The organism is Bradyrhizobium sp. 2TAF36 (assembly GCF_052114925.1).
Lineage (GTDB): Bacteria > Pseudomonadota > Alphaproteobacteria > Rhizobiales > Xanthobacteraceae > Bradyrhizobium > Bradyrhizobium barranii.
On sequence record NZ_JBFRFR010000052.1, the window covers coordinates 1 to 57,671 of the forward strand.

Here is a 57,671-nt window from a genome sequence, read left to right on the forward strand (position 1 = left end):
CGGCGTGTCCCGGCGTGTCCTTGCGATTCGGCGGCGTCCGTGCGCTGACCGATGTCAGCTTTGCCATCAATGACGGCGAGCTGTTCTCGATCATCGGCCCCAACGGCGCCGGCAAGACCTCGATCGTGAATTGTATTTCCGGCCGCTACAAGCCGACCGAGGGCCAGCTGTTCTACCGCGGCCGTGACATCACAGGGCTGACGCCGAACGCGCGCCCCACGCTCGGCATCGGCCGCACCTTCCAGAATCTGGCCCTGTTCCACCACATGAGCGTGCTCGACAACATCATGGTCGGGCGCCATCACCTCCTGAACAACAATTTCCTCACGGGATCGCTGTACTGGCTCACCGGCGCGCGCAAGGAAGAACTCGAGCACCGCCGCAAGGTCGAGGAGATCATCGACTTCCTCGATCTCCAGTCGGTGCGAAAGGCGCAAGCCGGCACCCTCTCCTACGGCCTGCGCAAGCGCGTCGAGCTCGCCCGTGCCATGGCGCTGGAGCCGCGCCTCATTCTCCTCGACGAGCCGATGGCCGGCATGAACTTCGAGGAGAAGGAGGACATGGCCCGCTACATCGTCGACCTCAACGAGGAGTTCGGGATGACGGTGGTGATGATCGAGCACGACATGGGCGTGGTAATGGACATCTCCCACCGCGTCATGGTGCTCGATTTCGGCCGCAAGATCGCCGAGGGCGATCCGGCCGCCGTGCTCGCCGATCCCCACGTCAGGCGCGCCTATCTCGGCGAGGAGGACGAGGTGCTGGTCGATCCGGACGATGCTCCGCCAGCGCAGGAGAGTGCGGCATGATGGATTACGCGGGCCGCGTCGCGCAGGCCGACACCTATCCGAAGATGCTGCGGCTCAATGCCAGGGAGCATGGCAACGAGATCGCGTTGCGCGAAAAGGATCTCGGGCTCTGGCGCGTCTTCACCTGGAATGACTACCACACCCGCGTACGCGAATTTGCGCTCGGCCTCATCGAATTGGGCTTGGGGCGTGAGGACGTCATCGGCATCATCGGCGACAACCGACCGGACTGGGTCGCGGCGGAAGTGGCGACCCACGCCATCGGTGGATTGAGCCTTGGGCTCTATCGCGACGTGCTGGACGAGGAAGCCTCCTACCTCCTCAACTATGGCGAGGCGCAGGTCGTTTTCGCCGAGGACGAAGAGCAGGTCGACAAGCTGCTTGCGCTTGCCGAGCGTGTCCCGCGACTGAAGCACATCATTTATTCCGATCCGCGCGGCATGCGGAAATACGACGATCCCAGACTGATGTCGGCGGAAGCGTTCGCGGAACTCGGCCGCGGCCGCGCGACGCGCGAGCCGGAGCTCTACGATCGCCTCGTCGATGCCACCAAGGGCGAGGATGTCGCGATTCTCTGCACCACATCGGGCACCACCTCGCACCCGAAACTCGCCATGCTCGCCGCCGGCCGCGTGCTCGGCCATTGCGCGACCTATCTCGCCTTCGATCCGAAAGGGCCGGACGACGAATACGTCTCCGTGCTGCCGCTTCCGTGGATCATGGAGCAGGTCTATGTGCTCGGCAAAGGCCTCTTGTGCCGGATGAAGATCAACTTCGTCGAAGAGCCTGATACGATGATGAACGATCTGCGCGAAATCGCGCCGACGTTCGTGCTGTTTGCGCCGCGCGTCTGGGAATCCATCGCCGCCGACGTCCGTGCCAAGGTGATGGACGCGACGCCTTTCAAACAGCGCCTGTTCGACATCGGCATGAAAAGCGGCCTCGCCGCGCTCGCAGACGGCAAACGTTCGAGCTTTGCCGACGCAATCCTGTTCCACGCGCTCCGCGACCGCCTCGGCTTTACCCGCCTGCGTTCGGCCGCGACCGGCGGCGCGGCACTCGGCCCTGATACCTTCAAGTTCTTTCAGGCCATGGGCGTGCCGCTGCGCACGCTCTACGGCCAGACCGAACTGTTAGGGGCCTACACGCTGCATCCCGAGGGCAAGGTCGACCCTGACACGACAGGCGTGCCGATGGCCGACAGCGTCGAGATCCGCATCGACAATGCCGACGTCCACGGCGTCGGCGAGATCGTGGTGCGGCACCCCAACATGTTTCTCGGCTACTACAAGAGCCCCGAGGCGAGCGTTGCCGACATCAGGGACGGCTGGATGCTGTCGGGCGATGCCGGCTATTTCAACGCGAACCGCCAGCTCGTCGTCATCGACCGCATCAAGGACCTCGCCGAGACCTCGCGCGGCGAGCGCTTCTCGCCGCAGTTCATCGAGAACAAGCTGAAGTTCTCGCCCTATATCGCGGAGGCCGTCGTGTTAGGCGCCGGCCGCGACGCGCTCGCGGCGATGATCTGCATCCGTTACTCCATCATCTCGAAATGGGCGGAGAAAAGCCGGCTCTCGTTCACGACCTACAGCGACCTCGCCTCGCGCCCCGAGGTCTACGCGCTGCTCAAGAAGGAAGTCGAGACCGTCAACGCCACGCTTCCGCCGGCCCAACGCATCTCGCGCTTCCTGCTGCTCTACAAGGAGCTCGACGCCGACGACGGCGAGCTCACCCGCACCCGAAAGGTGCGCCGCAGCGTCATCAACGAGAAATACGAAGGCATCATCAACGCGATCTACCGCGGCGACGCCGACATCCCCGTCGACACCGTGATCCGCTTCCAGGACGGCACCACGCAGCGCGTGCGAACGACGCTGCGCGTGGTGGATCTCGGCGGACATGGGCATATGGCGGAGGCCGCGGAGTGAACCTGCTTCGAACCGAGACCGCGCTGCCAGCCGATGCGCCCTCTCCCCTTGTGGGAGAGGGCATCTCCCCCGCTAGCCACACCCTCACCCGGGTGAGGGGTCCTCTCTCCGCACCGTCGCTGCCGAGAGAACCCCTCACCCGGCTTCGCTTCGCGAAGCCACCCTCTCCCACAAGGGGAAAGGGTGCGCCGTCATCGCTTCTGCATTTTGCGCGGGCATCGACATGAACACCGCCTTCCTCATCCAGCTCCTGGTCAACGGCCTCGTGGTCGGCACGCTCTATGGCGTGGTCGCGATGTCGTTCGTACTGATCTACAAGGCGACGCAGGTCGTCAACTTCGCGCAAGGCGAACTGCTGCTGGTCGGCGCCTGGGTGTGCTGGGCGCTGCTTGCGAAGTACCAGGTGCCGTTCTGGATCGGCATGCCGATGACGCTGGTGTTCATGTTCGTATTCGGCATCGCGATCCAGGTCCTGATCCTGAGACCGATGATCGGCGAACCCATCATCTCGGTGATCATGGTGACGATCGGCCTCTCGACCGTGCTCCAGGCCACGCTGAAATGGATGTTCGGCGTCAATCCGCAACCGTTCCCGCGCGTGTTCGAGAGTCAGTCGGTCAGCCTGCTCGGGCTTCAGATCCAGACCGTCTATGTCATGAGCCTCGTGGTCTCGGTCGCGATGATGATCGGCATGGCCTGGTTCTTCCGCGCCTCCAAATACGGCCTCGCGATGCGCGCGACCGCGTTCAACCAGCAGGTCTCGCAGTCGCTCGGCATCTCCGTCAAGAGCGTGTTCGCGATGGCGTGGGCGATCTCCGCGACAGTGTCGGCGGTCGCGGGCGTGGTGGTCGCCGTGGTCAACGGCGTGTCCTCGGGACTCGCGGCCTACGGCATCAAGGTGTTCCCGGCGGCGATCCTCGGCGGGCTCGATTCCGTCGGCGGCGCCGTGCTCGGCGGCATCATCATCGGCTTGCTCGAGAACATCGCGCAATATGTCGACAGCGAGTATCTGCACTGGGGCAATCTCTACGAGATCGCACCGTTCTACGTCCTCATCATCGTGCTGATGATCAAGCCCTACGGCCTGTTCGGCACCCACGACATCGAGCGGATCTGATCCATGGCCGGCCCTGCCCTCATCCCTGCTGGTGATTTCCGCACCTCCTACGCGGCGGACACCACGATCTTCCCGACCACGACCAGCCGCAACTTTGCGATCATCGGCGTGCTGTTGCTCTGCCTCGTGCCGCAACTCCTTGGCGGGTACTGGCTCAGCATCCTGATCCAGATCGGCATCTTCTCGATCGCGGCGCTCGGCCTCAACATCCTAGTCGGCTTCACCGGCCAGATCTCGATCGGCCATGCCGCCTTTTTCCTGCTCGGCGCCTTCACTTCGGCCTACATCTCCAACAACGCGCCGATCCCGGTGTTCTTCGCGATCCCGCTTGCGGGCGTCGTCACCGCGCTGGTCGGGCTGATCTTCGGCATCCCGGCGGCGCGACTGAAGGGGCTCTACCTCGTCATCGCAACGCTGGCGGCGCAATACATCCTGCTCGACTTCTTCTCCCGCGCGGAGTGGTTCACCGGGGGCTCGGTGCCCGCCAGCGCCAATCCGTTCTCGATCTTCGGCTTCACGCTGCGCGGCGACAGACAGTATTTCTATGTCGTGCTGGCCTATGTGGTCGCGAGCTACGTCCTCGTCACCAATCTGATGCGCACACGCGACGGCCGTGCGCTCGTGGCGATCCGCGACCATTATCTCTCCGCCGAGATCATGGGCATCAACCTCACCAAATACCGCACGCTGTCGTTTGGGCTGGCCGCCTTCTTCGCCGGCATCGCCGGCGCGCTTTATGCCCACTACCAGCTCGTGGTCTCGCAGGAGGGTTTCGGCATCGAGCGCTCGATCCTGTTCCTTGCCATGATCATCATCGGCGGCACCGGTTCGATCATGGGCACGCTGATGGGCACCGCCTTCGTGGTGCTGCTGCCTGAGACGATGGAATTCATCAGCCTCTACCTGAAGGGCGGCGCGATCGACAAGGCGCTGTCCCTCAACACCAACATCACCTTCCTGCGCGAGATCGCGATCGGAGTGATCATCATCGCGTTCCTGATGTTCGAGCCGGACGGGCTCGCGCATCGCTGGCGACAGATCAAGGCGTACTGGAAACTCTACCCGTTCTCGCATTGAGCACGGGCAACTTTCTAACCAACGAAAAAACAGGAGGAGGCAACCAATGAAGACAAAATCCCTTTTGAGCACCGCATCGCTCGCGCTGGCGATCGCCGCATTCTCGGCCGGCGCGCAGGCGCAGATCGCGATCGGCCATCTCGCCGATTATTCCGGCGGCACCTCCGACGTCGGCACGCCCTACGGCCAGGCCGTCGCCGACACCTTCGCCTGGGTCAACAAGAACGGCGGCGTCGGCGGCAAGCAGCTCAACGTCGATACCAACGACTACGGCTACCAGGTGCCGCGCGCGATCGCGCTCTACAAGAAATGGTCGGCGCCGGACTCCAAGGTCGCCGCGATCATGGGCTGGGGCACCGCAGACACCGAAGCGCTGACCGGCTTCCTCGCCCAGGACAAGATTCCCGACCTCTCCGGCTCCTATGCCGCAGCCCTCACCGATCCCGAGGGCGTCAGCGGCAAGGCCAAGCCTGCGCCTTATAATTTCTTCTACGGCCCGAGCTATTCGGACTCGCTGCGCGCGATGCTGATGTGGGCGGCCGAGGACTGGAAGGCCAAGGGCAAGCCCGGCAAGCCGAAGTTCGTGCACATGGGCGCCAACCACCCCTATCCGAACGCGCCGAAGGCCGCAGGCGAAGCCATGGCGCAGGAGCTCGGCTTCGAGGTGCTGCCGCCGCTGGTGTTCGCGCTCACACCGGGTGACTACAGCGCGCAGTGCCTGAGCCTGAAATCCTCGGGTGCCAACTACGCCTATCTCGGCAACACCGCGGCTTCCAACATCTCCGTCCTGAAGGCTTGCAAGACCGCCGGCGTCGAGATTCAGTTCCTCGGCAATGTCTGGGGCATGGACGAGAACGCCGCCAAGACCGCCGGCGATGCCGCCAACGGCGTGATCTTCCCGCTGCGCACCGCAGTGAGCTGGGGCGGCGATGCGCCCGGCATGAAGACGGTGATGGAGATCTCCAAGATGTCCGACCCCACCGGCAAGGTCTACCGGCCCGTGCATTACATCGCGGCGGTCTGCTCGGCGCTCTACATGAGGGAGGCGCTCGACTGGGCTGCCAAGAACGGCGGGGCGACCGGCGAGAACGTCGCCAAGGGCTTCTACCAGAAGAAGGACTGGGTGCCGGCCGGAATGGACGGCGTCTGCAATGCCTCGACCTGGACCGACAAGGACCACCGCGGCACGCTGAAGGTCGACCTCTATCGCACCAAGATCGCGGGTGCGACCGACGGCGACCTCAATGATCTCATGGCCAAGGGCACGATCAAGCTCGAGAAGGTCAAGACCGTCGAGCTGCCGCGCAAGCCGGAATTGTTGGGGTGGTGAGCCCGGCGCTCACCCAAGGCACAACGGTCATCCCCCGCGAAAGCGGGGGATCCAGTACGCCGCGGCCTCTCGGGGAACGTCGAGCGTCTCTGGAATACTGGGTCACCCGCCTTCGCGGGCGACGACACCGAGAGAGTAACTGACCATGAGTGAACCGGCTCACATCGAGCGTCCCTCCCCCAGCGTCGTGCCCGCGCCGCCCCTCCTCGCCGTCCGCAACATCGAGGTCGTCTATGACGACGTCATCCTGGTGCTGCGAGGCCTCAGCCTCGACGTGCCCAAGGGCGCGATCGTGGCGTTGTTGGGGGCCAACGGCGCCGGCAAGTCGACGACGCTGAAGGCGATCTCGGGGCTGCTCAAGACCGAGGACGGCGAGGTCACACGCGGCGAGATCCTGTTCGAGGGCTCCGCTATCGCCGGCATCGATCCCGACAAGATCGTGCGTCGCGGCATCTTCCAGGTGATGGAGGGCCGGCGCATCGTCGCCGACATGACGTCGCTCGAAAACCTCAAGCTCGGCGCCTTCACCCGCAGGGATCGCGAGGTCGATGCCGATCTCGACATGGTCTTCAACTATTTCCCGCGCCTGAAGGAGCGCACCGGCCTTGCCGGTTATCTCTCAGGCGGCGAGCAGCAGATGCTTGCGATCGGCCGCGCTCTGATGGCGCGCCCGAAGATGATCTTGATGGACGAGCCCTCGATGGGCCTGTCGCCGCTGCTGGTGAAAGAGGTGTTCTCGATTATCCAGAAGATCAACCGCGACCTCGGCGTCACCATCCTGCTGGTCGAGCAGAACGCCCGCGCCGCGCTGTCGGTGGCGAGCCACGGCTACATCATGGAACAGGGCAAGGTGGTGCTCGACGGCACCGCGGACGAACTGCGCGACAACGAGGACGTCAAGGAGTTCTACCTCGGCGGCGCCGGCGATCAGCGCAAGAGCTTCAAGAACCTAAAGAGTTTCAAACGGCGCAAACGGTGGCTGTGAAACTCAGCTCAGCACCTGCTCCGCTTCCGTGACTGCGCAGAGAACATGATAGAACGACGACGCAGGAATGGTGTCGACCAGCGATTTGCCGTCGCGATCGAACTGATCGTACCAGCCGCCCTTCACGGGATGGCTGAGATAATGGCGTTYGAGCCGCACCAGCGCCGCGCGCGCCTCATCGGCCGCGCCGGCCTCGCCGGACTCGGCCTGCGCGATCCACGCCTTCGCCATCTCGGTCTGCGGCCACAGCCGGCGCGTGCTGCGACGGATGTTGCCGCTGGCATCGCCCTCGTCGACCAGACACCCCGTGGCCTCGTCGCGATAGCGCAGCGCGGTGGCGAGCAGCTCGGCGCGACGCTGTCCGGTCGGGCAACCCGTGATGCGTTCAAACCCTTTCAGCAGCCAGACCCACTCCGCCTGATGGCCGGGCTCGACGCTGACCGGCTCGATCTTGGACCAGTCCTCCTCGAAATACTCCGTCAGGATCCGCTTCTGCTTGTCGTAGAGATTGGCGAGGAACAGCGCGAAGAACTCGCCGGCGCGGTTCTGGAACGACAGATCGTGGGTCGCGTCGAAGCACGCGATCATCGCCTCGAACAGATGCATGTGCGGGTTCTGCCGGCGCGGCAGCGAGACCGGCAGGCCTTCATGCACGCCGCCATGCGGCGAGCGCAGATGGCTGTCGAGGAAGGCGAGCAGCGCGTCGATCTCGGCGCGAATTTGCGCATCCTGGTCGAGCCCGTAGACGGCCGCGAGCGCAAACAGGATGAAGGCGTGGTCGTAAGCATCGCGTCGGCCGTCCAGCACGGCGCCGTCCGGCGTCAGCCGGTGCACGTAGCCAGGCCGGCCGTCTGGCGCCTTCGCTTTGCTGAGCAGATGCTCCAGCCCCTTCAGCGCGACGGCGCGCCCCCCAGGGTACCAGCCCATCTGCGCCGCCTTGGCGTAACAATAGATCTGGCGCGCCTGCACGAGCACGCGCCGCGGTGCGGCCGCATCGGCCGTGCCGTCACGGTGCAGCCGGTCGACGAAACCGCCTGCCGCATCGTCCCAGCCGACGGACGACCACAGCGGCAGCGCCTCGTCGATCATGCGGCGCTTCAGGCGCGCGACGACGTCCGCCGCCTCGTCCGCCACAATGATGCCTTCGTCCGCCATCGCGTCCTCTCCACGCCTCGACACTGGCCGTCTGATACCCATGCCGGCGGCGGCGTGCAACGGATGCCAACCCGGAAAGACCAGCCATGACTGCCCATTACGACGCCCGCGAGACGCGCGAACCGGCCGTGCGCGAGGCGGAGCTGTTCTCCCGCCTGCCGAACGTGCTGCGCGGCGCAATGGCCGCACCCGCCTACGCCGAGCGGCTGAAGGGCATAGATCCGGCCGCCGTGACCTCCAGGGCGGCGCTGGCGGGCCTGCCGGTGCTGCGCAAGTCGGAGCTGCCCGCCCTGCACAAGGCCTCAGCGCCCTTCGGCGGCTTCGTGCCGGCAGCCCCGGGATCGTTCGCCCGCCTCTTCACCTCTCCCGGTCCGATCTTCGAGCCTGAAGGGCGGCAGGCCGATCCCTGGCGCGGTGCGCGGGCGCTGTTCGCGGCCGGGTTCCGCCCCAATGACATCGTGCTCAACACCTTCAGCTACCACCTCACCCCCGGCGGCTTTATCTTCGATGCCTCGGCCCGCGCGCTCGGCTGCGCAGTGATCCCGGCGGGCCCCGGCAATACCGAGCAGCAATTCGAGCTGATCGAGGCCTACCGTCCGGTCGGCTACAGCGGCACGCCGGACTTTCTGAAGATATTGCTCGATGCCGCAGCAAGCTCGGGGCGCGACGTCTCATCGATCAAGCGCGCGCTGGTCTCGGGTGCGGCCTTCCCGCCCTCGCTCCAAGCCGAAATCAAGGCACGCGGCATCGACGCCTACCAGGCCTTCGGCACCGCCGACCTCGGCCTCATCGCCTTCGAGACCGAGGCGCGCGAGGGCATGGTCGTGAACGAGGATCTGATCATAGAGATCGTCAAGCCCGGCACCGGAGATCCCGTCGCGCCGGGCGACGTCGGCGAGATCGTGGTGACCTCGCTCGATCCGCACCATCCCTGGATCCGCCTCGCGCTCGGCGACCTCACCGCGGTGTTGCCGGGCCTAAGCAAATGCGGGCGCACCAACATGCGCATCAAGGGCTGGATGGGCCGCGCCGACCAGACCACCAAGGTCAAGGGCATGTTCGTCCGACCGGAGCAGGTCGCCGAGATCGGCAAGCGCCACGCCGCGCTCGGCCGGCTGCGCCTCGTCGTCATGCGCCAGGGCGAGGCCGATGCGATGACGCTACGAGCGGAAACTGCGGCCGCGAGCGACGCCCTGCGCGAGGAAATTGCAGGCACCTTGCGCGCGGTAACGAAACTCGGCGGCAATGTCGAGCTGGTCAGCCCGGGCGCGCTGCCGAACGACGGCAAGGTGATCGCGGACGAGCGGTGAGCAACCGATCATCCAATGTCCGCCACAGCAGCATAACAGGGAACTTCTCAAAAAAGATGGTCCAAAAACAGGCTCTCACCGAGTCCACAGATATTGGCTAGCCTGCTTTGGGTAATGTTTTCCGCGGCTTCGGCATCGCTGCCGGCACTTTCCTGTTAATGCCAATAACAGGCCGCGAACAGGAGGCGATCTGGATAAAATCTCGCGCCCGCCTTCTCTCCCAACCTTGAGGCATTTGCGCGGACGAGATGAAAATCGAATGCTCGTCTCGAATATCTCGCGATTGCGCAACAGCTTTCCTGTCCTGACGGAGCACGGCCGATCCGGTTAGAGCAAGCCCGAACTCGGCGGACGGAATATGTTGCCGCCATTGAATGGCGTCCGCGCCTCTGGACGCGATCAAACTGGTGGCGCCGCTGCAACACCGCAGGCAGAGTCTTGGCAGGGCCGGAATGTTCAAACTCACAGTCGTAGGACCATAAGACGAATGCACAGTGGTGCCACGGCGGGCGTTGAGGACCTCAGGGACGCGCAAGAGGAAGTCGAGGATAGAGTTTCACATTTGGTAACTTGAGGCGCGCACGCTGATCTCATGAATATTTCCTCTCGGTTGCTGCACCATCGCAGCTCTCCATTATCTATCGTCCCGCCAACGATGTTGTCCTCATCCGCGCAAAGCGGCGACGCTCGCATAGCCGAGCGCTTGCGCAGGTGCTGCTGCAGCGGCGATGTGAAGTCGAGGGGATGCACAGACCCATTGTGCATTTGGTAACGGAGGATCCTTCATCGTGAGTTTTATGAACACATCAGTCTTACCCGCGGCACATTCGCAGCTTTCCATCGTCTATCGCCCAGCTAACAATCTCGTTCCTGATCCGCGCAATGTGAGGACACATCCGAAGCGGCAGATTGAACAGCTCAAGGCCTCCATTAAGGAGTTCGGATTTACCAATCCGATACTAGTCGACCCCGACGGCAACATCATCGCCGGTCATGGCCGGCTTCAAGCGGCAAAAGCTTTGGGCCTTGCCCAAGTGCCGACCATCACCCTCTCCGACCTCTCGGAGACCCAGAAACGCGCGCTGCGATTGGCCGACAACAAGATCGCGCTCAATGCCGGCTGGGACATCGAGATCCTGCAAGCAGAACTAGGCGAACTCACCTCGATTGATCTCGACATCGACCCAACCCTCACCGGCTTTTCCACCGGCGAAATTGACGTCATCCTGTCCGGATCGGCGGCCGATCCCGATGATGAAATCGTCCCGGCCGTGCCTAGGACTCCGAATACGAAACCAGGCGACATCTGGATTCTCGGAGAGCACCGGATCGGATGCGGGGATAGCCGCGATGCCGCTTTCCTTGAGCGCGTTGTCGGCAAGGCACGGATCGATGCTGCGTTCCTGGATCCACCTTACAACGTCCGAATCGAAGGCAACGCAAACCCGACGGGCCGTCACGGTGAGTTTGCCATGGCTTCCGGCGAGATGAATGAAGCCCAATTCCGGACCTTCCTTAAAGATACGCTTGGAGCCGCAGCGAATTGCTCCCGTGATGGCGCGGTCCATTTTGTCTGCATGGACTGGCGGCACATGGACGACGTTACGGCGGTGGGCTCAACCATCTATGGCGATCTCCTCAATCTCTGCATCTGGAACAAGTCCAATGCCGGAATGGGATCGCTGTACCGGTCCAAGCACGAGCTGGTCTTCGTCTACCGGGTGGGCTCGGCCTCTCATGTCAATATGGTCGAGCTCGGCAAGCACGGTCGCAATCGCACCAATGTCTGGGACTATGCATCTGCCAATTCCACGCGGGGCGGCCGACGAGAAGACCTTGCCCTGCATCCCACCGTGAAGCCGGTTGGGCTCGTTGCGGACGCTATCAAGGATGTCACCAAACACGGCGATCTGGTGCTCGATCTCTTTCTCGGCTCGGGCACAACATTGCTCGCGGCCGAGCGCGCTGGCCGACGTTTTCGCGGGATCGAGATAGATCCGAAATATGTCGACGTGGCGCTCGAGCGCTGGTCGGCGCAAACCGGCCTTGAGCCACTCCTGGAAGGAGCAGGGTCATGAACGCCAAGCCCGAGACCGCTCCTCAGCCTGCTGTGGATCCCGATCGAACAGCCCCGGATTCGCCAAATGCGGGCAGGTTTCACAAGGGCCGCAGCGGCAACCCTAAGGGACGACCACGCGGTTCCAGCAAGGGCGCGAAAGAGGGCTCCGCCTTGGAAGTGCTGCTCGACAAGACCGTGATCACCACTCACGGGGGAAGAGCGCGCGAGATCTCGATGGAAGAAGCACTGTGGCACCGAACCCTAAGGGACGCGTTCGCGGGCAAACGCATGGCCATGCGGCAGGTCGAGAAGTGGATCATCACGCGCGAAGCGTGGCTGAAAAAACATGCTCCCACGCAGCCGTCGCACGCAAAAATCACGCGGCATTTCTCCCCCGATCCGGACAATGCAGATGCGGCACTCGTGATCCTCGGGATCGCAGCACCGAACCCGACAAGGTCGGATTTGGGTTTGGAGCGTGCCCAGCTTCTTCTTGAGCCTTCGGCGGCTCAACTTGGGCTCGACCGAACTCGTCGTGGCGCAAGTCTTTCCGAAAGCGAATGCGACGAGGTCCGGCGCTGCACGCGCGATTCTCACATGCTAATTTTTGGGGGCGACAGCTCCAAGCGACTCACAGGAGACGCCGATGGGTTGGATTAATAACGCCAACGAAGTCGGCTATGGACGGCCGCCGAAGGGTTCGCGCTTCGTGAAAGGCCAGAGCGGCAATCTCGCCGGCCGCCCCCGCGGTCGTCACCGGCTTGCACCTTATGAGGCGGTGCTCGGTCAAATGGTTACGATCCGTGAACGCGGCACTGAACGCCTTGTCACCGCGACTGAAGCATACCTCCTTCATCTGGCAAAGCGCGGCCTCGAGGGTGATGGCGCAGCGGCACGGGCTTCGCTTGCACTGATCGAGCAGGCACGAGGTGAAAAGAGCCAAAGCGAGCCAATGACAATCGTCCACGTAGGTGTAGACCCAGGTAGCGTCACCCTCGCACTTGAACCATTGCGTATGGCGAGAAAGCTCGATCCGTATCGCGAGACCGCTCGCATGGCGATCGAACCGTGGCTTGTCGAAGCCACTTTAGAGCGCCTGCCGCGGCGGCTCTCGCCGACCGAACAGCGCATCGTAGTGGACGCTACGCGCACGCCAAAGAAGGTGCGATGGCCCAAATGGTGGAGCGAGCATCCTTGAGCACCTTCCGGTCAGAAGTCGCGCAAAAGAGCAAGAATCTTGCTCCGAAAAGGACTGGCATTCAAAGCCGATCGGAGCGCTACTGATTCTGCCGGGCGCAAGCGGCCTCGGCATCTCACCTCGCGACTGCGGGGCTTAAGGCAGTGCGGCGGAGAAGCCGCGCAAGCTTTAAGTAGGAGATCCCGTTGAGTACCCTTCAAACTGATGCGTCCCGCGCGACAGAGCCGCATAACCCAACATTCAAATTTAATCCGCACGACCGGCGGCACTTCATCGGCGGTTCGGACGCCCGCATCATCATGGGCGACGATCAGGGCGCTCTTACCCAGCTTTGGTATGAGAAACGCGGCGAGGCGGAACCCGAAGACCTCTCCGACAATTTAATCGTTCAGCTCGGCACTGTAACCGAACTACTGAATCGCGCCTGGTACCAGCGCATCTCAGGCCAAACCATCAAGGACATCCAAAAACGCGTTCGTCACCCCATTCACAAATGGATGGCGGCGACTCTTGACGGGATGGTCGAGCAGACCGGCGCGGTATTCGAAGCCAAGTTCATGCTTCCATGGGCCTTCACAGAGGAGGCTGCAGCCGACAAGCACATGGCACAGCTCCAGCACAACATGTGGGTTACCGCCGCGCGCAGCTCTATTCTCTCCATCATCACCGGTGGCGGCAAATGGGTCGAGATCAAGATCTACGCCGATCCGCTTTATCAGCACCTCCTGCTCACCGCCGAAAAGAAGTTCTGGCGCTGCGTGCAACGCGGCGAGCCGCCGATCCTCTTCAACATCGAGACGCCACGTCCACGCCTGGAGGCGGTCAAGGTCATGGACATGTCCACGTCCAATCAGTGGGCGGAACTTGCCGCGACCTATCTTCGCACCCGGTCGGCGCATGGCGAGCACGAGACAGCCAAATCGGACCTGAAGAAGCTGATGCCGGAGGATGCCAAAGAGGCGAAAGGCCACGGCATCAAGGCCAAGCGCTCCAAATCGGGGGCTGTCAGCTTCGAGGCCCAGTCTGCGGAGGGGTCTCATGCACCGGTCCAGTGAGAATATCGGAGCCATCGCAGCCGCCCTCGCCCGGGCCCAGGCCGAATTGATGAACCCTGAGAAGACCCTGACGGCGGTCATCCGGTCACCCTTCCCGCGGGAGGGGAACCGGACCTTCCGCTATGCCTCGCTCGCCTCTGGCCTGGACATCGTCCGGAAGACCCTGAGCCAGCAGGAGATCGCTACTATCCAGACCACCCGAACCGAGCAGATGAGCGGCCAGATTCATCTTACGACCCTGCTCGCCCATGCTTCGGGGGAATGGATTTCCTCCGATCTTCCGGTCTGCTCCGGCAAGGACGTCGAGGCGCCGCATCGGATGGGTGCGGCGCTAACCTATGCACGCCGATACGCACTGTTCGCGCTCGTCGGTATCGCAGGTGAAGACGACCTCGATGCACCCGATGCCATCGCTGGAGTACCGCCCTCTCCTGAGCAACGCCTTGCCTCAAAAGTGAAAGAAAAGACGCCCAAACCTCTTTTGAACAGGCCGCCGGTTCTTGGAGGGGCAGATTCAGCGGCACTGCGTCAGCGGTTGCTGATTGAGCTCGCAGGCACCGAAGATCTCCTGGCTTGGGCCAAAGCCAGCCTGCCCGTCAAAAACACCCTCCAACAGATTGATGCTCGATCGATCGAGGCTGCTTATCAGGCGAGATTGGAGTCGGCACCGGATCCCATGCAACCAATAGCTGGCGCCCCTCAAAACCCACCGGATATCACCGAGCTCGACGAGGCCGAGCCCACCTCGACGGCCATTCAAACCGGCCTTGCTATCCCCAAGGAACCGCCCCGCAAGAGGAACAAGTTACATCTCGCCTTCGTCCGCGAACATCCCTGCCTCGTATGCAAACAATCGCCCGCGGATGCGCATCACCTGAAGTTCGCTCAACCCAGAACACTGAGCCGCAAGGTCAGCGACGAGTTTACCGTGCCTCTCTGCCGCTTGCATCACGAAGCCTTGCACCGGTACGGCAACGAAAAGGCGTGGTGGGCAAACATGCAGATATCGCCCTTGCCTGTCGCAAGGGAGCTCTGGGCGGCAAGCACGGCTACCGCCGCTAGCCCCGAAGTCGCGGCATTGGATCGCAAACCGCACCAAACTTTGCAGACGGAAGCGCAGCAGCAATGATCGACCCTTCAAAACCAAAAGAAACGGCACGGTCCGATCAACCGCTATCCATCAAGCCAAACAGACGGCCTGAAATCACTCAACTGCAAGAGGATCACCGGTCCGATGGCAAAGGGCCACGCGAGCCGATTTTCGGCACGGGTGCCGCACCCTTTCTCGCTGAGCTCATTATCACTGTCGGAGCAATTAGCCTCGTGCTTATCGTCCTGATGTTGGCCAGCGTCGCAAAGCAGAAGGCTTCCGGGTTGTTATTTGGCACCTCTCCGCAAGCACGACCTCTGGAACCGGACAAAGCGAAAGTGATCGAGGGGTACGAATTCAAGCGTATCAACTAACCAATCACGCCCCAGTCTGCTCTTTGCAGACTGGGACGTTGCCCCACAACCAGGCTCCTCATCGATCTAAACAACCGACCTATAGACCATGATACGAAAATCGAGAGTACTGTTGCTGACTCGGAACCCCTGCGTTATTTAGCTCCACGCAATGACGGTTCACCTTTCACCTCTAAGAACCGATCAAATATCCATCGAACAACCGCAATTTCTTTCGGATCGCCAGGCCGCACTCGGATATGATCGGTCATGAGATATTTGTGGTCGCCCGCTTTCATACCCCCTTTGATTGTCCCTTCTCTTCCACAAGCTCACTTACCAGGGCATAGCCAACCTTGCCGCATGATTGTCCGCAATAATAGCGATGTGCATCGCTTCATCTATTTTTGAGACAAATACGCCGCATATGTGCTCTTCAAGCCGTCGTGAAGCGAGGTCGTGGCGCGCCAGCCGAGCCTTGCGAGACGGCTGACGTCGAGCAGCTTGCGCGGCGTTCCATCGGGACGCGAGGTGTCGAAACTGATCTCGCCGCCGTAACCGACGATGTCGGCGACGACGCGGGCGAACTCGGCGATGGTGATGTCCTCGCCGGTGCCGTTGATCAGATCGGCGCTCGAATAGGTCTTCATCAGGTGCACACAGGCATCCGCCATGTCGTCGACATAGAGGAACTCGCGCCGGGGCGTGCCGGTGCCCCACACGATGACGCTCTTTGCGCCCGCGACTTTTGCCTCATGGAAACGGCGGATCAGGGCGGCGACGACGTGGCTCATTTCAGGGTGATAATTGTCGCCGGGGCCGTACAGATTGGTCGGCATCACGCTGATGAAGTCGCGGCCACACTGGCTGCGATAGGCCTCCACCATCTTGATGCCGGCGATCTTGGCGATCGCATAGGGCTCGTTGGTCGGCTCCAGCGGACCTGTGAGCACCGAGTCCTCGCGCAGCGGCTGCGGCGCCAGCTTCGGATAGATGCAGGACGAGCCCAGAAACATCAGCTTCTCGGCGCCGTTGAGATGCGCCGCCTGGATCACGTTAGCGGCAATCGCGATGTTGTCATAGATGAACTCGGCGCGCAGCGTGTCGTTGGCGACGATGCCGCCGACCTTGGCCGCGGCGAGGAAGATCACTTGCGGCCGTGTCCTGGCGAACCAGTCGAACACCGCGGCTTGGTTGCAGAGATCGACCTCGCGCCGGTCGACCGTGACGAGCTGCACGTCCTCCCGCGCCAGCCGGCGCAGCAGCGCAGCTCCGACCATGCCGCGATGGCCGGCGACATAGACGGTCTTGCCCTTCAGCTCAAACGGTCCGTTTGCCACTGCCAGCGTCCCGCTTTGCTTCGGCCAGATCGCTTGCCATCATCTCCTCGACCAGCTGGGCGAACGTTCGCTTCGGCTTCCAGCCGAGCACCTCGCGCGCCTTGCTGGCATCGCCGACGAGAAGATCGACCTCGGTCGGGCGGAAATAGGTCGGATCGACCCGCACCACGGTCTTGCCACTCGTCTCATCGACGCCGGTCTCCTCGGCGCCCTTGCCGCGCCATGCGATGCGGCGGCCGACATGCGCAAAGGACAGCTCGACCATCTCGCGCACCGAGCGCGTCTCGCCGGTGGCGAGCACGAAGTCATCGGGCTTGTCGGCTTGCAGGATCTTGTGCATGCCCTCGACATAGTCCCTGGCATGGCCCCAGTCGCGCTTGGCTTCGAGATTGCCGAGATAGAGCGTCTGTTCCAGCCCGACCTCGATACGCGCGACGCCGCGGGTGATCTTGCGGGTCACGAAGGTCTCGCCGCGGATCGGGCTCTCATGGTTGAACAGGATGCCGTTCGACGCGAACATGCCGTAGGCTTCGCGGTAGTTCACCGTGATCCAGTAGCCGTAAAGTTTTGCGACGCCGTAGGGCGAGCGCGGATAGAACGGCGTCGTCTCCTTCTGCGGGATCTCCTGCGCGAGGCCATAGAGCTCGGAGGTCGAGGCCTGATAGAACCGCGTCTCCTTCTCCATGCCGAGGATGCGGATCGCTTCCAGCAGGCGCAGCACGCCGATCGCGTCGGCATTGGCGGTGTATTCCGGGCTCTCGAAGCTCACGGCGACGTGGCTTTGGGCTGCGAGATTGTAGATCTCGGTTGGCCGGATCTGCTGCACGAGGCGGATCAGATTGGTCGAATCCGTCATGTCGCCGTAATGCATCAAGAATGGCACATTGCCGACATGCGGATCCTGGTAGAGATGATCGACGCGTGCGGTGTTGAACGAGGACGAACGCCGCTTGATGCCATGCACAATGTAGCCGAGCGACAGCAGGTATTCGGCGAGATAGGCACCGTCCTGACCGGTCACGCCGGTGATCAGAGCACCCCGTGGAGTCATTGGAGACCCTGTTCCATCAATCATGCTCAGATATCGGAGCGTCCGACCGCTCGAGCTATTGCACCCGCCGCACTATTATTTGACTCTTCCTTGGACTTGTCGGTGTTTCCGGTCAAGCCCCGCCCGTTGCGCTGACCTCGCCGCAGCGCAGCCAGGAACGAGCCGATGCGGACGCACCAACATGCACATCAAGGGCTGGACGGGCCACGCCGACAGACCACCAAGTCAAGGGCATGTTCGCCAGCCCCGAGCAGAGGAGATCGCCACTATCCAAGCCACCCGAACCGATCAGATGAGCGGCCAGATTCATCTTACGACCCTGCTCGCCCATGCTTCGGGGGAATGGATTTCCTCCGATCTTCCGGTCTGCTCCGGCAAGGACGTCGAGGCGCCGCATCGGATGGGTGCGGCGCTAACCTATGCACGCCGATACGCCCTGTTCGCGCTCGTCGGTATCGCAGGCGAAGACGACCTCGATGCACCCGACGCCATTGCGGGAGTACCGCCCGCTCCTGAGCAACGCCCTGCCACAGAAGTGAAAGAAAGGACGCCCAAGCCTCTTTTGAACAGGCCGCCGGTTCTTGGAGGGCCAGATTCAGCGGCACTGCGTCAGCGGTTGCTGACTGAGCTCGCAGGCACCGAAGATCTCCTGGCTTGGGCCAAAGCCAGCCTGCCCCTCAAAAACACCCTTCAAGAGATTGATGCTCGATCAATCGAGGCTGCTTATCAGGCGAGATTGGAGTCGGCACCAGATCCCATGCAACCAATAGCTGGCGCCCCTCAAAACCCAGCGGATATCACCGAGGTCGACGAGGCCGAACCCACCTCGACGGCCCTTCAAACCGGCCTCGCTATCCCCAAGGAACCGCCCCGAAAAAGGAACAGGTTACATCTCGCCTTCGTCCGCGAACATCCCTGCCTCGTATGCAAACAATCCCCCGCGGATGCGCATCACCTGAAGTTCGCTCAACCCAGAACACTGAGCCGCAAGGTCAGCGACGAGTTTACCGTGCGCGTAATTCGGATCGTACCCAATCACTGCGAGGCTATCGGGCTGTTGGCCCTATCCGGCTGTGTCAGTGCGACGAGGACCAGGGGACTGATACTTCAACAATGGAGCGATGAACGCATGGAGGTTCGCCCCATTAAATAGATAAGCGGCGATGCCCGCCGCTTGCGCTGCGGCAAGATCGCTCTGCTTATCGCCGATCATGAAGCTAGCGCCTATACCTACCGGATACCGCTCAAGCAGAGCTCTAATCATCCCCGGCTGCGGCTTACGACAGTTGCAGAGGACACGGTAACGCTCGATCCGGCCCTCGGGGTGATGCGGGCAAAATTCGAACGCATCGATATGCGCACCTACAATGGCAAGTTCACGCGACATCCATTCGTGCAAACTGCGAACATGGCGCTCCTCGTAAAACCCCCTCGCAATCCCTGATTGGTTTGTCACGACAAACGCAAAATACCCGGCGTCATTGACTGCCTTTACGGCCTGTTTGGCTCCTTCAACCCACCGGATCTTGTCCGGATCAAAAGCATAGCCGTCGTCCTCATTGAGGACGCCATCACGATCAAAGAAAACGGCCGGACGCATCAGATCTGACTGACCTAGTTGGAAGGAACACAGCCGATCTTCCGACAATCGCTGCTCCATTTCAACATGCGCGCGGTTGGGCAGGATAGTGCTCTACCAGCGCGCCCTGCATCCTCGCCGGAATAGGTTTTCATCACGCGCACACGGGCATCCGCCATGTCAACCTGAAAGAACTCGCGCCGTAGCGGGCCGGCTAGCGCGGCCAATCAGCGCCGAAACCACATGGCTGTACTCGGGACGAGCAATCCACCGCGACCGTCGAGATTGGCCGACATCACGCGCATGAGTCGCGCCATATGGCGCCGATAAACTCGGCCATGCCGGCGAGTTTGCCATCCCATGCGGCCCGTTCGTGGCCTCTAGCGGGTCGGTCAGAACAGAGCCTTCATGCCTATCAGTTCAAATGGTGCGTTTTCGGGTGCGTCTTCATTGCCTTCAACCAAGACGCGATTTTGTTGGTCGACAAGGTGACGACGGCCCTTTACTGTTCGCTTTCAGAACAATCCGCCTCGCTTTGATGCGTAGAGGCGAGTTACGATGCAGCAGTTTGCAGAGTGAATTGGCCATTTGTTTTTCAGGGAACAATGATGGCGGAGCGCGATCCTCGCGTGCTGGTGACTGGAGCGAACGGTTTCATCGGGAGCCACGTGGTACCCGCATTAGAACGCGAAAGATGGTCGGTCCGTCGCGCGGTCCTTCGACCGGACGGCACGGCGGGCGACGTCGTGGTCGAAACAATCGGCCCCAACACCGATTGGTCAGCCGCACTTGAAGGCATCGATTGCGTGGTACATCTCGCCGCCCGCGTGCATCACAAGCATGAGGAGCATGCGGTCGAACTTTACCGGAAGGTCAACGTCGCAGGGACGCTGCATTTGGCGCGCAGTGCAGCAATGGCCGGGGTGCGCCACTTCATCTTTATCAGCACGGTTCTCGTCCATGGCCGCAGCAATGATGGCCGCGCGCCTTTCAGCGAGGACGACCTCCCCACGCCGCGCGGCCTCTATGGCATGTCCAAGGCGGCGGCCGAGGCGGGGCTGAGGACGCTGGCGCGCGACAGCGCCATGAAGATCTCGGTGATCAGGCCGCCGCTGGTCTACGGTGCGGGCGCCAAAGGCAATTTTGCGCTGCTGACGCGTGCGGTCAATCTGGGACTGCCATTGCCTTTTGCAGCGATCCGCAATCATCGCGCCTTCCTCGCGGTGCAGAATCTCTCGTCGTTCATCCTGCGCCGGCTTGCCCATCCCGATCCTGCGAGCAATTTCGAGATCTTTCTCGTGGCCGACCGAGAGCAGGTCTCGACGCCCGAATTTATCGAGCGCCTGGCCATGGCGTCCGGCAAGAGCCCGCGGCTGTTTCGCGTGCCGCCGGATGTGCTCACAGTGCTGCTTGGCGTGATCGGTCGGCGGGATACGCATGACAGCTTGATTGGCTCGCTTGAACTCAACGTCTCCAAGGCGATCGCGACGGGCTGGCAACCGCAGGTGACGCTCGATGAGGGCTTGCGGCTCGCATTGTTGGCTCAGGACGCCTAGATGGCCGGACAGCCATGCGCCGCCTTAGCAATGAATCGCCTCGCCAACAGCCCTAGCTCAATTAGGCGTGTGCCGGATAACATCATAGAAAAATCGAATTTGCCCCACGGCGAATGTTTACTTCGATAGTCGATAGTTCCCCAAATAGATTACATCAAGGCCGGAGCAAAAGTAGGTATGCAGCGCCTCGAGCGGTGCGTTAACAGTCGGCTGTTCGTTAATATTAAGGCTGGTGTTGATTAAAACCGGCAGCGAGGTCGCTTTCGCGAACTCGCCAATCAGGCCGCTGTAGAGCGGATTGCTGTCCGTGTGGACGCTCTGGATGCGGGCCGTGTTGTCGACGTGGACTACCGCGGGCATGGTCTCGGCGACCTTCTGGTTGACCGGAAACGTCACCACCATAAAGGGTGCGTCGAATGTGTCGTCGAAATACTCGGCCTGGCGCTCGTACAGCACCGACGGGCAGAACGGACGGAACTCCTCGCGGTATTTGATCGAGAGGTTGATGCGGTCCTTCATGCCCGCGTGGCGCGGATCGGCAAGAATCGAGCGGTTACCGAGCGCGCGCGGGCCGTATTCCATCCGCCCCTGAAACCAGCCCACCGTCTTCTGCTCCGTCAGATCGGTGACGCAGCGCGAGACGGGATCGTCGAGCAACTCGAACCGCGCGCCAGTCTTTTCCAGCGTTTCCCGGATCGTGTCGTTGGAATATTCCGGTCCCCAATAGGCATGGGTCAGCGGTGAAACCGCGTGGCCGGCCTCCGCACACTTCATCATCGCGGCGCCCAGCGCCACACCCGCATCGTGCGGCACCGGCGGGACGTAGAGACGCTTCACCGACGGCTCGGCGGCGATCTCCATGTTCATCTTGCAGTTCAGCCCGACGCCTCCGGCGATGCAGACGTCGCCGCAGCCAGTCTCGGCGATCGCGGAGCGGATCACCTCGGTGGTGACGATCTCGAGCTGCTTCTGGCCGCTCGCGGCGATATTGGTCAGCCGCTGGTCGAGCGGCGCCCCGCGTAGGCGCCGCGGCCCCAAAATCTCCTCCATCTTCTTGGTGAAGATGCGCTCCTGACGCGTCGAGAAATCGCTGGTGAAGATCTCGGCGTCGCGCCTGCGCTTGTCGAGCCCGGGATCGAGTTCGTAATCGATGCCGGCCGGGCGCAGAAGCTTGGCAAACTTGTCGAGATATTCGGGGCTGCCATAGGACGACAGGCCCATGACCTTGTACTCGTCATTGGTCATCTGATAGCCGAGATACTGGGTCAGCATCCCGTAATAGAGTCCGAGACTGTTGTGGCGGCCGAATCGCGTCAGCACGCGGAAGTCATTGCCGCGCGCATGCGCGACGAGACCGGAGCTGGAGTCGCCCGAGAAGTCAAAGCAGGCAACGGTCGCCTCGGAGAAACCGGAGCCGTAGAACGAGCTAGCGGCGTGACAGAGGTGATGGTCGTAGAGCTCGATCTTCGGGCTGTGCCCGAACTGGTACTTGAAATATTCGGTGAGGCGCTGCGTGTAGTTCGTGTAGGTCTTCAGTGGCGAGCAGATCCAATCGACGTCGCGCATGGTGATGCCCGCCTGCTTCAGGCAGTAGCCGATGGCACCGCGCGGAAGCTCGCCGCGCGCGTGCTTGGCAAGCGTGAAGCGCTCCTCCTCGGCCGCAGCGATCAATTCGCCATCGCGCAGCAAGACGGCCGCCCCGTCATGATGCCCGTGCTTGATACCAGAGCTGATCCCGATCACATACATACGTGCTACCTACGAAATCCGCCTTCTATAGCAACTCGCGGCAAAGTAAATCACCCTTAGCCGGTCTTGCACGACGTTCCGACTTATAGCGGACGGCGGGGCATGTAGCATGGATGCAACAGAAGACGTCATTTCGCCGCCCTAGCACTTTAAATCGGCAGCTGTCATCATAGAGGCGCAGCCTCTGGAGGGGTCTCATGCATCGATCTAGGTGTTCAGTCCCGAGGTCAAGTGGATGGGATCGAGCCGAAAGCGGTCTGGCTCGTTTGCCCAAGCTGTACAGATGGCTTCGTAGGGTGTGAGGCCGCGTAGCGTCTTCAGCCGCTTGGCGAAGTTGTAGCCGTCCAGGAAGGCGCCGAGGTGATCTTCCAGTTGGCGCTTGGTCTCATAGTGATACCGCCGGACGGTTGCCTCCTTCAGTGTTCGGTTCATCCTCTCAACCTGACCGTTGGTCCAGGGATGGTTGGGCTTGGTGAGACGATGCTCGATGCCATGTCCCCTGCAGGCCCGGTCGAAAGGATGGCCGCGCCACATGGCGGTTGGACCCAATCGATTCTTGGGCAGGTCGGCGAATTGGATGCCGTTGTCCGTGAGCACGGTGTGGATTTTGTAGGGACAGCCTTGACCAGGTCGTTGAGGAAAGCCCTGGCGGTGGCAACCGTCGCCTTCTGCATCAGCCGAGCGAAGGCGTACTTCGAGGTACGGTCCACAGCTACGAAGAGGTAGAGCTTACCCTCCTCCGTGCGGACCTCGGCGATGTCGATGTGGAAGTAGCCGATCGGATAGGCCTTGAAAGGCTGCTTGGCAGGCTTGTCACCGGCGACTTCGGGCAGGCGGCTGATCCCATGGCGTTGCAGGCAACGGTGCAAGGATGACCCCGTCAGATGGGGGATGGTCGTCTGCAGAGCGTAGAGGCAGTCATCGAGACGCAGCAGCGTGTGCTTGCGGAACGCAACGACCATCGCCTCCTCCTCAGCCGTCAGAACTGTCGAACGCACGATCTTCGGGCCCATCGGCGCATCGTGAACAAAGGTCCGCTTGCGCCACTTGGAAACTGTCTTTCGATTAAGGCCGTGCTGCGCGGCTAGATCCTTGAGCGGAGCCTTCGATCGCTGTATCGCCGCTCGRATGGCGTGCGTGGTCGTGGCGCTGCCGTGAAGTATCTGTCCCATAACTCCTCCCGGAATGATGGATCAGCTTGGCTGATTCCCCCACACTCCGGGACCAGACACCTAGTGAGGCCATCGCGGCTAAAAACACCCAGCGAGGGTCGAAAAAGCGGTAGCCGTGATCCCCAATGCCACCGTGATCAAAAGATGCTCCACGCGGCCTTCGTCCCGGTCGCTGACACCGGCAGACTGACCTTTTGTCGCCGAAGGAGGTGCTGTTGAAGCCCAGTAGGGCGCACCACTCAGGCGCCCGGCCCGAACGAGCGAGCTACGCGTGAAGTAGGGACATAGCATCGCGGCTCGAGCTCCCATTTCGAGCGATACGGTTGGCACTCCGGCTTGTCGAAATCCGCCAACTCAAGTACGACGTTCGCGCGGAGACAGGGAAGTGGCTCGAAGCCAGCACACTATGCATAAGATTCGGTTTGGAATACTGATCTGCCTTCATTTGTTCGTCAGCTGTCTAGCGCTGGTCTTCGTTTCAGAGCTTTATCCTCAGTATCACGTCAATTTTCGCTGGGATGTTCTACCACACGCGATCGCGGTCGTGGCAGCATACTCGCTGGTGTCCGTTCTTTTCGTTTATTCCGAATTCAGCTTCGGCTATTTCATCGGCTTCCCCTTCTTCTCCCTGATTGGGGGCTATCTTTGGCTGAATTGTTTTTCGGAATTTCATTACGACCATCGGCTCGCCGGTATTTCAGCGAGCGCTTCTGCAGTCACACTTTTTCTACCAGCGCTATTTCTAAAATCGCCTCTAAAACAACTCTGGACGCCTACTCACGCGACATTCAATCGTATTCTCGATTCGATATTGTTATTGGCGGGAGCGACGCTCGTCGCCGGCGCGGCGTACAATTTCGACCTTGCCCAACTACTACGCCTGATTACGCTGGACGTCGACATCTACCTCGCGCGCGACACACTGAAGTTCCCTAAGCTCCTCGACTATCTTCTGAGGATCACAGCGAGCGCGCTGCTTCCGTTCGTCTTCGCCTGCTTTGTTGAATACCGCAAGGCCGGACGGGCTGCGGCGGCGCTGGGACTTCTGTTTCTCTTCTATCCTATTACCCTAAGCAAGGTCGCCCTTTTCAGTGCAGGTTGGATCGGCCTGATCGCGTTATCGGCCCGGTTCATTGAAGCTCGATTGGTGGCCATCCTTTCCCTGTTGATCCCTGCAGCGATTGGCGTTTTGCTGATCATCCTGTCGAAACTCGAGATATTGCAGAGGCCAGAGACTGCGTCATATTTCGCGTTGATCAATTTCCGGATGATGACATTTCCATCGCTGGCTATGGATTACTACAACGAGTTCTTTTCTAAAAATGAACTCACTTTGTTCTGCCAAATCTCCTTCTTGAAAACCCTTGCCACCTGCCCTTATCACGAACCGCTCGGAGTTGCGATCTACAAGGCTTTCGGAATTGGGGGATCTTTCAACGCCTCGCTGTTTGCTACAGAGGGGATCGCGTCGGTGGGTCCCTGGCTCGCGCCCCTCACAGCCTTCGTCGGCGGACTCGTGTTGGCGTTGGGTAACCGTGTGTCCGCCGGACTGCCACCGCGCCTCGTCCTTACCTCCGCAGCTGTTTTACCGCAGATTTTCCTCAACGTACCGTTGACCGTGACGCTAGTGACCCACGGGGTCCTCGTATTGTTCCTGCTCTGGTACATTACGCCTCCCCCATTGAAGCAGGAATGAGCGCTTCGCAATCGCATGTTTGCTGTGATTGCACTCAAGCCTTGCGACCCACGAATGTCAGCGTGAATTTGCAGTGCGTCGTTGAGCCATCGAGCGGAGAACAGAAAAATCGCAGCGAGGCCACTTCGAGAGCAGCACGTTGCCCACCGACGACCAAAGATAGACAACCCCGGCGAATTCACGCCACGCCGCAAAAATCAACAGCAGATCTCAATGGCCTTCCGACGGCCGCCGGGCTGCACTGTTGTGGGTCAGTTTTGATTGGAGGATCGGTTGTGTTTATACTACCGCGATCGTCTCCCCCCGCTCAAACGGCACATTGTGATGCTGATTGTTCTCCGATCCGACGCCAATCTCGCCACAGGAGGCGGTCACGTCATGCGCTGCCTCACACTGGCTGCCGAAATGCAGCGGCGCGGTGCCGACGTTCTGTTTGTTTGCTCCGCCGAAACCGTCAATACGGTACCCGCGCTGACGCGCTCCGGCATTCTTTGGCTTGAGGCTGATCAGCATGACTGGAACCCGGCCCTCGCAGACGGCAAGTTTGCCGGGATGCGGATTGATCTCGTCGTCGTCGACTCCTACCGGCTCGGCGAAACATTTGAGTGCTCACTGCGCCTGCTTGGGTGTCCAATCCTCGTGATCGACGATGCACCCGGGCGCCCTCACAATTGCGACATTCTCGTCGACATGACGCTAGGCCGAAGCGCCGACGAGTATGCTGGATTAGTCCCGCAGCATTGCCGCGTGCTTGCGGGCGCGTCTTACACGCTACTGCGTGACGAGTTCGGAGAGTTACGCACTGCTTCGCTTTACCGGCGATGCGGGTCGCACAAGCCAAAGTCGATATATGTCTCACTCGGGCTCACCGATGTCGGAGGTCAGACGGCGAAAATCGCCCGATCCTTGGTAACGACGGGAAGCTTTTCGCGGATCATCATCGTGACCGGCCCTACCGCACGGTCTTTAGACGAGATCGCCGAAATCGGAAACTGGGATGCGCGGATCGAGGTGTTTGTTGATCCTCCTGAGATCGCCGATCTGATGGCTTGTAGCGACATCGCAATCGGAACACCCGGCACATCGAGTTGGGAGCGGTGCTGCCTTGGTCTTCCATCGATCCAGCTCGTTGTAGCTGACAATCAGCGTGAGAATGCTCGCGCGCTCGAGCAGGCGGGCGCAGCACTGATCGTCCCACCCGGCTGCGATGTCCCTGAGACGATTACGCGCATGCTGGCTGAACTTGCCCGACAGCCCGACGAACTCGCCCGGATGTCGCGGCAGGCGGCCAAGGTGTGCGACGGCGACGGCGCGCAACGCGTCGGCGAGGCCATCGATGCGCTTGTGCAGCTGGAACGTACCGGCCAGCTAACACTGCGCCGTGCCACAGCCGATGACGCACGGCGGCTCTGGTTTTGGCGCAACGATCCCGCCGCCCGAGCAATGTCCGGCGATAGCTGGGCAGTCCCTTGGGATGCCCACACGAAATGGTTTAACAACCGCATCGCGGATGCGAACACTCTTATTTTCATCATCCAGGCCGATGGAAGACCTTGCGGCAACGTGCGATTTCACATCGAATTGACGGGGACGGCCGTGGTCAGTATTGCAATGGCCCGTAACGTCCGAGGGCGGGGTTACGGTGCCGCTGCCCTCGTTTTGGCCTGCCAGGAAGCATTTGGTCAGGGTTTTTGCGAACGCGTCGAGGCACGAGTGAAGCGGGAAAATCTCGCCTCTCAGAGAATCTTCCTGAAGGCCGGCTTCGTGTTCACTGGCCAAGAGGCTGAGTACCTAGTGTATCAGTTTTCTTTGCGCGCCGCGTCCGAAGGAAATAACTGAAGAATGGGAATAAGCGGATGACACGCGAAACTGCGCTCGACCGGCGGCCTCGATTGCAGATGCTACAATATGTTGCGAGAGGTCAACAATGAGCCCGGACGCGGAACTCGAAATCGCCGGCCGCAAGATCGGTCGCAATCACCCCCCTTATATCATCGCCGAACTGTCGGCCAATCATGGCGGGCGCCTCGCGAAAGCCCTGGAATTGATCGAGGCGGCCGCGGCGACCGGCGCGGACGCCATCAAGATTCAGACCTACACGCCGGACACCATGACGATTCCGCATGACGGCGCGGACTTCCAAATCAGGGGCGGGCTGTGGGACGGCTATCAACTGCATCAGCTCTATAAGGAAGCCTACACACCCTACGAATGGCATGCAGAGATGTTCGCGAAGGCGCGCGAGGTCGGCGTCACGATCTTTTCGACGCCGTTTGACGAAACCGCAGTCGACCTGCTCGCCGGACTAGAGGCGCCAGCCTATAAGATCGCCTCCTTCGAGGTTATAGACCTGCCGCTGATCAAATATGTAGCCAAGCGCGGCAAGCCCATGATCATCTCGACTGGCATGGCGAATCTCGGCGAGATCCAGGAAGCGGTCGAAACGGCGCGGAACAACGGCGCCGGTGGCATTGCCCTGCTGCATTGTACCAGCGCCTATCCTGCGCCGATCGAGGAAGCCAATGTGCGCACGGTTGTGCACCTCGGAGATGCGTTCGGCGTGATATCAGGCCTTTCGGATCATGCGCCCGGCTCCGCTGCCTGCGTCGCCGCCACCGTCCTGGGGGGCGCCATCATCGAAAAGCACTTTACCATCTCACGTGCCGAGGGCGGGCCCGACGCAGCGTTTTCGCTGGAACCGAATGAATTCAGGAAGCTGGTCGCTGACTGCCAGTCAGCATGGTCCTCTCTTGGCAGGGTCGACTACGGCTTGGCACCGAGCGAAGCCGCCAATACCCGCTTCCGCCGCTCGATTTACGCGGTCAAGTCGATCAAGGCAGGCCAGCCGTTCACGCCCGAGAATGTGCGCGTGATCAGACCCGGTTTTGGTCTGCCGCCGAAGCACCTGCCTGACATCATCGGACGTACGGCCTCGCGCGACATCGCCTACGGTGAGGCGCTGACGTGGTCAGCGATCAAGTAATCGACGAGCTGAACCGCCTCGGCGCTCGAGGGCGGTCCATCGCCCTGAGGCCACGCGAACTGGAGCGTCCCAAGGCGGCGTGTAACTCCCGCCAATCACTCTCGCTTGCAATATTTGCCTGAACTGACTACTACCGGTCAGCTTTTCAACGATCCACAATTGGAACCATGCTCGACAACAAGGCCATTCTCATCACGGGGGGTACCGGCTCGTTCGGCACGGAGCTCGTCAAGATCCTGTTGCGGGATCACAACCTCGGCAAGATTATCGTCTACTCGCGCGACGAGTATAAGCAGGCCATCATGGCGCAGGCAATGCCCGATGACCGGCTGCGCTTCTTCATCGGCGACGTGCGCGATCTCAACCGCTTGAATATGGCCATGCGCGAAGTTGACCTCGTGGTTCACGCGGCGGCTATGAAGCACGTTCCAATCGCAGAGTATAATCCGATGGAGTGCGTCAAGACCAATGTGGTCGGCGCCGAAAACGTGGTGCAAGCTGCGATCGCGAATCGGGTTCCCAAGGTCGTCGCGCTGTCGACGGATAAGGCCTGCAACCCGGTCAATCTGTATGGCGCCACTAAGCTCGCCTCGGACAAGATATTCGTCGCGTCCAACAATTTGTCCGGCAACACCGGGACTAAGTTCGCTGTCGTTCGCTATGGAAATGTGGTCGGATCCCGCGGCTCGGTCGTTCCGTATTTCCGAGATCTCATTGCCAAGGGAAGCGACCATCTGCCGATCACCGACCCACGCATGACGCGTTTCTGGATTACGCTAGACCAGGGCGTGGACTTCGTGCTCTCGAGCGCCAAGATGATGCAGGGCGGGGAATTGTTCGTCCCGAAGATCAAGTCGATGTCGATTGTCGATCTTGCCAAGGCAATGGCTCCGAACTGCCCGCACAAGATCGTTGGTATTCGGCCTGGCGAAAAGCTTCACGAGGTGATGATCACCGAAGACGATGCGCGCTTCACCATTRAATTGGAGGATCGTTACGTCGTGCAGCCAGCGCTCGCCTGGTGGAGCTATAGAGGGTACGGCGATATGGGCCGGCTCGTCCCCGAAGGCTTCCGTTACGCCAGCGACAACAATCCGGAATGGCTCAACGCTGCGGCGCTGACGGCCATGCTCGAAAATCCCGCGAGCCTGCATGGCTAGGGATTCGATTCCTTACGGCCGGCAGATCATAGACGATGAGGATATCGCGTCGGTAGCCGAGACATTGCGCTCGGCATGGCTCACGACCGGCCCGAAAGTCGGCGAATTCGAGCGTGCATTCGCCGAGTTCTGCGGTGCGCGCGAAGGTGTTGCTGTCAACAGCGGAACCGCTGCGCTTCATGCCGGCGTGCGCGCCTTGAAGATCCGATCCGGCGACGAAGTGATCGTTCCGGCGATCACGTTTGCGGCTTCATCAAATGCGGTGGTCTATGAGGGCGGCACGCCCATCTTCGCCGATGTGGAGCCCGAAACGCTGCTGATCGACCCGACATCCGTCCAGCGGAAAATAACGGCCCGCACCCGCGCCATCATAGCCGTCGACTACGGCGGGCAGCCGGCCGACTACGACGCTCTGCGCGCGCTTGCCTCCGGCCGCGGCATCAGACTGATCGCCGACGCCTGCCATGCTCCCGGAGCAACTTACAAGGGCGGCAAGGTGGGGACGCTTGCCGACCTCTCTGCCTTCTCGTTCCATCCTGTGAAGCACCTCACGACCTGCGAAGGGGGGATGGTGTTGACAGACGATCCCGAAATGGCTGCGCACATGCGCCGTTTCCGCAATCACGGGATCGATTCTGATCACAGGTCGAGGGAAACGAGCGGAATATTTTCCTACGATATGGTCGAACTCGGTTTCAATTACCGACTACCAGACGTGCAATGCGCGCTTGGAATCGCGCAACTGAAGCATTTGTCGTTATGGCTGGATCAACGTCGCGCCATTGCGGCCCGCTACGACGAGAAGTTTGAGGAAATCCCGTTCGTGCGTCCGCTCACAAAACATGCAGACCGATCTCACGCCTACCACCTGTATGTAATCCGCCTCGACCTTGATCAGCTCAAGGTGGATCGACGCCGGGCGTTCGATCATCTCAGGGCGGCCGGCATCGGCGCGAACGTCCACTATGCCCCCGTCTATCATCACAGCTTCTACCGCGAACGATTCGGATATCAGCCTGGGTTGTGCCCCCAAGCCGAGGCAGTCTATGGAGAAATCCTGACCCTGCCGATGTTCCCAACGCTGTCAGAGGCCGAGCAGGACCACGTTGTCACGACCATCAGTGGACTGAAGCATCTTCGCTAGGGCAGAGGCGCCCGTGGGTTCCGTACTATTCTGCAGCGCCACGGCCAAAGCTCCATTTGATCCGTATCGGACTGTGTGTTGATCGGCTACGGCTGCCTCCTGATGGAGCCTGGTGCCGCAAGTTGTAGAAGCGCAGTGCTTGCGCCCACCGGAACATTCCGAGAACATATAGGTCGGAAGCGTGTGCGAACATCCATCGCGATTGACGGCCAAGTCGACGATTTCGCCCCTTGGTAGTGGGTTGATCTTCGTACTTGCGCTGTGTAATCCGAATTGCAGGGCAAACGGGGCGATCAGAAGACATTCGATGATCAAGAACGAACTTCGCTCGTTCTGTATTCACGAATGGGAACACCCCACAGGACGGGCGCCGCACTTTGGCCGACCCGGGAAGCGATCCTTGCGGGCGATGGCGAATGTTCGAGATCGTTTCGACGATCTCGTTTCGATGGGGGCGCTGATGCGAGCGATGAGATCATTTGCCAAGGTGCATTCGGTGTGACGCTACCAGCGATATTGGCGGTCATCCCCGCACGCGGCGGAAGTAAGCGAATTCCCCGCAAGAACATCACCCTCTTTTATGGCAGGCCGATGATGGCTTGGCCCATAGGCATGCTGAATTCGTCCGGTCTCGTAGCGAACATTCTGGTTTCGACGGACAACGAGGAGGTTGCGGAGGTGGCTCGGAACATCGGCGCCGAGGTGCCGTTCATGCGTCCTGCCTCGCTGTCGGACGACTACACGGGCACTGCGGCCGTGACAAAGCACGCGGTCGACTGGTTCGTGAGTAACCGCTATCGGCCCGATCTGATCCTTACTGTCTATCCAACCGCCGTGTTCGTTTCCGCCGATGACATCAAAAGCGCTGTAGCTACAATCCATAGACTRAATTGCGAAATGGTCTTCTCGGCCGTCGAGTTTCCCTCGCGGATCCAGCGCGCTCTCTTCATGACCGACGACGGGCGTGTGCGCATGGCTTATCCTGAATACTATTCTGCGCGATCGCAGGATCTGCCCCCCGCGTATCACGATGCCGGACAATTCTATCTGTCCAAAACGGAGACCGCCCTTGCAGGCGCTTCGTACGACGTCGTTCCATCAGCCATCCTTCCGGTCGCGCGCGACACCGCCGTTGACATTGATACGCCCGAAGATCTCGAAATCGCGGAACGCATCTTTCAGTACCGCCTGAGGGGAACCCGATAATCGACGATGCAGCAACGTGGCCGTGAGCCTCCATCGTGTGCGCCGACAAGCCGCCCCGCCAGTCATCTACGGTTGACCGCTCCTCAACGGAGCCGTTGATCAAACCGAAAGAGAACGAAGCCATGCCGAAATCTGATCCTCACAGTGCTCAGGAAGAATTCTGGGCTGGCGATTTCGGGAATGACTATATCGCGAGAAACATGAGCCCCGCGCTTCTTGCTTCGAACATCAAGTTCTTCAGCAAGGGCCTCAATGCTGCCCTTCCTCCCAAGAGCTGCATTGAATTTGGCGCGAACATAGGAATGAACCTGAAGGCCATCCGTCAGATATATCCCGACTGCACCTTGAGGGGCGTGGAAATCAACGAAAAGGCCGCTGCACTGCTTGGCAACGAAATTGGCGCATCGAACGTGTTCTGCGGTTCGATCCTAGATTATGCGTCTGCCGACGTCTCCGAGTTGGCGCTGATCAAGGGTGTTCTCATTCACATCAATCCAGAACAACTTCCCTTGGTCTATGATAAATTGTACGGCGCTACGTCTCGCTATCTCCTGGTCTGCGAGTATTACAATCCCAGCCCGGTTTCGATACCTTACCGCGGCCACCACGATCGACTTTTCAAGCGCGACTTTGCTGGGGAGATCATGGATAGATATTCTGATCTACGTCTGGTCGACTACGGCTTCGCGTACCATCGTGATCCCGCGTTTCCTCAAGACGATATCAGTTGGTTCCTGCTGAAGAAGGGCGCGTAAACCGATGCTGATCTACTGCAAGCGATGCGTGATGCCGAGCACGAAGCCGGACCTGCACTTTGACGATCAAGGCGTCTGTAGCGCTTGCCGCTCCTACGAGAACCGGAAAGCCATCGATTTCGACACCCGGCGAGACGAGCTGCTGCGCGTTCTGGAGAAATATCGTCGCGGTGGAACGAACTGGGACTGCATCGTCCCGGTGAGTGGCGGAAAGGATAGCACCACCCAGGTCGTTAGGATGCTGCAACTCGGACTGCGGCCTCTCTGTGTCACGTCAACGACATGCGACTTGTCGGACATTGGCCGGCACAATCTCGATAATATCAAGCGGTTGGGTGTCGATCTCATCGAGATGTCACCGAATCCCCTCGTCCGCGCAAGGCTGAACAGGATCGGGCTGACTGAAGTTGGCGATATTTCGTGGCCGGAGCACGTCGGAATTTTCACCATCCCGGTTCGAGCAGCCGTCCAGTTTGACGTTCCTCTCATAGTTTGGGGTGAGAACTCGCAAAACGAGTATGGTGGACCGGCAGCCGCGGCCGAGAACAATACTCTTTCACGAGCTTGGCTCGAGGAATTTGGCGGGCTCCTCGGTCTGCGTGTGTCGGACCTCTGCGATGTCTACGGCTTTACCCCGGGAGATATCATCCCCTACCAATATCCGTCTGACGACGATTTACAGCGCGTAGGCGTCACTGGCCTGTTTCTCGGTTACTACATGCCGTGGGACGGCTTGGCGAACGCCCTGATAGCGCAAGCGAGCGGGCTCAGAACTTACGGCAAGGCCATCGAAGGGTCGGTGGTCGACTATGAGAATCTTGACAACTATCAAACCGGCATCCACGATTATTTCAAGTTTCTGAAGTTTGGGTTCGGGCGTGCTACCGACATAGCGTGCCTTCATATTCGTCGCGGTCGGATCTCTAGAGAAGACGGGCTCGAAATGGTTCGTCGCCACGACGGCAAGTTTCCGTGGAGCTACCTGGGAAAATCGCTGGAAGATATCCTTGAGCCGCTAGACCTCACRGTCGATGAATTCGTCGACGTTTGTGACCAATTCACAAACCGGCGTATCTTCCAAAGTGACGGCAAAGGAAATCTCAAGAAGGACAAACGCGGAAATCTGCAGAAGCAGAATTACGACAACCGATGAACGTTGGCATTATCAACTATCGAATGGGCAACATCGCCTCGGTCTGCAACTCGCTTGCGAGACTGGGCACTTCTGCTGTCGTCCTCGACAGGCCGGGCGATATTGATCAGGTAGACAAGCTCATACTACCCGGCGTGGGAGCATTCGCGGCGGCGATGGCCAACCTGACTGAATTCAGATGGATTGCTCCGATACGTGATGCCGTCCTGAATCGCAGAATGCCGCTTTTGGGCATCTGCCTGGGTATGCAGCTCCTCGCGGACGAGAGCGAGGAAGGCGGCATCACGAGCGGTCTAGGCCTCGTCCCAGGTCGCGTCACCTCCTTGGGGGCCAAGGACCCATCGCTTCGAATTCCCCACGTTGGGTGGAACAGCATCTCTCCGACGAGCAACAGCGTTCTATTTCTCAGCGTTCCGTCCGGGACCGACTTTTATTTCGTCCATAGCTTTGCGTTCGAGCCCAAGGATTCCTCCAGCATTGCTGCCACGACCACGTATGGCCTTCCGTTTACTTCTGCGATCGAGCGCGGGCACATTTTTGGAGCTCAATTCCATCCTGAGAAGAGCTCGACTGCCGGCGCGCGCGTAATCCAAAACTTTCTAGAGGTTTAGGCGTGCTCAAGGTTCGCGTTATCCCGACGCTGTTGTGGAAAGGACATGGGCTGGTCAAGGGCGTCGGCTTTGATAGCTGGCGGCGCGTTGGCTCGGTTTTGCCGGCCATCAAGATATATGACAAGCGAGACGTCGATGAATTGGCGCTCTTGGACATCGCTGCAACTGCTGAAGGCAGAGAGCCGGATGTGGAGTCTGTACGAAGTCTGGGTAAGAGCGTTTCGGTTCCCCTCACCGTCGGGGGCGGCATCACCAATATAAATCAGATAGCTGAGCTACTCGGAGCCGGCGCCGACAAAGTTTCCATCAACACCGCCGCCCATGAGAACCCAGGGTTGGTCTCGGAAGCCGCGCGTTATTTCGGTTCGCAGTGTGTCGTGGTCAGCATAGACGTCGTCCGGAATGAAGACGGAACGCACGTATGTATGAGTCGATGCGGGTCGAAGCCAGAAAGCACTAATCCGGTCTCCTTTGCGCGAATGGTCGCCGATCTCGGGGCAGGAGAAATCTTGCTCACGTCGGTCGAACGCGACGGAACCATGCAAGGATATGACCTTGACTTGATCGGAGCAGTGGCCAGCGCAGTAAACATTCCCGTGATTGCTTCAGGCGGCGCAGGACATTATCAGCACTTTGTAGATGCCGTTAAACTCTGCGGGGCCAGTGCGGTGGCGGCAGCCAGCATCTTCCATTTCACTGACAAGACGCCCGCCGAGGCGAAGAAATTCATGGCGAATGCGGGCATACCGGTTCGCAAAGCCCTGACGAAGCCGGGCGCGCGGTAACAAGCTTCCACGGTGTTTCCCCACGAGGCAACGTCGCAATCTACGGGGATTTCGTGCGGATCGGAATCTGCGTGAGCGCTATCCAGAACGCGCACGGCCAGAGATTGGGCACCAACGTGGTGACTGGTCCTGTAGCAACGACCACAAAGAGAATCGGCGCCAGAATAGCTAGGAAGGTGCTGGCGCCCGCAAACATCTCTTCAACGCCGACGCGGAAGCAAATTCCTGCGAGCGCCGCAAGCACGAGGGCCAAGGCCGCACCAAAATCGACATAGATGGCGCCCGGCAGTGTGACGTACGTGCCGTTGTTCGGGAGGTTATTTGCCACATCGTACCGCATGTCGGTACCGGTCAGCTTGCTCAGTATTTGGCCAATCTGCGTAAACTGATACCGACCTACGGCGTGCTTTAAATTTTCAGTCTGGAAGATTCGATCGAATTCATTGATACCTTGTGTGAGGTAGATCCAAGCCATGGCCCGCCCATAGGTCGCTTCGATTTCTTTGTTGTCGCGAGCAGACGAGAGATCGATATCGAAGTTCGAAGCATACTGCAAATAAGCAATGGCGAGAGGATTTTGATTGTCAGCAAGCCTCTCCTGCCCGACCGCTTGCACGACCTTTTTTGAAAATAAGTCATCTGCCGCTTTTTGTACGGCAAACTTTTGCGCGGATTGGGCACCACGAGAAACAAACACCATCTCGTTGTACGAAGCTACTCCGACCGACATCAGCAGCAACAGCACGACGGGAGTGATATGCGTTGGCCGGACGGCAAGAATGTCTAGGCGGCGTTTTCGGCTGACGTCCGAGACAAAGAAACCCACCGTTGCAAAAAACGACGCCAGCAGGATTGCCGAAGAAAAGAACCGGCCACCCTCAAATTTCGCTTGGTAGGCAAAGACTGCTATGGTCGAGACTAGCAGCACTGACACGGCCAGCCACGAAAGATCCCTCCATTTCAAACACGCGACGATCCACGCAACTGCGGCCGCGGAAACAAGAAGCCGGCCCAGTCCTCCCAACCATGAACCGACATAGCCTGCGGACGCCTCGTTCATTACGATCGTGCGCAATTCCGTTATTGGGACATCAAAGCCAAAGCCGCGAATGACCGCAAAATTATAGGTCATGAGCCCCGCGCCGATGGCTGCGGCGCATGAGAGACTGATTACCCAGAAGTTCGCTTGCCGGGCTCCTTCTTCGATCGCAGCCGGGCCAGCCCGGGATCGTAAGCGGAGTGGGAAGAAAAGACCTAGGAAGAACGCGACATACCATCCGAAAAAAAAAGCCCAGGTATCGACCCCGATGGGAGGCCAAGTGCCATATGCGGTCGAGTACCGAAGTCCCAGCACCAACAACATCGGAACCAGCAAAGCTCCGACGGTCAATACCATCAACGAGCGATACGAAATGTAAAGAGCTGGCATAGTGGTCCACGATTGATACGGCAGCGTCGCCGCCAGTACTATGGCCGACCATGTCGAAACCATGATCACCCGTGTGTTCGCGGCAAACTACCTGCGAGGATTAATGCACGCCGTTGCCATGGCACACTCAGCCACGGAAAGCGTTGCCAATCAAGCTTACACAAGCTACGTAAGACCAGATTCGACCTAGATATTCTGGAATTCTCACGTCAAGTATCCAGAGTGTATCGAGATAGGCCGAGCGTGAGAATTGGTCCCAATGTGTGCTGGGAAGATGGGCGGCATCACGATGGGCAACAGCTCGATAGTAGGCGCCGATCCGGTCGTTACAAAGAATGTGCCACCGAATTCGATTGCCATCGTTTACTGGTTAAATATCCTTCCGACGTCAAAAAAATGATGTCTCATTACATCTTCTTCACGCTCATGGCGCTGGCGAGCGTGATCACCCTCGGCAAGTCCGCAATCCTGGCCGGGATACTTTCTCCGATCGACTTCGCTCAATATTCGGCCGCTTTTGCCTTTGTCGGGCTCCTCACGAGCGCGGTCAGCTTCGGCCTCGCAGAGGGCATGGTCAAGAGATTCACGCGGCTGGTCGCGTTTGGCCGCTCCGAAGAATTGCGCCGGACTCTTAGTTCGGACGTACGAAGGCTCGCGTGGAGGCATTTGGCGGCATTCGGTATCATCACACTGATCGCTCTCGCATTCTACGGCCCTCGAACAGCGATCGCGGCCTCCGCCGTCGCCGTGCTGGCATTCGCTGCGAATGCTTTCGCGGTTTCAGCTTCGCTGTTCAGGGCTTACGACAAGCTGTTCGTCATGAGCGCATCGGCGATCTTGCGCACGGTTTGTGCACTGGTGTTCTGCGCGACGTTCGCATCGCTGTTCGACTGGGAGGCCGGCCTCTGGGCAGAAGCCGTGTCTTCCGCGCTGGTCGGCCTCGCCGTTCTGTTCTATCTCCGCGTCCTCATTCGCTCGCGAGCCGACGCGCCGACCCTGGGCGCCGCAAATAGGGATTCGTTCATCAGCCACGATTCGGACGGCACATGGCTCTTTGCCGCGATAAGCACCGCGCTTATTCCCATCAGCTTCGATCGAAGCTGGGTGCTTCATTTTGGCTCCGAAACGGATGGCGCAAAATACGCGTTTTGTAGCATTTGGTTAAGCGCGGCCTATACGGTGACCAGCATCTTCATGCAAAAGTGGGGCCCCGATTTCATCCGCGCGCGAATCGCCATTGGGATCGGCATGCTGAACGCCGCGCTGGTTCGCGCGGCTGAAGTGGGCGCATTGATGGCGATTGGCGCGACAGCTTCCTTCGTGCTTCTTTACCAAGTCTACCCTGACACCTTTTGGGTAAAATACAGACTATCCTGGATCGACGCAACCTGCACGATTGTAGCCGTGACCCTACAGCTCAGTCCGGTTTTCGACTGGGCCTTGATCGCGCTTGACGCCGAACGAGCGGTCCTTGCCGCGGCCGTCGCCTTCGCGCTCACCTGGGCAGTACTCTTTCTCATCGTTACTGTTTTCCAGTTGGGCTTCCCCGGTTATGTGCTGTCGATCGCCGCCGCGCGAGCGGTCCAGGTGATCGTCGCAGCGGTGATGATCGTACAGAAGGAACGCGTGGGTGGTCCGCACAGATGATTGACCAGGGAGCTTCCTGCATCCCAGTCTGCGTGCCAGCAACAGGGAAAAATTTCTTTACGACCCCGATTCCGGTGTGCGTACCGTCAACGTCCGGCTGTCCATATCGGGCAACGATCAGCCCTTTCGCCCGACCCGGGGGCGACCAGGAATCTATTTTCCTGACGAGAGTACGCGGGCGGGAACTCCGCCCACGACCTCTCCGGGACTTACGTCGCTGACGACCACGGCGTTCGCACCGACCACACAATTGCTCCCCAGGACCACGGGCCCCAGCACCTTAGCCCCGGCGGCGATGGTTGCGCCATCCTCAACCACCGGCCTTTGAGCCAGGTCGTAGTCCCAGTCAGCCATTTTAGCCCCCAGCGTCACCTGTTGGTAGATGGTCACGTTGGCCCCGATCTTTGCGGCGCCAAGGATAATGCCATTCGTGTGTGGTATGATCAGGCCAGGGCCAATTTTGAGACTGCTGGGGATCTCCATGCCGAACAGGCCAAAATTCAACAGGGATGTCAGTTTTCCGAGCCGGTGCCAGCCTGTTCTGTGGAATGCATACGCCCAGCGGATCAGGACGATATGAGCGAACCTGGGCGAGAACGCGTCGGTCCATTTCCGGTTTCGGGACGGTTTGCCCATTGCAACCATCAACCGTTGCCAGTCGGCGTCGAGCAGCGCGCGAACGCCAGGTTCCGAATACGACATTAGCGCCGGCCGGTGCAGGACTTACGCGGTGATTGCCGCACATGTGAGCTGACAAACACTCTGATCCTCTCGCTTGACTTTGACCGTTTCCAATGTTTAGCGGATTGCGTCACAGTCAGTAAAGCCCCGGCAGGCGGCCGATGGCATTCGCCAATTCCGGAAAGCGCAGGTAGCCTTTTCCATTGACCAAAGCAGCCTTATCAGATCCCTCGGGAATCCTTGTTTTTTGTCGCCCGTATCTGGTCGACGATTTCAAGGCCAATTTCGCTGCGCTCCCGCGCGGGGAGAAGCTGTTCTTTCTCACCGACGGCAGGAAAAAGGGGACCGACGACACGCGTGAGGCATTCTATCGCCATTTGCGATCCGGGCGGCCTGCGGCATTGCTGGATGCAGATCAAAGCGACGATTGCATTCGGCGTTGCCGCCTCCTGCGCAACCTAAACCGGGACGACGCCGAGCGACGGCTTCATGCAATGGCGGCTACGCTTCAGGAGTGGCTGGACCGCTTGAATCCCGAGGGCGTCATCTGCCACTGGGTGGACGAATACGTGACGCATCTCCTCAGCATCCTGGCCCGACGGCGCGGCATTAGGTTTGTGGGCTATGCCTACTCGCTATTTCCAGGCCTTCTCCAGCTCACCAGCTCTGCGAATGGCGATGCATTCGACATCAGGATTCCGTCTTCAAACGAGGTCGAGAAAGCCATTGCCGCCGTGGTGAAGCCATTCTTCCGGCAGGACTACAACCAACGCCTGAACTATTCGCTGCGCCGCCACGTACTCGGCATAGGTCGCTACTATGTCAAGCGTATTGTCTTTCTCGCCAAAGGATATTTAGAGCGCGATCCTCTTCATGTGCATTATGCGATAACTCCCTACTTGGCTGAGCGGCGCAGAATTCGGGACTTTCCATCCGCGAATTGCTTCAGCAACGACTGGCAATCCGAGCTAACCTCCCTACAGAAGAAGTCGTCCTCTCCAACTGTATTTATGCCGCTGGCCTATTTTCCCGAAGCGGCAATCGACTACTGGATCAAGGATAAATCGATCATAGACTATGACAATAAGACGGTCGAGATCGTCGATGCACTATCAGGGGACTGCGTGGTGGTCATCAAGGAGCACCCGCATATGCTCGGGACGCGCAACGCGGTGTTCTACGAGCGGCTCAGGTCTATCCCCAATGTCGTGATGGTGCCGCCGCTCGAATATTCGGCGGAGGTTATGGCAAGAAGCGATGCGGTATTGCTGGGCGCCGGCAGCGTTGGCGTCGAAGCCGCACTTCGCGACAAACCCATATTCACTTTCAGCAACACGAGCTATTGGTTTGCGCGGTCGGGCGCTGTTTATCTCGACCTTGCGTCGATCGACAATTGGGCCGAAACTATCGTCGTGGCTCTCCGGTCGGCTCGCACCTTGTCGGAGACCGAGAAGCATGATTTCATCAGCGCCTGTCTCGCCAGCTCAGTTTTCCCCCGCTCAGGGGGGCGACGATGGCCACTGATCGATCCGCAGCATCTCGCGATGCTGCTCGAAGCAGTGCGAAAGAGGCCGGTCTCGCCGAGACAGGTCGGGGGGGTGGAGTGCAGCCGAACAGGATAGAACGTACCTCCTTCTTCGAGGTGAGACCCGGCTTCGATGCGATCCGCTATCTGACGAGCTTCGGACTGCTCACGCTCTTGGCGCGCCGTGCCCGCAAGCGGCCCGCAACGATGTTTGTCGAAGTATCGAGCACGGTCGATCGGCATATCCTGTCGGAGGGCCTGTTCGAAAAGGGCGTGATAGAGACGTTACGCTACGTCCTTTCCCGCTCCGGCACCACGGAGCTGATGATCGATATCGGCGCCAACATCGGTAACCACAGCATCGCGCTGGCGCCGCTGTTCCGGCGCGTGGAAGCGGTCGAGCCACATCCGATTCTCTATCGGGTGCTGGAGGCCAATGTATTGCGCAACCGGATGTCGCATTTGTCCTGCCACAATTTCGGTTTGGGCAAGACCGAGGGAATCGTGACACTGGAGGAGTCTCCGGACGAGCATTCCATCAGCCGCGTTGCCGAGAGGTCTGTACTGCCGCCGGAAACGTTCGGCTTGTCGGGAGAGCAATTCGGAAATCGATATTCTATCCAACTTAAGTCGGCACATGATTTCGTGGCGCAATACGCAGACCAGCTCTCTCGCGCGTTCATCAAGATAGACGTCGAGGGGATGGAACAGGAGATCATCGAGTCCCTTGAGCCCCTCCTGCGGCAATACAGGCCACTCGTGGGTTTCGAGCTCTTCACAAAGGCGCAGCCCAATCTGGTCAACATTGCGCGCGCGATACCAGGCTATGAGCTACATGCCATTCGAATGCATGACACCGGGCGCTCCAAGATTTGGCGATCTCTGAAGCTACTCTTGAAGGGTAGAAAGAATACGTTGGAACCCGTCGATCCCGATCGATTGGACGAGGTCTACCCGCTGGTGTTGATGGTGCCGGTCCCTTTCCAAGCGAAAAATCAACAGAGCTAACTAATCTCCTCGGATGTAACGTAGCTCAATTGATGGCGGCTGCTGGCGGCGGCAATATCGAGCGAAGTCTCTCAGGTTTAATTTTTGGTCAAGGGCTGTCACCAGCGCTCGCTTGATTGCGGCCGTATTCTCGAGCCGCGACGCAGCGCAAGCGGAAAGCACTGCTAGGAGCCATCGATATAGTCGGGATAGCCGGGAGTCATATAGCAAAGGGCTACTGCCGCCGTAGATGCCGCAAGGAAGATGCCAGGCTTTTTAGCGCTAGGCAGGTTCGTGAACGCGCCAAGGCACCAGATCACCGCCAAAAACCAGAAACGACGGTGGTCGATGCCAGTCCATACGGCGAACACCACCAAAGCATAGCCGATCGCTCTCGCTTGCAAGTTTCGTCCGAATGTCAGCATCGCACCACCCGCAGCGGCGATGTAAAGCTTCCAATGTAGAGAGTCCAAAGCGGGCCATCCACGATTGTCAGTCCGTTGTAAAGCAGGAGACTTTGCGCGAGTTCAGTGAGCCGAAGCGAAATACCGGACGCGCGAAGAGTGCCGAGGGGCTCCCCTTCGATCCTGGTAACCCGAATAGCTGAATTGTCGCCACGACTGCCACGCTCAGCACGATTGCAAATAGAAGCGGTGGGTAAAGGCGGGCGATGCGGTCGAGGAGATAATCGATAGGGTCAAAAGAGCCGTTCCTGCGGATATTGGAAACGATACTGGCGACAATCAGCCGTCCCGACAGTAGGAAGAAAGCCAACACCGCAAAGCGTGCGGCCCAGCCGGATGCCATGTCTGCCCACGAGCCTGCGCCGTAGAGCCGCCAAAGGAAGGACTGAGCAACGTGTGCGGCTAACACGACAATCGCGGCCACGCCACGAACCACGTCAAAATGGAGGGTATTTTTGTGGTCCACGAGCGCCCCGGACAAGTGCACTCGCCCATACCCCTATCGTTCACGCCCGCCCAGCGCAAGCCGGAAGGTTGCCCGTGACTTGCCCGCTTGAGAACCGCGCCGGCTGACATTGAGGTTGCCCGGACATTAGCTTGTCGGGGAGATCGCAGCCCCAGCGGATCGTCGGTTAAGAGCTGACCTTGCGGGCAAGACGATAGGCGCGCGCCATCGTGTAGAAACTATGGTGTTCAGGGCCGATATCATTGATCGTCGAAGCATCGACGACTCTGACAGTCGATTCATCAGACGCCAATCCTGCCGCGTTCAAAGCGCCCAGGTCGATCGAGTGGTGAAGGTGGATACCGCGGAGGAACAAATCCGGTCTCCGGGTCCTGAGCAGCGACGGCCAGGGAAGTGACAAGCGAGACACAGCTTGCGCAGCGTTGTGGTCGACCGGGTTCAAAGGAGCATTCTCTCGAGAGACGTCCAGCGCGTTGTGGACCAATATCTGCGCATAGACACTCAACACGGGCGAACGCGGGAACAATCCAAATTTGTTAAAGAGCGCTTCGGCCACCAACCCAGGCGAAGTAGTCTTTAGGAGCCTGACCAGCGCGCTGTTCGTCGGGAGCCCGTATACCGCCCTCTGCTCGATCCCGCGATCGAGCGTGCGGTAGTCGAAGCGCGCAGGTCGCTGCGTGAGCAGCGCATCCCCATCTGAGCTGAATTCAAAAGCGAGCCAAAACCCGTCCCTCGCCCTTTCCACCTGCGGTGGAGAATAGTCCGGCGTGTGCTGGTGGATCTGTCCCGCATAGCAAATGATATGATCTGATATGAATGCTCGCCTGAGATCGGGGTCGACGGATCTGGACAGGATTTTGGGCGAATTGAGCACGCCTGCCGCGATCCAGAGCCGCCTCGACTTGAACGTTTCATCGGCAACCAAGACCCTTTGGCCGCCGCCACCCATGTCAAATCGATCCACGGCGAGCTTCACAAATCGCAGATTGTCACCACGCTCGCGCGACAATCTCTCCCATTCCTGCTGCGGCCGCACTGGCCTCCTCGGTACAAAAAGCCAACGTTCGCCGATCTTCTCCCGAATTGAAGTTAGCGGATAAAAATATTGAAAGAGCTCGGCAATTTCGCTGTGGGACTCGCGCGCATAGGGAGCCCTCAATGCCGTCGGGATGACGCCGTGCCAAAAGTTGCCTAGTCCCCCAACCCCGCTATAGGAGGTGGGGATGGATTTCTGATCACCATAGAATTCCAGTTGCCCTGTATCGAGCCCGCCAAGAACGAGAACTTTTCGGGATGCCGCAAGCCCAAGGGCAGTCGCAAGCGCCGCCAGCCCAGAGCCAACTATAATGTCGTCGTAAACCACGTCTTGTTACTCAGATAAAGGTAGCCATACCATCTATATCCCATTCCTCGCAGGACGAAATCTACCGGGCGGAGAACACAAGGCCATTTTCGCAGCACGCGCATGGCGTAGCCATAGAGCCTGAACGCAATCGCCTCCGCCTCGCTTCTGAAAGGGCGTTCGCAAGGCTTGAACAGGCAAACCTCCTGTTCGACAGTGTCGGGCCATCGCGGCGCCAGCATGAAACCGGCCAAATCATCGTAGCTTGTCGCGATCGTTGCGCCAGCCGGCAGTTCGGAGACTCGGTCGAATATTAGGCCGATGGTTAGAATGCGAGCGTTCAGCCTCTCGCGCGCCAGGTTCCGCGCCAGCAGCTTCGCCGTGGGATAGTTGTAGCATCGAGTATACGGAACGACGTTTGTCGTAGCCGACGAAACATAGACGTACTCGGCGACGCCAGCGCGTGCTAGTTTTTCGATCAGCGCTGCGTTCTCGCCCACCTTCCTGGAATACGCAAAAACCCACAACCGATCGGTCGGCAGAAGTCTAGCATTGTCAATCTCGGTGTGGCCGAGTGCAACTTGAAATTTTGCAGCGATATCCGACCGTCTCGCCAATTCGCGCCAAACAGTCGAATTTTTCCCGACAATGACCTCGCGCTCGATGTTCCCTGCGACGCCTAGCTTCATCCCTGCGATTTCCTGCTAACTGCCGCTCTACAGAACGCTCGTCTCATTTTGATGGCGGCAATGCATTTGCCAGCCTTACGAGCCTCAAAATCGGACGTACTTGAGAAGGGCGTTGCAGGTATACAGAGAGAAATAGATGGACGAGCTTGCAATGCTGAGGCCCTCGATCTCTCGATAAGTAGACCAGACCTTCTTTGCCGAATTGACCTTACTGCGCGATACTGATCCTTTCAGCACCCGGTAGCGCATAAGATCCTCCTGCAGGGCGTTAGCTACGTGTCCGGCGCGAAGCAATTTCAGCCAGAGGGCGAAATCGTCGTAGTAGGTTTTCGTCATCCGAAAATCTCCGGTCTGTTTCCGATCGACCATTGCCGTCGAAGTTGCGATCGCAGTGTTGCCAAGCAACATGCGGTAAGTGAGCCGGTCCGGCACCTTGATCAAGCGCCCTTCGTTGTCACCATCCTGATCGACCCGCCTGAACTGGGTATAGCTCAGCGCCGCTCCTGAACGGCGCATGAAATCGAGTTGACGCTCGAGCTTGGTCGATAGCCACCAATCGTCACTGTCCAGAAAGGCGATGAACCTGCCCTGCGCCTGCCGGAGCGAAGCGTTGCGCGCCATTGCGGGTCCTTGATTGGTGGATTGTGCGATCAACTTCACTCGCTGATCCCGCTCGGCGTACCGGGCAACGACTTCCCGCGTCTCGTCGGGTGAGCAGTCGTCAGTTACTATCAATTCCCAATGGCGATAGGTCTGCTGCTGAACAGATGTAATGGCCTTGTCTAGGTATTTAGCGGCTCGGTAGGCAGGGGTGATAATTGAAACGAGATCGACCATGTGGAAGAGTTCCTACGCAGCTTTCAACCATCGCCTTTTCAACGCCATCGGAGGCGTTTTGGTCGGGGTGACGCATTACGATCCTGGCGTCAACAATAACCCTTAAGCTTCGGCAGGGATCTGTCCTGCATTCGCTGGGCTGGCATTTTACTCTATGAAGCCGAAACATATTTGGAGTGGCGGACTTAGGTACTACAATACCATAGAGACGACAAAGAGGTTGCTAACAAGAGCCATATTGATACCACTTCCGATCCGAGGCACCTCAACGATAATTTGACGAACTGGAGAGCCGATGTCGCTTGACCAATACCGCAACAGTCGCCTCCTCGTTACAGGGGGGGCGGGTTTTATAGGTTCGCATTTGTGCGAGCGATTGCTGATCGAGGGCGCCGAAGTCGTATCAGTAGACAACTACTTCACGGGCAGCCGCCGCAATATCACGCACCTTCTTCAAAACCCGTTGTTTGAAGCGGTGCGCCACGACGTCACCTTCCCGCTCTACATCGAGGTCGACGCGATCTTCAACCTGGCCTGCCCGGCCTCGCCGATCCACTACCAGCGCGACCCCGTGCAGACCACCAAGACTTCAGTGCACGGCGCCATCAACATGCTCGGCCTCGCTAAGCGGCTCAAGGCGCGGATCTTCCAGGCTTCGACCAGCGAGGTCTACGGCGATCCGCTGATCCATCCCCAGACCGAGGATTATTGGGGGAACGTCAATCCGATCGGCATCCGCTCATGCTATGACGAGGGCAAGCGCTGCGCCGAGACGCTGTTCTTCGACTACTGGCGCCAGCACGGCCTGCCGATCAAGGTTGCGCGCATCTTCAACACCTACGGCCCGCGCATGCAGCCCAATGACGGGCGCGTGGTGTCGTCCTTCATCGTCCAGGCGCTCAAGGGCGAGCCGATCACCGTGTTCGGCGACGGCGAGCAGACCCGTTCGTTCTGCTATGTCGACGATCTCGTCGAGGCAATCATACGCCTGATGGCGACCGGCGATGACGTCACCGGGCCGATCAACATCGGCAATAATTCGGAGTTCACCATCCGCGAACTCGCCGAAAAGGTGATTCAGCTCACCGGCTCGCGCTCGAAACTGATCTTCCAGCCGCTGCCGCAGGACGACCCGCGCCAGCGCCAGCCCGACCTGACCAAGGCAAGAGCAGCACTGAACTGGGAGCCGAAAGTCGCTCTCGAGGACGGGCTGAAGGAGACGATCGCTTATTTCAAGCGCACGCTTGAACTCGCCTAATCCCGCCCGCAGCGTCCGTTGTCGACCATGAGCGCAGCGCCAGGCATCACCAGCGATCTGCGGGCCCGCCTCGATTCGAAGGCCGCGCTGGCGACCCTGGTGCTGCTGCACAGCCTCGTCACCTGCCTGTCGCCGACAGAGGCGGCGACCTTCCAGTCCTACATCAACTTCAACCCGGCGTATCTCTTGAGCGGCCGCAGTCCGCCGACTAGCGCACTGCCGAGCTTTTCACCACGTCCGCGGTCAGTCGGGTGAAGTCTGCGACGAACGCCTTCACGCGCTCCTCGAGGTTCGGCAGGATGTCCCGGCTGGCCACGGGATCGGCGGACTGTGCGACCTGCAACAGGTGATTGGCCAAGGCGTCGCTATCGCGAATGCCGAAATAGCGCGCCTGACCCGCGGTCTGTTCGCGATGGACATCGAGGTCCGACAGAATCATGGGCACGCCGAACGACTTTGCTTCCTCGACGCTCGTGCTCCACCCCTCACACTCCGAAGGATTGATGAGAGCCATCGAAGCCCGCAGGAGCGCGTAGACATGATCCAGCGGAACCATCCCGAGATGCCGGAAATTCGTCTCCAGACCTCGCGCCTTGACCTCTCGCATCATCGCTTCGAAAAGACCGGGCTCGCGGTAGTCCAGCGTGCTCCCCGACGCAGCAACAACGATATCCAGCCCCCGGCGTTTCACCAGCGCGAGCGCATCGATGACGACTTGGTGATTCTTGTGCCGCCAGAACTGATTGGGCAGATAGAAATAGCGATGCGGCAGGCCATAGCTTGCGATCACCTCAGATGGATTCGTGGTGAGCAGGCCGGCTGGCGGCTCGGTCGCAAACCGGACCACCGAGACGCCGTTCGAAGCACGCGGATAAAAGCGCCTGAAGTCGCCGAGCGCGTTGTTGCTGCTCAGCATGATATGGCGCCCGGACGCGATCTGAACCCGAAAGCCCAGATCACGCCGCCAATAGGCGCTCCTGGAGAATAGATGCGGCAGCAAGCGATGCTGGAAATCCGGAAACCAGGCGATCGCGGGGAACGGCAGGCGCCAGCCAAAGAAGCGCGCAGCTTCGAACACCATGTCGATCTTGTGAGTTTTGAATTCGGCGACGGCAGGCCCATCCAAGCCAAAGGCGATCGCGCGGGCGAGGTCCGACGGATAGGCGAGACCGGTCGCGGGGTGATCGAACACCGGAGAACGCACGACCTCGACCGCGGGAATTCCGGCCAGCGCCGCGATCTCCCCGTCCTCGTCCGCCGTTCCGGCGAACAGCACGGGTGTCACCGTTCCCGGCTCGTACCTGTTCAGCGCCTCGAACAGGTTGCGTTGATAATTGTAGCCTCCCGCCCATAGACCGCATGGGATGTTGGCGAATGCGATCCGCAACGGCGCGCGCTCAAGCACCGACTCGGCCCTTGAACCATGCGACATAGTCTGCAAGGCCGCGCTCCAATGGAATGCGCCAATCGAAATGCATGTCGCGCACGATCGCATCATCCGCTCGCAGGCTGACCGGATCGCCAGGCCGGGCAACACCGGAGAAGTGCACGGCCGTGCTGCTGCCCCAATGCCTGATCAGGCCGTCGGCAATAGCCGCTACGCTCGCCCCCTGTCCCGACCCGCCATTGATCGCACGAAAGCCGCCATGCGGCGTCGTTTCGGCGACCCGCGCCAGCAGGCGGACGACGTCGCGAACGTCGGTCCAGTCCCTGATCTCTGCGCCTGTCCCACCGAGGGAGAGCGGCTGCTCGGCATTCTTGAGCCGCCGGCAGATGTCCCACAGCAGTTGCTTGCGATGGTTGGGGCCGTAGACCGAGAACAGCCGCACAACGGTGCAGCCGATCTCGAAGCTCTGGGTGAAGCTGCGGCACAGCTGCTCCATCATCAGCTTGTGATGACCATAGGGCGACATCGGCGCCAGCGCCGCACTTTCGGGAATCGGACCCGTGTGATCGGCGCCGTAGACAGCTGCGCTCGACACGACGATCAGCCGGCTCTTGGGTGAAGAGCTTCGAAGCCATTCCAGCAGACGCGCAGTGCTGGCCACGGTGCGCGAAAAGTCCTCGTACGGGCGCTCGATCGACAGCCCAACTGACGACCCGCCGGCGAGATGGAAGACGTGCGACGGCAGTCCGTGCATGGCGGCGAGCGCATTCAGATTGGCCGCGTCGACTTCACCATTTATCCAGGTCTGCAAACCGAGCGCGCGCGCACCGGCCGGATCGAGGGCACCGTGGCCAACGCCATGAACCTCGTACCCGGCACCCGCCAACTCGCGAACGAGATGGCGACCGATGAACCCGTTCGCACCGGTAACCCAATTGGACATGGCGTTACTTTGCGTGCCGGTGATTGGCTTGAGAGCACATTTCAGTCCTCGTCGTCATAAGTGCCCCTTCATCGCTCGTCCGGCGACAGTTCCCTGATGATCGTGGCAGGATTACCTGCCACGATGGAATACGCCGGAACGTCCTTGGTGACCACCGCGCCCGCGGCCACAATTCCTCCCACCCCGATCGTCACACCCCGCATGACCATAGCGCAAGCACCGATCCAGGCATCGTCGCAGATCTTGATCGGACGATCGTCGAGCGAGAGTTGCCGCGGGTGCCCCAGGGTAAATATCTGCTTCGCCTGCTCGTGACGCTCGCTGGCGCGGATCGGGTGCGAGAGATTRTCGAATATGTTCACGGAATGTGAAATCAGGACGCGGTTTCCGATGTCGATCGACGCCCCCGACCAGATACGCGTGCCCACACCGACATAGCACCATTCTCCGATCGTAATGCGTCCGCCGTGACCGAGAACCATCAGTTCGCCCCTGACGTGCGAACGACTGCCAATGACAATCCTGTCGCTGTCGCCGAACGCGTTCCTGATCCGCGCGCTATGAGCCAGAAATGCGCCTTCGTGAAAGCGGCAGGTCGCCCGCCCGATCAGGCGCTGGGCAATATAGTGAAGGTTGAGGCCATCGACGGCACGCGCACACCGGCGAACAAACGTTGAAAGGGCGGACATCAGCACAGCCTCTCACACCGCCGGGCCGAACTTTTTCGGATTCTCAATTGACACCCCCGGAGCCCGGCTCCCGTCCCTTACGCGATCTGGAAATTGAGATTCATGCAATCGATCGAAAAGACGCCGCAGCGAACGCTATAGCACGGCTAAAGGCGCCCTATGAGGTTTCCAAACGCTTTCCATTGCGCATCTTTGCTGTAAATCTCGCGGATGCGGGCTCGGCCGAGCGCCGCGATTTCGGCCGATCGAGGCCAGTCCTGCAGACTTTGCGAGATCACTTCGGCGGCCTGCTCCGCCGTATCATAGGTCTCTATGGTGACACCATCCTGCATGCCCTCCAGATATCTCCCTGCGTCTGACACGAGTAGGGCACCGCACCCCATTGCCTCGAAGCAGCGCATGTTACCGCGGTCTTCGCCGGACATGTCGATCGCACCGTTCAGGACGATCCTGGACGAACCGATCAGCTCATAGAGATCCCTCCCGAACACAGGCGGCCGGGCGATGGCCGCGACCGCATCGGGACGCCTGTGCTGCCGCAGCGGCAGCAAACGGCCGATGGCACTCTCGGCGAGCCTGGTCAGGCGCGACGCGTCGAGACAAAACGCAACGTCGTAGGTGTCCGCCAGATGCGCAACCCGCTCCAGCGTCCTGGCCCGCGCGCGATGATGTCTCGAATAACCGCCGACAAAGACGACGTCGATCGTACGTTCACCGTGGCCATACTCATCCATCACGGGATCGTGCGCCGGAAAGAACGGCTCTCCCCGACATCCCTTGCGGCGCCACATATCGAGGATCGAAGGAAAATTTCCGAGCACGGCGCCATAGGCCGTAAAGTCGGCATTTCCCGACGGTGCCGCGCGCCAGCACACAGTCGTCTTCACACACCCGGGTAGCTTGGCGACGAACGCGCTCGGATAGCGCACCGGATCGAGGTTGTAGAACACCTCGGTCGCATGATGCTCGATCTGCGCGAGCAGAATCGCCTCCAGCGTCGGCTCGCCCGACATACCCTGCTCGCGGGCCCAGCGGCGCTGCAGGACCTCGTCGTCGCCATTGGTAAAGAAAGCCGCCGGCGATCCATCGAGCACCGGCTTCAGGATATGTGCCGCGCCGAACCGGTCGTTCAGAGCCACCGCGCGGCGCCCGTCGAAGCTGACGGTCTTTGCCGCGAGCATGTTCAACCGCGGCAGATAGGAGGCATAAAAACAGCTATTTTGGAACAGGCGCATCTTTTACGCGTACCTCGCCAACATCCATTTCATGTTCAGATACGGCCAGATCCGTCCGACCGCCTCCCAATCCCACGACTTCGACGCCGTCAAGCGGCCGACCGCGCTGCGCAACGCGGCTTCATCTACCAGTTCGGCAAAAGCCGGCACATTCCGGTCGAGCAGGTCGGCCGCCCAGCCGGCCAAGGGCCCGTTCAGCCATTCCGGCATCGGCGAATTGAAGCCGACCTTGCGGCGGGCCGTGCGGATCGACTCCGGCATCAGACTGGCCATCGCGCGCYGGGCGACAGCCTTGGTGTAGCCGTCCGCCGACTTGCTGCTTTCGGGAAGCGCCATCGTGTAGGTCACCAGGCGCCAATCCATGAAGGGCATGCGGACTTCGACACCGTGAGCCATCGAGAGGCGATCGAAATTGCGCAGGATCGTGGGCAGTACCGTGCTGTGAAACATGCGGTACAGCCGCCGGTTCAGGCCGCCCCATTCACGCGGCAGTACATCGTCTTCCGCCACCAGCGGAAGCGGGAGCGGGACATCACGCAGGCCACCGCGCAGAAAATACATGCCCTGACGCTTCAGGGCCAGCATGCGCAGCACGTCCACGGCACGACGCACCAGCGGCGACCGCGAAGCCAGATCTTCTGCCGCATTCCGGATTCGGAACGCTGCCGTCTGCCCTTCCTGCAGATAAGCGCCCATCAACTCGTCGGCCCCGTGACCGTCGAGTGACACCGTTACGTTGCTTTGTCTCAATTGCCGGTAGATCAGCCACACCGCGCTCGGCAACCCGATATAGACGTCATCGAGGTCGTCGAGAATCCGGTCGATATCCACCAGCGCATCGCCTCGTCCGATTTCCAGGAAAGTGGGTTCGACCGCGGCCCAGGCGGCAGCCTCCTCGGCCATCGGCCGCTCGTCGTTCAAGGCCCCCGGGAACGTCGCGACGAAGGCGTGACGCCAGGCCGCGCTATCGCGTGGCCCCATCCCGGCCTGCTCGTGCGCCGCCATGGTGCAGATCACCGCGGATGAATCGAAGCCTCCGGACAAGCACGTCCCGATCGGTACGTCGCTGCGCATCCGCAGCGCCACGGCATCCTGGAAGAGCTCGCGAAAGCGGGCAACACGTTCGGGTTCAGTGGCCGGCACCGTCGCCAGATGATCCACCGTGCGCCACCATCGCCGGGCACTGACCTTGCCCTGGCGCAACCACATGCAGTGACCGGCCTGGAGGCGGCGAACTTGCCGAAACAACGTCCGCTCGCTTCCCTCGATCCCGAAGGCGTCTAGCAGCAGCCGGCGCGCCACCTCCATATCGACGGCGGGATCGACCAGTCCGCTGCGGACCAACGCCCGCTGCTCGGAGGCGAAGACAAATCGCTCCGGCGACATGGCATAGAGCAGCGGCTTGATGCCGAAGCGATCGCGCGCCAGGAACAGCTCCCCGGTGCTGATGTCAAAGATCGCGAGTGCCCACATCCCGTTGAAGCGCGGCAGCATGTCTTCGCCCCAGGCGCGCCAGGCGGCCAGGATCACTTCGGTATCGGACTGGCTCCGGAACACCGCGCCTTGCGCCTCCAGTTCGCGGCGCAGCTCGAGGAAGTTGTAGATCTCGCCGTTGAAGACGATGACGTGGCGGCCGTCCGCCGACAGCATCGGCTGATAGCCGCCCTCACCGGGATCGATGATCGCGAGGCGACGGTGGCCGAATGCGAGAGCCCGGTCCGCGCTGAACCAGGTCCCTTCACCAAACGGACCGCGATGCGCGATCAGGCTTGTCAGTCGCGAGAGGTCGGCCGGCTCGACCGCATTGCCGCGCAAATTGACGATTCCGGCGATTCCGCACATGTCCTAGCTGGCCTTGAGACGTACGAAGCGACTGGCGATGGCGCGCATGTCCTGCCAGCACGCACTTCGGTACGGCCCGAGCTGCGAAGCGGCAACCGCGACGACAAAGATGGTCACAGCCGCCAGCGCCGCGATGGCTGCAACAGACCACCAGGACGGCGCAGGGTGGAATGGCGCGTGGTCGAGGCCATAGCGCAGCGCCAGCGCCGTCGCGATCCCGACGCCGAGCGGCATAAGCACGCAATGGACGACGCGCGACCAAATGCCGGCGAAATCAAAGCTGCGGCGCAACAGTAAGATGATCGTCGTCATCTGTGCCGTCATACCGGCGCACGCGCTCCAGCCCGCGGCCTGCCATCCGAAACTTGGCAACACGATCGCACTCGTGCCGAGCGTGACGACACCTGTAATCAGCGCGATGAGCGCGTTGAAGCGCGACTGCCCCTCTGCCAACAGATAAAAACCGAAAACATTGGCCGTCGACCCGAGGATTCCGGCAATCGATAACACGACGAGCACGCGCGCAGCTTCGGCTGCGACCTCGGCGCCGGTCCAGACGTGCAGCAACGGGCCCGCTACGGGGATCAATGCGCCCAGAGCGCTTGCGGCAAGGACGTTGAGGACCCACGACGATCGGAACAGCAAATCGACCTTGCGGTCCTTGCTCTCCCTTTGCAGCGTGCTGAAGAATGGAAACAGGATTTCACCGACCTTGAGGATGCCGATATAGGTCGCCTCCTGGAGGCGCTGCGCTACACCGTAGAAGCCGACGAATTGTGGTTGCAACAGCGCGCCGAGCAGATACCGATCCGCCTGCCCCGCGAGCAGTGCACCGCCCTGCGCGGCAACTTGCCAGCCGCCCAGCCTGGCCAACTTGCCGAGCGCCTCGCGATGCAATGCCGGGGGCGCGAGCCACTCGCCCATCGCGCCGCGGGACAAGGCCAGGACTGTCAGCAGGCTGGTGGCAAAACCCAGTGCCTGGCAACCAAGGAATGTCGACGCATACGGCGCCCCCGGGATCAGCAGCAGCATCGACAGGGTCGTGATCACCGTGGTGATGATGCCGATCGAAGCGATCCGGCGATAGTCCTGCCGCGCAGTGAACAACGATACGAAGATTGCCGATACGCACTGGCACAACCAACCGATACCGGCCAACACGAAAGCCAATCCAAGATCGTCGGCAGCCGGCCCAGCCAAATGAAATCCAAGACGCGCCAGCGGAGCCCCTGCAACCAGAAAGAAAATGGTGATGAGGCCGCCCACACCGACCGCGAGCGCTATCGCTGTCGCGAAAAGACGTCGTGCATCTTCGCGATCGGACGGATCCAGGCGCAGCGCAAGCTCGCGTGCCGTCGACAGTCCCAACGCATTGCTGAACACCAGCGCAGGCGCAATACAGGCGGTCACGAGACCCGCGACACCGAACGCAGCAAGACCAAGGCGAGCGATTACGAAAGGCAGGATGGCAAGATTCAGCACCACGGCCACAATGAAGGCCATAGCATTCCACATTGAGTTCCCAAGCAGATCGGGCGGTCTTTTCTTCAACGTCATGCCAGCCACCCGGCCTTCACCTCAGCACGCTTTTGCTGCCTCGCCGACCAGGGTTCCCCCTCGATTTCGTGAAACTGGGCTAGCAGCCGGTGCCCGGAATGTCGATAGGCGCGGCCGGCTCGGCTGGCACCGTTGACCGTGCCAGGGCGGCCCTCTGGCTGCCAGCGGCAGCAGCCTGGCGAGCGCGATGAATGCGCTGGAGACCGTCACACGGTCCTGGCGCTGAAACGTGGAGACGCCCTCGCGGCACGACTGGGTGTGGGCATCGTCTGCAGTGGCACGGCGAGCAACGGCCGGCCCCGCTCGGCGACGACCTTGGCGCGGCTCCTATGATAATGATGCCATTCGTGCCCGATACCAGGACGCCCGCAATTCCAGCTTCGCGGGAGATGGTGATCGATTTCGAATCGTCACGGCGTTCGAGCTGTTCATCGCGTGTCACGGCGACGATCCTCTGGCGGAGAAGGCGCGCGACGCACTGAAGCATCTGGCTGCGCTGCCCCTCCGCGCGGCGGGCCCGGGCAGCATCCGCGTCGGCCCAGACCTGCTGCAGGATGACTTGCCCCATGGTCTTTCGGCACTATGGTAGGCCGCAATCTGTCCCGGAGCCTATCACGATGCCCCTCCCGCATGCCTCGGAAGCCCTGTCGCGCTTCACAGTACTTGATCTGACCCGCGTCCGGTCTGGCCCCACCTGCGTGCGCCAACTCGCGGACTGGGGCGCCAATGTCGTCAAGATCGACGCGCTGACCGAGGATGCCGGCGGCGAGCAGCCGGGCGGGCCGCGGCGGGGTTCCGACTTCCAGAATTTGCACCGCAACAAGCGGGCGATGACGCTGAACCTGAAGGACGAGCGCGGGCTGGCCGTGTTCAGGCGCCTCGCAGCCAAGGCCGACGTCGTGGTCGAGAATTTCCGTCCCGACGTGAAGAAGAAGCTCGGCATCGACTATGAGAGCCTGCGCGAGATCAACCCGCGCATCGTCTATGGCAGCATCTCCGGCTTCGGCCAGGACGGGCCCTACCACAAGCGGCCGGGCTTCGATCAGATCGCGCAAGGCATGGGCGGCCTGATGTCGATCACCGGCGCGCCGGGCGAAGGGCCGATGCGGGTCGGTATTCCCGTCGCCGACCTCACAGCCGGCCTGTTCTGCGCCATGGGCATCCTCACCGCGCTGCTCGAGCGCGAGGTCTCGGGCAAGGGCCAGTGGGTCCAAACCTCGCTGCTCCAGGCCCAGATCTTCATGCTCGACTTCCAGGCCGCACGCTGGCTGATGGAGAAGGAGGTCGCCAAGCAGGCCGGCAACAATCACCCGACCAGCATCCCGACCGGCGTGTTCAAGACCTCGGACGGCTATATCAACATCGCCACGACCGGCGGGCGGATCTGGGAGCGTTGCGCGCAGGCGATCGGCGCCCCTGAGCTCTACAGCCATCCCGACTATGCGACCGCGCCGGCCCGCTCCAAGAACCGCGACGCGCTCAACGCCAAGATCGCGGAGCGCACGGTCACGAAGTCGACCGAGACCAGGGTCCGCGAGTTCAACGACGCCGGCGTGCCGTGCGGACCGATCTACGCCATCGACCAGATGTTCGAGGACGCGCAGGTCAAACATCTCGGCATCGCGCAGGACGTGCCGAACGACGAGGACCGCCACATCCGACTGGTCGGCCAGCCCGTCACGCTGTCGCGCACGCCGAGCAAGATGGTGGCGCGGCCGCCGGAATTCGGCGAGCAGACGAGCGAAGTGCTCGCCGAGTTCGGCTTCGCCCCTGACGAAATTGCCGAACTGAGACGAGCGAAGGTCGTTTGACGCCGCCCAGCGCCAACGCGCGCGGCCTGCTGGGGCCTGCGCATGGCTCGGGGATCCTCTCGCGGCCCGCCCGAACCGATCTGCCACGGCGATTTCGGACCGACGAATATCATGCTCCAGGGCGCAGAACCGCGCGTCATCGTCGCCGTCCTGCTCAAATCCTGCCTCGCGATTTTCTCAGGCGCGCATCTGACGCGGTGCCGGCCCATGCCCGCCTCACCCGAATTCTCGAGCTGCCCCGCTAGGCTGCCTTCTCCCCCTGTCTGCGAACCGGCTTTCCAGCCAGCAATGATCCGTTGATTTGTATCGTTCTACGATATATTTCCGGCGCCGGCCGATGTGATCGGCGCCACTTCGTCATCCTCACAATCGCGTTATCCCGATCGGACCAAGATGCCCCGCCCCATCCCCGCCAATTCCCTGCCGCGCCTCGGCGACTTCACGACAGACCGCCGCGTTCTCATGCTGGTCGCCATGGCGATCTTCGTCGGCGCGGGTGGCGCCGGTACGGCGTGGCTGTTGCTGCGCGCCATCGCGCTCGTTACCAATGCCGTGTGGCTGCACACGTTGAGCACGCAGACCCTCTCGACAGCCAATCTGAAACCCGACGCCTGGATGGTTGCGGCCCCGGCCTTTGGCGGCCTCGTCATCGGCCTGATGGCGCGCTTCGGTTCCGAAAAAATTCGCGGCCACGGTATTCCCGAGGCGATCGAGGCCATCCTCATCGGCGGCAGCCGTCTCCAGCCGAAAGTCGCCGTTCTCAAACCGCTGTCGTCGGCCATCTCGATCGGTACTGGCGGCCCGTTCGGCGCCGAGGGCCCGATCATCATGACCGGCGGTGCTGTCGGCTCTCTCTTCGCGCAATGCTTCCACCTCAGCGCGGCCGAACGCAAGGCGTTGCTGGTGGCCGGTGCCGCGGCAGGCATGACGGCCATCTTCGGAACACCGATCGCGGCCGTCATGCTCGCCGTCGAGCTTCTCCTGTTCGAGCTGAAGCCACGCAGCCTGATCCCCGTGATCGCCGCCTGCGTGGTCTCGTCGTCGCTGCGGCCCTGGCTGATCGGCAGCGGCGCACTGTTTCCGTTCGCCGGCCAGCTCGATCTGCCCTGGTGGGGGCCGCTTGCCTGCGTGGGCGTCGGCGTGCTCGCGGGACTGCAATCGGGGTTGCTGACCACGCTGCTATACATGGCCGAGGATTTTTTCAGTCACCTGCCGATCCACTGGATGTGGTGGCCGGCSATCGGCGGACTGTTCGTCGGCGCCGGCGGCTTGATCGAACCGCGCGCACTCGGTGTCGGCTACGACATCATCGGCGACCTGCTCAACGACAACGTTGTAGTATCAGTCGCGGTGCTGATCCTGCTGGTAAAGTCCGCGATCTGGATCGTCGCTCTCGCGTCGGGCACATCCGGGGGCGTCCTCGCGCCGCTTCTCATTTTCGGCGGCTGCGTCGGCTGGCTCGAAGGACAATTGCTG

General features: G+C 60.6%; 51 protein-coding genes and 1 pseudogene (1 of these 52 running past the window's edge). 33 read left to right on the plus strand and 19 right to left on the minus strand.

What is annotated here, in order from left to right:
- Positions 1 to 14: 14 nt before the first annotated feature.
- The 6 genes from AB4Z51_RS27690 (at position 15) to AB4Z51_RS27715 (ending at position 7,246) form a co-directional block, all read left to right on the plus strand.
- Positions 15 to 809, plus strand: coding sequence for an ABC transporter ATP-binding protein (locus AB4Z51_RS27690; protein WP_441498419.1), 795 nt, complete (start codon positions 15 to 17; stop codon positions 807 to 809).
- Positions 806 to 2,737, plus strand: a complete 1,932-nt coding sequence (locus AB4Z51_RS27695; RefSeq protein ID WP_441498370.1) for a long-chain fatty acid--CoA ligase — start codon at positions 806 to 808, stop codon at positions 2,735 to 2,737. Before AB4Z51_RS27690 ends, AB4Z51_RS27695 begins: the two co-directional genes overlap by 4 nt.
- Positions 2,738 to 2,960: 223 nt before the next feature.
- Positions 2,961 to 3,854, plus strand: coding sequence for a branched-chain amino acid ABC transporter permease (locus tag AB4Z51_RS27700; RefSeq protein ID WP_441498371.1), 894 nt, complete (start codon positions 2,961 to 2,963; stop codon positions 3,852 to 3,854).
- 3 nt (positions 3,855 to 3,857) lie between these two features.
- Complete coding sequence (locus AB4Z51_RS27705) at positions 3,858 to 4,931, plus strand: branched-chain amino acid ABC transporter permease (RefSeq protein WP_071912027.1); 1,074 nt, start codon at positions 3,858 to 3,860, stop codon at positions 4,929 to 4,931.
- A gap of 46 nt (positions 4,932 to 4,977) precedes the next feature.
- On the plus strand, positions 4,978 to 6,261 hold the full coding sequence (locus AB4Z51_RS27710) for an ABC transporter substrate-binding protein (RefSeq protein WP_028152014.1): 1,284 nt from the start codon (positions 4,978 to 4,980) through the stop codon (positions 6,259 to 6,261).
- 145 nt (positions 6,262 to 6,406) lie between these two features.
- On the plus strand, positions 6,407 to 7,246 hold the full coding sequence (locus AB4Z51_RS27715) for an ABC transporter ATP-binding protein (RefSeq protein WP_028152015.1): 840 nt from the start codon (positions 6,407 to 6,409) through the stop codon (positions 7,244 to 7,246).
- 3 nt (positions 7,247 to 7,249) lie between these two features.
- Here AB4Z51_RS27715 and AB4Z51_RS27720 read toward each other — a convergent pair whose 3' ends face one another.
- Positions 7,250 to 8,401 (minus strand): AGE family epimerase/isomerase, encoded by a 1,152-nt coding sequence (locus AB4Z51_RS27720; protein WP_441498372.1) that lies wholly within the window; start codon positions 8,399 to 8,401, stop codon positions 7,250 to 7,252.
- 86 nt (positions 8,402 to 8,487) lie between these two features.
- On the opposite strand from AB4Z51_RS27720, the gene AB4Z51_RS27725 reads away from it, so the two are divergent.
- From AB4Z51_RS27725 to AB4Z51_RS27755, 7 genes are all read left to right on the plus strand, one after another.
- Complete coding sequence (locus AB4Z51_RS27725) at positions 8,488 to 9,711, plus strand: phenylacetate--CoA ligase family protein (RefSeq protein WP_441498373.1); 1,224 nt, start codon at positions 8,488 to 8,490, stop codon at positions 9,709 to 9,711.
- Between the two features lie 797 nt (positions 9,712 to 10,508).
- Entirely contained in the window at positions 10,509 to 11,789 is a 1,281-nt protein-coding gene (locus AB4Z51_RS27730) for a site-specific DNA-methyltransferase (protein ID WP_441498420.1), read from the plus strand.
- Positions 11,786 to 12,430 carry a DUF5681 domain-containing protein gene (locus AB4Z51_RS27735; protein WP_441498374.1) on the plus strand — a complete coding sequence of 215 codons (645 nt, stop codon included), beginning with the start codon at positions 11,786 to 11,788 and terminating at the stop codon, positions 12,428 to 12,430. The genes AB4Z51_RS27730 and AB4Z51_RS27735 overlap by 4 nt, the downstream gene beginning before the upstream one ends.
- Positions 12,417 to 12,968, plus strand: coding sequence for a DUF5681 domain-containing protein (locus AB4Z51_RS27740; protein WP_441498375.1), 552 nt, complete (start codon positions 12,417 to 12,419; stop codon positions 12,966 to 12,968). Before AB4Z51_RS27735 ends, AB4Z51_RS27740 begins: the two co-directional genes overlap by 14 nt.
- Before the next feature lie 185 nt (positions 12,969 to 13,153).
- Positions 13,154 to 14,023 carry a YqaJ viral recombinase family protein gene (locus AB4Z51_RS27745; protein WP_441498376.1) on the plus strand — a complete coding sequence of 290 codons (870 nt, stop codon included), beginning with the start codon at positions 13,154 to 13,156 and terminating at the stop codon, positions 14,021 to 14,023.
- Positions 14,007 to 15,152: an ERF family protein gene (locus AB4Z51_RS27750; protein WP_441498377.1), complete on the plus strand. Its 1,146-nt coding sequence runs from the start codon at positions 14,007 to 14,009 to the stop codon at positions 15,150 to 15,152. Before AB4Z51_RS27745 ends, AB4Z51_RS27750 begins: the two co-directional genes overlap by 17 nt.
- Positions 15,149 to 15,487, plus strand: a complete 339-nt coding sequence (locus AB4Z51_RS27755; protein ID WP_441498378.1) for a hypothetical protein — start codon at positions 15,149 to 15,151, stop codon at positions 15,485 to 15,487. The genes AB4Z51_RS27750 and AB4Z51_RS27755 overlap by 4 nt, the downstream gene beginning before the upstream one ends.
- Before the next feature lie 380 nt (positions 15,488 to 15,867).
- Here the strand turns inward: AB4Z51_RS27755 and AB4Z51_RS27760 are convergent, their stop codons facing one another.
- Together AB4Z51_RS27760 and gmd are read right to left on the minus strand one after the other, a co-directional pair.
- Positions 15,868 to 16,806, minus strand: a complete 939-nt coding sequence (locus AB4Z51_RS27760) for a GDP-L-fucose synthase family protein (RefSeq protein ID WP_441498379.1) — start codon at positions 16,804 to 16,806, stop codon at positions 15,868 to 15,870.
- Positions 16,787 to 17,857, minus strand: a complete 1,071-nt coding sequence (gmd, locus tag AB4Z51_RS27765; protein ID WP_441498380.1) for a GDP-mannose 4,6-dehydratase — start codon at positions 17,855 to 17,857, stop codon at positions 16,787 to 16,789. The genes AB4Z51_RS27760 and gmd overlap by 20 nt, the downstream gene beginning before the upstream one ends.
- A gap of 292 nt (positions 17,858 to 18,149) precedes the next feature.
- Here gmd and AB4Z51_RS27770 point away from each other — a divergent pair, with 292 nt between their 5' ends.
- Positions 18,150 to 19,010, plus strand: a complete 861-nt coding sequence (locus AB4Z51_RS27770; RefSeq protein ID WP_441498421.1) for an ERF family protein — start codon at positions 18,150 to 18,152, stop codon at positions 19,008 to 19,010.
- Here the strand turns inward: AB4Z51_RS27770 and AB4Z51_RS27775 are convergent.
- A complete protein-coding gene (locus AB4Z51_RS27775) occupies positions 18,921 to 19,460 on the minus strand; it encodes a D-glycero-alpha-D-manno-heptose-1,7-bisphosphate 7-phosphatase (protein ID WP_441498422.1) in 540 nt (179 codons plus the stop codon). The two genes, AB4Z51_RS27770 and AB4Z51_RS27775, sit on opposite strands and share 90 nt — an antisense overlap.
- Before the next feature lie 584 nt (positions 19,461 to 20,044).
- On the opposite strand from AB4Z51_RS27775, the gene AB4Z51_RS27780 reads away from it, so the two are divergent.
- Positions 20,045 to 20,992 (plus strand): NAD-dependent epimerase/dehydratase family protein, encoded by a 948-nt coding sequence (locus tag AB4Z51_RS27780; RefSeq protein ID WP_441498381.1) that lies wholly within the window; start codon positions 20,045 to 20,047, stop codon positions 20,990 to 20,992.
- A gap of 117 nt (positions 20,993 to 21,109) precedes the next feature.
- Here AB4Z51_RS27780 and AB4Z51_RS27785 read toward each other — a convergent pair whose 3' ends face one another.
- Entirely contained in the window at positions 21,110 to 22,741 is a 1,632-nt protein-coding gene (locus AB4Z51_RS27785; RefSeq protein WP_441498382.1) for a carbamoyltransferase family protein, read from the minus strand.
- A 207-nt stretch (positions 22,742 to 22,948) separates the two neighbouring features.
- Positions 22,949 to 23,913: pseudogene (locus AB4Z51_RS27790) on the minus strand (IS481 family transposase).
- A gap of 406 nt (positions 23,914 to 24,319) precedes the next feature.
- On the opposite strand from AB4Z51_RS27790, the gene AB4Z51_RS27795 reads away from it, so the two are divergent.
- From AB4Z51_RS27795 to hisF, 11 genes are all read left to right on the plus strand, one after another.
- Entirely contained in the window at positions 24,320 to 25,609 is a 1,290-nt protein-coding gene (locus AB4Z51_RS27795; protein WP_441498383.1) for a hypothetical protein, read from the plus strand.
- A 324-nt stretch (positions 25,610 to 25,933) separates the two neighbouring features.
- Positions 25,934 to 27,448 carry a UDP-2,4-diacetamido-2,4,6-trideoxy-beta-L-altropyranose hydrolase gene (gene pseG / locus AB4Z51_RS27800; protein WP_441498384.1) on the plus strand — a complete coding sequence of 505 codons (1,515 nt, stop codon included), beginning with the start codon at positions 25,934 to 25,936 and terminating at the stop codon, positions 27,446 to 27,448.
- 88 nt (positions 27,449 to 27,536) lie between these two features.
- Entirely contained in the window at positions 27,537 to 28,592 is a 1,056-nt protein-coding gene (gene pseI, locus AB4Z51_RS27805) for a pseudaminic acid synthase (protein WP_441498385.1), read from the plus strand.
- A gap of 167 nt (positions 28,593 to 28,759) precedes the next feature.
- Positions 28,760 to 29,752 (plus strand): UDP-N-acetylglucosamine 4,6-dehydratase (inverting), encoded by a 993-nt coding sequence (gene pseB / locus AB4Z51_RS27810; protein ID WP_441498386.1) that lies wholly within the window; start codon positions 28,760 to 28,762, stop codon positions 29,750 to 29,752.
- Positions 29,745 to 30,896 carry a UDP-4-amino-4,6-dideoxy-N-acetyl-beta-L-altrosamine transaminase gene (gene pseC, locus AB4Z51_RS27815; protein WP_441498387.1) on the plus strand — a complete coding sequence of 384 codons (1,152 nt, stop codon included), beginning with the start codon at positions 29,745 to 29,747 and terminating at the stop codon, positions 30,894 to 30,896. Before pseB ends, pseC begins: the two co-directional genes overlap by 8 nt.
- 307 nt (positions 30,897 to 31,203) lie before the next feature.
- Entirely contained in the window at positions 31,204 to 31,398 is a 195-nt protein-coding gene (locus AB4Z51_RS27820; RefSeq protein WP_441498388.1) for a hypothetical protein, read from the plus strand.
- Positions 31,395 to 32,102, plus strand: a complete 708-nt coding sequence (gene pseF / locus AB4Z51_RS27825) for a pseudaminic acid cytidylyltransferase (protein WP_441498389.1) — start codon at positions 31,395 to 31,397, stop codon at positions 32,100 to 32,102. Before AB4Z51_RS27820 ends, pseF begins: the two co-directional genes overlap by 4 nt.
- 35 nt (positions 32,103 to 32,137) lie before the next feature.
- On the plus strand, positions 32,138 to 32,857 hold the full coding sequence (locus AB4Z51_RS27830) for a pseudaminic acid biosynthesis-associated methylase (RefSeq protein WP_441498390.1): 720 nt from the start codon (positions 32,138 to 32,140) through the stop codon (positions 32,855 to 32,857).
- A 4-nt stretch (positions 32,858 to 32,861) separates the two neighbouring features.
- Positions 32,862 to 34,010 carry an N-acetyl sugar amidotransferase gene (locus AB4Z51_RS27835; protein WP_441498391.1) on the plus strand — a complete coding sequence of 383 codons (1,149 nt, stop codon included), beginning with the start codon at positions 32,862 to 32,864 and terminating at the stop codon, positions 34,008 to 34,010.
- A complete protein-coding gene (gene hisH, locus AB4Z51_RS27840; RefSeq protein ID WP_441498392.1) occupies positions 34,007 to 34,621 on the plus strand; it encodes an imidazole glycerol phosphate synthase subunit HisH in 615 nt (204 codons plus the stop codon). The genes AB4Z51_RS27835 and hisH overlap by 4 nt, the downstream gene beginning before the upstream one ends.
- A 2-nt stretch (positions 34,622 to 34,623) precedes the next feature.
- Positions 34,624 to 35,406 (plus strand): imidazole glycerol phosphate synthase subunit HisF, encoded by a 783-nt coding sequence (hisF, locus tag AB4Z51_RS27845; protein ID WP_441498393.1) that lies wholly within the window; start codon positions 34,624 to 34,626, stop codon positions 35,404 to 35,406.
- Between the two features lie 40 nt (positions 35,407 to 35,446).
- Here hisF and AB4Z51_RS27850 read toward each other — a convergent pair whose 3' ends face one another.
- Positions 35,447 to 36,904, minus strand: a complete 1,458-nt coding sequence (locus AB4Z51_RS27850; RefSeq protein WP_441498394.1) for a hypothetical protein — start codon at positions 36,902 to 36,904, stop codon at positions 35,447 to 35,449.
- Positions 36,905 to 37,231: 327 nt separating this feature from the next.
- Between AB4Z51_RS27850 and AB4Z51_RS27855 the strand changes: the two genes are divergently transcribed.
- The gene (locus AB4Z51_RS27855; RefSeq protein ID WP_441498395.1) at positions 37,232 to 38,482 is read left to right on the plus strand and encodes a hypothetical protein; all 1,251 of its coding nucleotides are present in this window, start codon (positions 37,232 to 37,234) and stop codon (positions 38,480 to 38,482) included.
- 153 nt (positions 38,483 to 38,635) lie between these two features.
- Here AB4Z51_RS27855 and AB4Z51_RS27860 read toward each other — a convergent pair whose 3' ends face one another.
- Complete coding sequence (locus AB4Z51_RS27860) at positions 38,636 to 39,184, minus strand: serine O-acetyltransferase (RefSeq protein ID WP_441498396.1); 549 nt, start codon at positions 39,182 to 39,184, stop codon at positions 38,636 to 38,638.
- Positions 39,185 to 39,366: 182 nt separating this feature from the next.
- On the opposite strand from AB4Z51_RS27860, the gene AB4Z51_RS27865 reads away from it, so the two are divergent.
- Positions 39,367 to 40,785 carry a hypothetical protein gene (locus tag AB4Z51_RS27865; RefSeq protein ID WP_441498397.1) on the plus strand — a complete coding sequence of 473 codons (1,419 nt, stop codon included), beginning with the start codon at positions 39,367 to 39,369 and terminating at the stop codon, positions 40,783 to 40,785.
- Positions 40,767 to 41,696, plus strand: coding sequence for an FkbM family methyltransferase (locus AB4Z51_RS27870; protein ID WP_441498398.1), 930 nt, complete (start codon positions 40,767 to 40,769; stop codon positions 41,694 to 41,696). The genes AB4Z51_RS27865 and AB4Z51_RS27870 overlap by 19 nt, the downstream gene beginning before the upstream one ends.
- A gap of 164 nt (positions 41,697 to 41,860) precedes the next feature.
- On the opposite strand, the gene AB4Z51_RS27875 is transcribed toward AB4Z51_RS27870, so the two are convergent.
- From AB4Z51_RS27875 to AB4Z51_RS27895, 5 genes are all read right to left on the minus strand, one after another.
- Entirely contained in the window at positions 41,861 to 42,100 is a 240-nt protein-coding gene (locus AB4Z51_RS27875; protein ID WP_441498399.1) for a hypothetical protein, read from the minus strand.
- Positions 42,101 to 42,167: 67 nt separating this feature from the next.
- The gene (locus AB4Z51_RS27880) at positions 42,168 to 42,620 is read right to left on the minus strand and encodes an acyltransferase family protein (protein WP_441498400.1); all 453 of its coding nucleotides are present in this window, start codon (positions 42,618 to 42,620) and stop codon (positions 42,168 to 42,170) included.
- Between the two features lie 151 nt (positions 42,621 to 42,771).
- Entirely contained in the window at positions 42,772 to 43,968 is a 1,197-nt protein-coding gene (locus AB4Z51_RS27885; RefSeq protein WP_441498401.1) for a hypothetical protein, read from the minus strand.
- Complete coding sequence (locus AB4Z51_RS27890; protein ID WP_441498402.1) at positions 43,947 to 44,636, minus strand: hypothetical protein; 690 nt, start codon at positions 44,634 to 44,636, stop codon at positions 43,947 to 43,949. The genes AB4Z51_RS27885 and AB4Z51_RS27890 overlap by 22 nt, the downstream gene beginning before the upstream one ends.
- Before the next feature lie 84 nt (positions 44,637 to 44,720).
- Positions 44,721 to 45,473, minus strand: coding sequence for a glycosyltransferase family 2 protein (locus tag AB4Z51_RS27895; RefSeq protein ID WP_441498403.1), 753 nt, complete (start codon positions 45,471 to 45,473; stop codon positions 44,721 to 44,723).
- Positions 45,474 to 45,768: 295 nt separating this feature from the next.
- On the opposite strand from AB4Z51_RS27895, the gene AB4Z51_RS27900 reads away from it, so the two are divergent.
- Both AB4Z51_RS27900 and AB4Z51_RS27905 read left to right on the plus strand, forming a co-directional pair.
- Positions 45,769 to 46,731: a UDP-glucuronic acid decarboxylase family protein gene (locus AB4Z51_RS27900; RefSeq protein WP_441498404.1), complete on the plus strand. Its 963-nt coding sequence runs from the start codon at positions 45,769 to 45,771 to the stop codon at positions 46,729 to 46,731.
- Positions 46,732 to 46,758: 27 nt separating this feature from the next.
- The gene (locus tag AB4Z51_RS27905; RefSeq protein ID WP_441498405.1) at positions 46,759 to 46,986 is read left to right on the plus strand and encodes a hypothetical protein; all 228 of its coding nucleotides are present in this window, start codon (positions 46,759 to 46,761) and stop codon (positions 46,984 to 46,986) included.
- On the opposite strand, the gene AB4Z51_RS27910 is transcribed toward AB4Z51_RS27905, so the two are convergent.
- The 6 genes from AB4Z51_RS27910 to AB4Z51_RS27935 all read right to left on the minus strand — a co-directional run bounded on the left by AB4Z51_RS27910 (position 46,940) and on the right by AB4Z51_RS27935 (position 54,384).
- Positions 46,940 to 48,118 (minus strand): glycosyltransferase family 4 protein, encoded by a 1,179-nt coding sequence (locus AB4Z51_RS27910; RefSeq protein WP_441498406.1) that lies wholly within the window; start codon positions 48,116 to 48,118, stop codon positions 46,940 to 46,942. The two genes, AB4Z51_RS27905 and AB4Z51_RS27910, sit on opposite strands and share 47 nt — an antisense overlap.
- A 10-nt stretch (positions 48,119 to 48,128) precedes the next feature.
- On the minus strand, positions 48,129 to 49,061 hold the full coding sequence (locus tag AB4Z51_RS27915; protein ID WP_441498407.1) for an NAD-dependent epimerase/dehydratase family protein: 933 nt from the start codon (positions 49,059 to 49,061) through the stop codon (positions 48,129 to 48,131).
- A gap of 68 nt (positions 49,062 to 49,129) precedes the next feature.
- Entirely contained in the window at positions 49,130 to 49,750 is a 621-nt protein-coding gene (locus AB4Z51_RS27920; protein WP_441498408.1) for an acyltransferase, read from the minus strand.
- Positions 49,751 to 49,896: 146 nt separating this feature from the next.
- Positions 49,897 to 50,985 carry a glycosyltransferase family protein gene (locus tag AB4Z51_RS27925; protein ID WP_441498409.1) on the minus strand — a complete coding sequence of 363 codons (1,089 nt, stop codon included), beginning with the start codon at positions 50,983 to 50,985 and terminating at the stop codon, positions 49,897 to 49,899.
- A 3-nt stretch (positions 50,986 to 50,988) separates the two neighbouring features.
- On the minus strand, positions 50,989 to 52,827 hold the full coding sequence (gene asnB / locus AB4Z51_RS27930; RefSeq protein ID WP_441498410.1) for an asparagine synthase (glutamine-hydrolyzing): 1,839 nt from the start codon (positions 52,825 to 52,827) through the stop codon (positions 50,989 to 50,991).
- A 3-nt stretch (positions 52,828 to 52,830) separates the two neighbouring features.
- On the minus strand, positions 52,831 to 54,384 hold the full coding sequence (locus tag AB4Z51_RS27935; protein WP_441498411.1) for a lipopolysaccharide biosynthesis protein: 1,554 nt from the start codon (positions 54,382 to 54,384) through the stop codon (positions 52,831 to 52,833).
- A 617-nt stretch (positions 54,385 to 55,001) separates the two neighbouring features.
- On the opposite strand from AB4Z51_RS27935, the gene AB4Z51_RS27940 reads away from it, so the two are divergent.
- Positions 55,002 to 56,195: a CaiB/BaiF CoA transferase family protein gene (locus tag AB4Z51_RS27940; protein WP_441498412.1), complete on the plus strand. Its 1,194-nt coding sequence runs from the start codon at positions 55,002 to 55,004 to the stop codon at positions 56,193 to 56,195.
- Positions 56,196 to 56,588: 393 nt separating this feature from the next.
- Positions 56,589 to 57,671: the 5' portion of a chloride channel protein gene (locus tag AB4Z51_RS27945; protein WP_441498413.1), read on the plus strand. Its footprint extends 732 nt past the window's final position; 1,083 of the gene's 1,815 nt are visible here — the first part of the coding sequence; it begins with the start codon at positions 56,589 to 56,591; its stop codon lies off the right edge, out of view.

Bases quoted from the DNA above. Each gene is read 5' to 3' on its own strand.
- pseC (WP_441498387.1), top strand. From the start codon at position 29,745: ATGGCTAGGGATTCGATTCCTTACGGCCGGCAGATCATAGACGATGAG.
- AB4Z51_RS27750 (WP_441498377.1), top strand. From the start codon at position 14,007: ATGCACCGGTCCAGTGAGAATATCGGAGCCATCGCAGCCGCCCTCGCC.
- AB4Z51_RS27785 (WP_441498382.1), bottom strand. From the start codon at position 22,741: ATGTATGTGATCGGGATCAGCTCTGGTATCAAGCACGGGCATCATGAC.
- AB4Z51_RS27735 (WP_441498374.1), top strand. From the start codon at position 11,786: ATGAACGCCAAGCCCGAGACCGCTCCTCAGCCTGCTGTGGATCCCGAT.
- AB4Z51_RS27700 (WP_441498371.1), top strand. From the start codon at position 2,961: ATGAACACCGCCTTCCTCATCCAGCTCCTGGTCAACGGCCTCGTGGTC.
- AB4Z51_RS27820 (WP_441498388.1), top strand. From the start codon at position 31,204: ATGATCAAGAACGAACTTCGCTCGTTCTGTATTCACGAATGGGAACAC.
- AB4Z51_RS27925 (WP_441498409.1), bottom strand. From the start codon at position 50,985: ATGCGCCTGTTCCAAAATAGCTGTTTTTATGCCTCCTATCTGCCGCGG.
- AB4Z51_RS27895 (WP_441498403.1), bottom strand. From the start codon at position 45,473: ATGGTCGATCTCGTTTCAATTATCACCCCTGCCTACCGAGCCGCTAAA.
- AB4Z51_RS27710 (WP_028152014.1), top strand. From the start codon at position 4,978: ATGAAGACAAAATCCCTTTTGAGCACCGCATCGCTCGCGCTGGCGATC.
- AB4Z51_RS27900 (WP_441498404.1), top strand. From the start codon at position 45,769: ATGTCGCTTGACCAATACCGCAACAGTCGCCTCCTCGTTACAGGGGGG.
- AB4Z51_RS27755 (WP_441498378.1), top strand. From the start codon at position 15,149: ATGATCGACCCTTCAAAACCAAAAGAAACGGCACGGTCCGATCAACCG.
- AB4Z51_RS27715 (WP_028152015.1), top strand. From the start codon at position 6,407: ATGAGTGAACCGGCTCACATCGAGCGTCCCTCCCCCAGCGTCGTGCCC.
- AB4Z51_RS27695 (WP_441498370.1), top strand. From the start codon at position 806: ATGATGGATTACGCGGGCCGCGTCGCGCAGGCCGACACCTATCCGAAG.
- AB4Z51_RS27915 (WP_441498407.1), bottom strand. From the start codon at position 49,061: ATGTCCAATTGGGTTACCGGTGCGAACGGGTTCATCGGTCGCCATCTC.
- AB4Z51_RS27740 (WP_441498375.1), top strand. From the start codon at position 12,417: ATGGGTTGGATTAATAACGCCAACGAAGTCGGCTATGGACGGCCGCCG.
- pseG (WP_441498384.1), top strand. From the start codon at position 25,934: ATGCTGATTGTTCTCCGATCCGACGCCAATCTCGCCACAGGAGGCGGT.
- AB4Z51_RS27940 (WP_441498412.1), top strand. From the start codon at position 55,002: ATGCCCCTCCCGCATGCCTCGGAAGCCCTGTCGCGCTTCACAGTACTT.
- AB4Z51_RS27855 (WP_441498395.1), top strand. From the start codon at position 37,232: ATGATGTCTCATTACATCTTCTTCACGCTCATGGCGCTGGCGAGCGTG.
- pseI (WP_441498385.1), top strand. From the start codon at position 27,537: ATGAGCCCGGACGCGGAACTCGAAATCGCCGGCCGCAAGATCGGTCGC.
- AB4Z51_RS27875 (WP_441498399.1), bottom strand. From the start codon at position 42,100: ATGCTGACATTCGGACGAAACTTGCAAGCGAGAGCGATCGGCTATGCT.
- AB4Z51_RS27905 (WP_441498405.1), top strand. From the start codon at position 46,759: ATGAGCGCAGCGCCAGGCATCACCAGCGATCTGCGGGCCCGCCTCGAT.
- AB4Z51_RS27730 (WP_441498420.1), top strand. From the start codon at position 10,509: ATGAACACATCAGTCTTACCCGCGGCACATTCGCAGCTTTCCATCGTC.
- gmd (WP_441498380.1), bottom strand. From the start codon at position 17,857: ATGACTCCACGGGGTGCTCTGATCACCGGCGTGACCGGTCAGGACGGT.
- AB4Z51_RS27795 (WP_441498383.1), top strand. From the start codon at position 24,320: ATGCATAAGATTCGGTTTGGAATACTGATCTGCCTTCATTTGTTCGTC.
- AB4Z51_RS27725 (WP_441498373.1), top strand. From the start codon at position 8,488: ATGACTGCCCATTACGACGCCCGCGAGACGCGCGAACCGGCCGTGCGC.
- AB4Z51_RS27860 (WP_441498396.1), bottom strand. From the start codon at position 39,184: ATGTCGTATTCGGAACCTGGCGTTCGCGCGCTGCTCGACGCCGACTGG.
- AB4Z51_RS27780 (WP_441498381.1), top strand. From the start codon at position 20,045: ATGGCGGAGCGCGATCCTCGCGTGCTGGTGACTGGAGCGAACGGTTTC.
- hisH (WP_441498392.1), top strand. From the start codon at position 34,007: ATGAACGTTGGCATTATCAACTATCGAATGGGCAACATCGCCTCGGTC.
- AB4Z51_RS27705 (WP_071912027.1), top strand. From the start codon at position 3,858: ATGGCCGGCCCTGCCCTCATCCCTGCTGGTGATTTCCGCACCTCCTAC.
- AB4Z51_RS27890 (WP_441498402.1), bottom strand. From the start codon at position 44,636: ATGAAGCTAGGCGTCGCAGGGAACATCGAGCGCGAGGTCATTGTCGGG.
- AB4Z51_RS27935 (WP_441498411.1), bottom strand. From the start codon at position 54,384: ATGACGTTGAAGAAAAGACCGCCCGATCTGCTTGGGAACTCAATGTGG.
- AB4Z51_RS27770 (WP_441498421.1), top strand. From the start codon at position 18,150: ATGAGCGGCCAGATTCATCTTACGACCCTGCTCGCCCATGCTTCGGGG.